This window comes from Mycobacterium sp. NGS61 (genome assembly GCF_059812325.1).
Window position 1 is genome coordinate 1 of the sequence record NZ_JCALCL010000020.1, and the last position, 53,682, is coordinate 53,682.

The 53,682-nt window shown below is 68.1% G+C and carries 46 protein-coding genes and 2 pseudogenes; 33 read left to right on the plus strand and 15 right to left on the minus strand.

What is annotated here, in order from left to right; translation table 11 throughout:
• Window positions 1–167 precede the first annotated feature (167 nt).
• A complete protein-coding gene (locus tag AC5Y3Z_RS24640) occupies window positions 168–695 on the minus strand; it encodes a hypothetical protein (protein ID WP_463828775.1) in 528 nt (175 codons plus the stop codon).
• Between the two features lie 387 nt (window positions 696–1,082).
• On the opposite strand from AC5Y3Z_RS24640, the gene AC5Y3Z_RS24645 reads away from it, so the two are divergent.
• Window positions 1,083–1,592, plus strand: a complete 510-nt coding sequence (locus AC5Y3Z_RS24645; RefSeq protein WP_463828776.1) for a hypothetical protein — start codon at window positions 1,083–1,085, stop codon at window positions 1,590–1,592.
• Between the two features lie 156 nt (window positions 1,593–1,748).
• On the opposite strand, the gene AC5Y3Z_RS24650 is transcribed toward AC5Y3Z_RS24645, so the two are convergent.
• Window positions 1,749–1,982, minus strand: a complete 234-nt coding sequence (locus tag AC5Y3Z_RS24650) for a hypothetical protein (RefSeq protein WP_463828777.1) — start codon at window positions 1,980–1,982, stop codon at window positions 1,749–1,751.
• A 367-nt stretch (window positions 1,983–2,349) separates the two neighbouring features.
• On the opposite strand from AC5Y3Z_RS24650, the gene AC5Y3Z_RS24655 reads away from it, so the two are divergent.
• The 5 genes from AC5Y3Z_RS24655 (at window position 2,350) to AC5Y3Z_RS24675 (ending at window position 7,187) form a co-directional block, all read left to right on the plus strand.
• On the plus strand, window positions 2,350–3,603 hold the full coding sequence (locus tag AC5Y3Z_RS24655) for a cytochrome P450 (protein WP_463828778.1): 1,254 nt from the start codon (window positions 2,350–2,352) through the stop codon (window positions 3,601–3,603).
• Entirely contained in the window at window positions 3,596–4,252 is a 657-nt protein-coding gene (locus AC5Y3Z_RS24660; protein ID WP_463828779.1) for a TetR/AcrR family transcriptional regulator, read from the plus strand. Before AC5Y3Z_RS24655 ends, AC5Y3Z_RS24660 begins: the two co-directional genes overlap by 8 nt.
• Window positions 4,253–4,317: 65 nt before the next feature.
• A complete protein-coding gene (locus tag AC5Y3Z_RS24665) occupies window positions 4,318–5,106 on the plus strand; it encodes an SDR family NAD(P)-dependent oxidoreductase (RefSeq protein ID WP_463828780.1) in 789 nt (262 codons plus the stop codon).
• Window positions 5,107–5,121: 15 nt separating this feature from the next.
• Window positions 5,122–5,604, plus strand: a complete 483-nt coding sequence (locus tag AC5Y3Z_RS24670) for an SRPBCC family protein (RefSeq protein WP_463828781.1) — start codon at window positions 5,122–5,124, stop codon at window positions 5,602–5,604.
• Window positions 5,601–7,187 (plus strand): phytoene desaturase family protein, encoded by a 1,587-nt coding sequence (locus tag AC5Y3Z_RS24675; RefSeq protein ID WP_463828782.1) that lies wholly within the window; start codon window positions 5,601–5,603, stop codon window positions 7,185–7,187. The genes AC5Y3Z_RS24670 and AC5Y3Z_RS24675 overlap by 4 nt, the downstream gene beginning before the upstream one ends.
• Window positions 7,188–7,205: 18 nt before the next feature.
• On the opposite strand, the gene AC5Y3Z_RS24680 is transcribed toward AC5Y3Z_RS24675, so the two are convergent.
• Window positions 7,206–8,513, minus strand: coding sequence for a PQQ-dependent sugar dehydrogenase (locus tag AC5Y3Z_RS24680; protein ID WP_463828816.1), 1,308 nt, complete (start codon window positions 8,511–8,513; stop codon window positions 7,206–7,208).
• Between the two features lie 102 nt (window positions 8,514–8,615).
• On the opposite strand from AC5Y3Z_RS24680, the gene AC5Y3Z_RS24685 reads away from it, so the two are divergent.
• Genes AC5Y3Z_RS24685 through AC5Y3Z_RS24710 form a run of 6 tightly spaced genes read left to right on the plus strand, consistent with a single transcriptional unit; the run spans window position 8,616 to window position 13,535 of the window.
• Window positions 8,616–9,617: an AAA family ATPase gene (locus tag AC5Y3Z_RS24685; protein ID WP_463828783.1), complete on the plus strand. Its 1,002-nt coding sequence runs from the start codon at window positions 8,616–8,618 to the stop codon at window positions 9,615–9,617.
• A 17-nt stretch (window positions 9,618–9,634) separates the two neighbouring features.
• The gene (locus AC5Y3Z_RS24690) at window positions 9,635–10,501 is read left to right on the plus strand and encodes a DUF58 domain-containing protein (protein ID WP_463828784.1); all 867 of its coding nucleotides are present in this window, start codon (window positions 9,635–9,637) and stop codon (window positions 10,499–10,501) included.
• Window positions 10,491–10,964 carry a hypothetical protein gene (locus AC5Y3Z_RS24695; protein WP_463828785.1) on the plus strand — a complete coding sequence of 158 codons (474 nt, stop codon included), beginning with the start codon at window positions 10,491–10,493 and terminating at the stop codon, window positions 10,962–10,964. The genes AC5Y3Z_RS24690 and AC5Y3Z_RS24695 overlap by 11 nt, the downstream gene beginning before the upstream one ends.
• 11 nt (window positions 10,965–10,975) lie before the next feature.
• Window positions 10,976–11,929, plus strand: a complete 954-nt coding sequence (locus AC5Y3Z_RS24700; protein WP_463828786.1) for a hypothetical protein — start codon at window positions 10,976–10,978, stop codon at window positions 11,927–11,929.
• Window positions 11,926–12,813, plus strand: a complete 888-nt coding sequence (locus AC5Y3Z_RS24705; protein WP_463828787.1) for a vWA domain-containing protein — start codon at window positions 11,926–11,928, stop codon at window positions 12,811–12,813. Before AC5Y3Z_RS24700 ends, AC5Y3Z_RS24705 begins: the two co-directional genes overlap by 4 nt.
• Entirely contained in the window at window positions 12,807–13,535 is a 729-nt protein-coding gene (locus AC5Y3Z_RS24710) for a hypothetical protein (RefSeq protein ID WP_463828788.1), read from the plus strand. The genes AC5Y3Z_RS24705 and AC5Y3Z_RS24710 overlap by 7 nt, the downstream gene beginning before the upstream one ends.
• 25 nt (window positions 13,536–13,560) lie before the next feature.
• Here the strand turns inward: AC5Y3Z_RS24710 and AC5Y3Z_RS24715 are convergent, their stop codons facing one another.
• Together AC5Y3Z_RS24715 and AC5Y3Z_RS24720 are read right to left on the minus strand one after the other, a co-directional pair.
• Window positions 13,561–16,110, minus strand: coding sequence for an acyltransferase family protein (locus tag AC5Y3Z_RS24715; RefSeq protein WP_463828789.1), 2,550 nt, complete (start codon window positions 16,108–16,110; stop codon window positions 13,561–13,563).
• Between the two features lie 127 nt (window positions 16,111–16,237).
• Window positions 16,238–17,896 carry an acyl-CoA synthetase gene (locus AC5Y3Z_RS24720; RefSeq protein ID WP_463828790.1) on the minus strand — a complete coding sequence of 553 codons (1,659 nt, stop codon included), beginning with the start codon at window positions 17,894–17,896 and terminating at the stop codon, window positions 16,238–16,240.
• Window positions 17,897–18,002: 106 nt separating this feature from the next.
• On the opposite strand from AC5Y3Z_RS24720, the gene AC5Y3Z_RS24725 reads away from it, so the two are divergent.
• The 7 genes from AC5Y3Z_RS24725 to AC5Y3Z_RS24755 all read left to right on the plus strand — a co-directional run bounded on the left by AC5Y3Z_RS24725 (window position 18,003) and on the right by AC5Y3Z_RS24755 (window position 26,021).
• Window positions 18,003–18,785 (plus strand): hypothetical protein, encoded by a 783-nt coding sequence (locus AC5Y3Z_RS24725; protein ID WP_463828791.1) that lies wholly within the window; start codon window positions 18,003–18,005, stop codon window positions 18,783–18,785.
• A 53-nt stretch (window positions 18,786–18,838) separates the two neighbouring features.
• Window positions 18,839–20,422, plus strand: coding sequence for an esterase-like activity of phytase family protein (locus AC5Y3Z_RS24730; RefSeq protein WP_463828792.1), 1,584 nt, complete (start codon window positions 18,839–18,841; stop codon window positions 20,420–20,422).
• A gap of 488 nt (window positions 20,423–20,910) precedes the next feature.
• Window positions 20,911–22,020: a YncE family protein gene (locus AC5Y3Z_RS24735; protein ID WP_463828817.1), complete on the plus strand. Its 1,110-nt coding sequence runs from the start codon at window positions 20,911–20,913 to the stop codon at window positions 22,018–22,020.
• Window positions 22,021–22,116: 96 nt separating this feature from the next.
• The gene (locus AC5Y3Z_RS24740) at window positions 22,117–23,748 is read left to right on the plus strand and encodes a long-chain fatty acid--CoA ligase (RefSeq protein WP_463828793.1); all 1,632 of its coding nucleotides are present in this window, start codon (window positions 22,117–22,119) and stop codon (window positions 23,746–23,748) included.
• 36 nt (window positions 23,749–23,784) lie between these two features.
• Entirely contained in the window at window positions 23,785–24,258 is a 474-nt protein-coding gene (locus AC5Y3Z_RS24745; protein ID WP_463828794.1) for an SRPBCC family protein, read from the plus strand.
• A gap of 8 nt (window positions 24,259–24,266) precedes the next feature.
• Window positions 24,267–25,148, plus strand: coding sequence for a class II glutamine amidotransferase (locus AC5Y3Z_RS24750; protein ID WP_463828795.1), 882 nt, complete (start codon window positions 24,267–24,269; stop codon window positions 25,146–25,148).
• Window positions 25,149–25,172: 24 nt separating this feature from the next.
• Entirely contained in the window at window positions 25,173–26,021 is an 849-nt protein-coding gene (locus AC5Y3Z_RS24755; protein ID WP_463828796.1) for a patatin-like phospholipase family protein, read from the plus strand.
• Window positions 26,022–26,031: 10 nt separating this feature from the next.
• Here the strand turns inward: AC5Y3Z_RS24755 and AC5Y3Z_RS24760 are convergent, their stop codons facing one another.
• The gene (locus AC5Y3Z_RS24760; RefSeq protein WP_463828797.1) at window positions 26,032–27,051 is read right to left on the minus strand and encodes a patatin family protein; all 1,020 of its coding nucleotides are present in this window, start codon (window positions 27,049–27,051) and stop codon (window positions 26,032–26,034) included.
• A 39-nt stretch (window positions 27,052–27,090) separates the two neighbouring features.
• Window positions 27,091–27,483 (minus strand): lipoprotein LpqV, encoded by a 393-nt coding sequence (gene lpqV, locus AC5Y3Z_RS24765; protein ID WP_463828798.1) that lies wholly within the window; start codon window positions 27,481–27,483, stop codon window positions 27,091–27,093.
• Between the two features lie 167 nt (window positions 27,484–27,650).
• Between lpqV and AC5Y3Z_RS24770 the strand changes: the two genes are divergently transcribed.
• Both AC5Y3Z_RS24770 and AC5Y3Z_RS24775 read left to right on the plus strand, forming a co-directional pair.
• Complete coding sequence (locus AC5Y3Z_RS24770) at window positions 27,651–28,238, plus strand: cysteine dioxygenase (protein ID WP_463828799.1); 588 nt, start codon at window positions 27,651–27,653, stop codon at window positions 28,236–28,238.
• Complete coding sequence (locus AC5Y3Z_RS24775; RefSeq protein WP_463828800.1) at window positions 28,235–28,627, plus strand: rhodanese-like domain-containing protein; 393 nt, start codon at window positions 28,235–28,237, stop codon at window positions 28,625–28,627. The genes AC5Y3Z_RS24770 and AC5Y3Z_RS24775 overlap by 4 nt, the downstream gene beginning before the upstream one ends.
• On the opposite strand, the gene AC5Y3Z_RS24780 is transcribed toward AC5Y3Z_RS24775, so the two are convergent.
• Genes AC5Y3Z_RS24780 through AC5Y3Z_RS24790 form a run of 3 tightly spaced genes read right to left on the minus strand, consistent with a single transcriptional unit; the run spans window position 28,624 to window position 32,204 of the window.
• Window positions 28,624–30,384 carry an alpha/beta hydrolase gene (locus tag AC5Y3Z_RS24780; protein ID WP_463828801.1) on the minus strand — a complete coding sequence of 587 codons (1,761 nt, stop codon included), beginning with the start codon at window positions 30,382–30,384 and terminating at the stop codon, window positions 28,624–28,626. The genes AC5Y3Z_RS24775 and AC5Y3Z_RS24780 overlap by 4 nt on opposite strands.
• Window positions 30,381–31,154 (minus strand): enoyl-CoA hydratase, encoded by a 774-nt coding sequence (locus AC5Y3Z_RS24785; protein ID WP_473140250.1) that lies wholly within the window; start codon window positions 31,152–31,154, stop codon window positions 30,381–30,383. Before AC5Y3Z_RS24785 ends, AC5Y3Z_RS24780 begins: the two co-directional genes overlap by 4 nt.
• A gap of 12 nt (window positions 31,155–31,166) precedes the next feature.
• A complete protein-coding gene (locus AC5Y3Z_RS24790; protein WP_463828818.1) occupies window positions 31,167–32,204 on the minus strand; it encodes an enoyl-CoA hydratase/isomerase family protein in 1,038 nt (345 codons plus the stop codon).
• A 244-nt stretch (window positions 32,205–32,448) separates the two neighbouring features.
• Between AC5Y3Z_RS24790 and AC5Y3Z_RS24795 the strand changes: the two genes are divergently transcribed.
• Entirely contained in the window at window positions 32,449–33,291 is an 843-nt protein-coding gene (locus tag AC5Y3Z_RS24795) for a Bax inhibitor-1/YccA family protein (RefSeq protein ID WP_463828803.1), read from the plus strand.
• A 239-nt stretch (window positions 33,292–33,530) separates the two neighbouring features.
• Window positions 33,531–33,728: pseudogene (locus AC5Y3Z_RS24800) on the plus strand (hypothetical protein); the annotation flags it as partial.
• Window positions 33,729–33,847: 119 nt separating this feature from the next.
• Here the strand turns inward: AC5Y3Z_RS24800 and AC5Y3Z_RS24805 are convergent.
• Both AC5Y3Z_RS24805 and AC5Y3Z_RS24810 read right to left on the minus strand, forming a co-directional pair.
• Window positions 33,848–35,065 carry an acetyl-CoA C-acetyltransferase gene (locus tag AC5Y3Z_RS24805; RefSeq protein WP_463828804.1) on the minus strand — a complete coding sequence of 406 codons (1,218 nt, stop codon included), beginning with the start codon at window positions 35,063–35,065 and terminating at the stop codon, window positions 33,848–33,850.
• A 75-nt stretch (window positions 35,066–35,140) separates the two neighbouring features.
• Window positions 35,141–36,100 (minus strand): SGNH/GDSL hydrolase family protein, encoded by a 960-nt coding sequence (locus AC5Y3Z_RS24810; protein ID WP_463828819.1) that lies wholly within the window; start codon window positions 36,098–36,100, stop codon window positions 35,141–35,143.
• 221 nt (window positions 36,101–36,321) lie between these two features.
• On the opposite strand from AC5Y3Z_RS24810, the gene AC5Y3Z_RS24815 reads away from it, so the two are divergent.
• The 4 genes and pseudogenes from AC5Y3Z_RS24815 to AC5Y3Z_RS24830 all read left to right on the plus strand — a co-directional run bounded on the left by AC5Y3Z_RS24815 (window position 36,322) and on the right by AC5Y3Z_RS24830 (window position 40,653).
• The gene (locus AC5Y3Z_RS24815) at window positions 36,322–37,389 is read left to right on the plus strand and encodes an alpha/beta hydrolase (protein ID WP_463828805.1); all 1,068 of its coding nucleotides are present in this window, start codon (window positions 36,322–36,324) and stop codon (window positions 37,387–37,389) included.
• 43 nt (window positions 37,390–37,432) lie between these two features.
• Window positions 37,433–38,827 (plus strand): cystathionine beta-synthase, encoded by a 1,395-nt coding sequence (locus AC5Y3Z_RS24820; protein ID WP_463828806.1) that lies wholly within the window; start codon window positions 37,433–37,435, stop codon window positions 38,825–38,827.
• Between the two features lie 114 nt (window positions 38,828–38,941).
• Window positions 38,942–39,457 (plus strand): annotated as a pseudogene (locus AC5Y3Z_RS24825) (RDD family protein); the annotation flags it as partial.
• Window positions 39,458–39,498: 41 nt separating this feature from the next.
• Window positions 39,499–40,653, plus strand: coding sequence for a cystathionine gamma-synthase (locus tag AC5Y3Z_RS24830; RefSeq protein WP_463828807.1), 1,155 nt, complete (start codon window positions 39,499–39,501; stop codon window positions 40,651–40,653).
• 79 nt (window positions 40,654–40,732) lie between these two features.
• Here the strand turns inward: AC5Y3Z_RS24830 and greA are convergent, their stop codons facing one another.
• Together greA and AC5Y3Z_RS24840 are read right to left on the minus strand one after the other, a co-directional pair.
• Complete coding sequence (greA, locus tag AC5Y3Z_RS24835; protein ID WP_463828808.1) at window positions 40,733–41,227, minus strand: transcription elongation factor GreA; 495 nt, start codon at window positions 41,225–41,227, stop codon at window positions 40,733–40,735.
• A 223-nt stretch (window positions 41,228–41,450) separates the two neighbouring features.
• On the minus strand, window positions 41,451–41,885 hold the full coding sequence (locus AC5Y3Z_RS24840; RefSeq protein WP_463828809.1) for a DUF4307 domain-containing protein: 435 nt from the start codon (window positions 41,883–41,885) through the stop codon (window positions 41,451–41,453).
• Between the two features lie 108 nt (window positions 41,886–41,993).
• Here AC5Y3Z_RS24840 and mca point away from each other — a divergent pair, with 108 nt between their 5' ends.
• From mca to AC5Y3Z_RS24860, 4 genes are read left to right on the plus strand one after another with little or no spacing between them, the layout of a single operon-like run.
• Window positions 41,994–42,866: a mycothiol conjugate amidase Mca gene (gene mca / locus AC5Y3Z_RS24845; protein ID WP_463828810.1), complete on the plus strand. Its 873-nt coding sequence runs from the start codon at window positions 41,994–41,996 to the stop codon at window positions 42,864–42,866.
• Window positions 42,863–43,159, plus strand: coding sequence for a hypothetical protein (locus AC5Y3Z_RS24850; protein WP_463828811.1), 297 nt, complete (start codon window positions 42,863–42,865; stop codon window positions 43,157–43,159). The genes mca and AC5Y3Z_RS24850 overlap by 4 nt, the downstream gene beginning before the upstream one ends.
• Complete coding sequence (locus AC5Y3Z_RS24855; protein ID WP_463828812.1) at window positions 43,146–45,146, plus strand: thioredoxin domain-containing protein; 2,001 nt, start codon at window positions 43,146–43,148, stop codon at window positions 45,144–45,146. Before AC5Y3Z_RS24850 ends, AC5Y3Z_RS24855 begins: the two co-directional genes overlap by 14 nt.
• Window positions 45,147–45,159: 13 nt before the next feature.
• Entirely contained in the window at window positions 45,160–45,540 is a 381-nt protein-coding gene (locus AC5Y3Z_RS24860; protein WP_463828813.1) for a nuclear transport factor 2 family protein, read from the plus strand.
• On the opposite strand, the gene trhA is transcribed toward AC5Y3Z_RS24860, so the two are convergent.
• On the minus strand, window positions 45,537–46,319 hold the full coding sequence (gene trhA / locus AC5Y3Z_RS24865; protein WP_463828814.1) for a PAQR family membrane homeostasis protein TrhA: 783 nt from the start codon (window positions 46,317–46,319) through the stop codon (window positions 45,537–45,539). The two genes, AC5Y3Z_RS24860 and trhA, sit on opposite strands and share 4 nt — an antisense overlap.
• Window positions 46,320–46,461: 142 nt before the next feature.
• Here trhA and AC5Y3Z_RS24870 point away from each other — a divergent pair, with 142 nt between their 5' ends.
• Together AC5Y3Z_RS24870 and AC5Y3Z_RS24875 are read left to right on the plus strand one after the other, a co-directional pair.
• Window positions 46,462–47,250: a (2Z,6E)-farnesyl diphosphate synthase gene (locus tag AC5Y3Z_RS24870; RefSeq protein ID WP_463828820.1), complete on the plus strand. Its 789-nt coding sequence runs from the start codon at window positions 46,462–46,464 to the stop codon at window positions 47,248–47,250.
• 534 nt (window positions 47,251–47,784) lie between these two features.
• Window positions 47,785–53,514: a PE family protein gene (locus tag AC5Y3Z_RS24875; protein WP_463828815.1), complete on the plus strand. Its 5,730-nt coding sequence runs from the start codon at window positions 47,785–47,787 to the stop codon at window positions 53,512–53,514.
• Window positions 53,515–53,682 lie beyond the last annotated feature (168 nt).

Here is a 53,682-nt window from a genome sequence, read left to right on the forward strand (position 1 = left end):
CAAGCGCGGACCGTCCGGTGAGCAGGTAGTTGAGCTGAATATCCCGCACGCAGTACCAGACATCGCCGAGTTCGTGCAAAAAGCGGAGCTGCGGCATTCCAATGAAGTTATTGCCATGGTGTTCAAGGGTTGACGGAGGCTGAACGCCTGGCGAGGGCCCGGGTGGCCTACCGCGAGGGTATTCGCTGGCGGGGCACCTCGTCGAGGCCGCTAGCGGCTAGCGTTGACGTCATCGCTGCCACGACCTTCTCTGCTGGCCAGTCATCGGGCGCTGAGATGAGCGTGCCACCTGCTAATTCGGTGGCGGTCAGTCCTTGCTCCAGCTGACTGATTGTTCCGACTTGTGCGTCGAACCAGGTTCGGTAGCCGACGGGGATCTTCCAGCCGCCACGTCTGGCCGTGCGGTTCACGAGCAGGTCGGACAGACTGAGGGCCAACGGGTTCCACGTCTCGGCAACCGCTGCGCAGACCGTGTCACCAACGATCGAGGTGACGCCGCCGAACATCAGCTCACGGATGTCAATGGAGACGGTGTGTAGAGGGACCCGTCGGCCTCTCGATTTAGCACCGGCAGAGATGTGCACGTGCAGCAGCAGTCGCTGGTTAGTGCCCGATACGGTGAAGCGATAGCCACTTTCCGGTTCCGGGCCGCCGAATGTGCCTACCGTTACGTGCTTAATCACTATCTCTGCCAACGCTTCTAGCGTTCCCGCCCATAGCTCGCCCTGGGGTGTTTCCCACCCAGGTATGTCAAGCGTCGATCCGAGTGCGATCAGTAACTTGTTGGTATGGCTGGCGATCCATTCTGATGACTCCCGGGCGGTAACCCAGACTGCCCTCAGTGTGGCACCGGGGGCCCAGGCGGGCCGCACCTGAGATGCGGGGGGCATAGCTTCGGAGTGTAAATGACGACCACGTCATACAGTTCTCGAAGATCGAACAATTGCCGAAGGGCCGCTGCGCAGTTCGCCAAGAAACCCGAAGATTGTTTCGCCGATTCTGGGACTTGCCATAGAGTTCACGACGCCGGACGTTGCCAACCGTGGGACGTCCCCGACAGCACTAACGCAAGAGGCCCCTCAATGACTGAATCGGCGCCCCAGAGGCGATCGCAGGTACTGCTGGCGCTGGCCGCCGCGATGGTGTTCGGGTTACTGGTCGGAAGTGCGGCCTTCTGGCGACCGTGGGCTGACCACCATGACGAGAAGGCCCGTCCAAGCGTCGCGTCAACTGTTCCTGCGACCGCGTCGACGGCGCCGACGCTGAGTTCCCTGCGCGCAGCGCCCCCTAGAACAGAGGGGCAGCAGGGTGATTGGCGCGAACACCACACCTGGGTGTGTGACACAGCGACGGGAGAGGTCTGCGGCAACTGGAGTCCTGAAGCGGTCACGTTCGCCTGCAAAGCAGTTGCGAGCGGGGCCGACTACACCGCAGGGCTGAAGAATATGCTGATGAGCCGCTACGGGATGAGCGAAATGGACGCCTTTTTCCTCGGCAAGGAGGCGATGTACAGCGTCAGCAGTGGCGGCCACATCAGCACCGGAGGCAATGCCGACGGCCCACATCCGTTGTGCAACGGCATCGTTCCGTGACAGGTCAAATTTGTTGGTCCGCCCCCGGGAGCCGAGCAATCGGTCACTACCACGACGGCATCGCCACGTGTCGCGAACGACGCGGCAACCCGATATGCGTTGTCAGAGAAAGCGACTCAAGCCGCTGATGCACCAGCGTGCGGTTCGTACCTGCTGCTAACCCATCGTCAGGATCGCGATCACGGCGACCGCGATCACCGTCGTGAGCGCTATCAAGATCACCGTGATCGACGCGCGCAAGATCTCTTCTTCGTCGACTTGCCAACGCGCCCGTGTCTCGGCGGTTTCCCTTCCGCCGGCGAAAGCGTTGAGTCTGGCGACCGCCAAGGCGACATCGTCGGGTACGTGTGCTGCATGACCTGCGACTGGATCAGCGAATGCGGTACTCATGTCAGCCCCCTAGGCCCTACACGTGGCGATCGGCGTTGGTTGAGGTGAAAAACCGGATCTCTCGTTAAACCACGATAGGAACGCGCAATCACAATTGCGGTAACGATCATTAACGGTCACAGCACAGTTGCGCCATCAACAGTCGCCGGTGGTCCGCTGCAGAGGCTGCACCCGGACAGTGGTCCTCAGCGGGCTTCGTAAGCGCTGCACCGACGCCGGGACGTTCATCCAATGGATGTATGACCATGTGCTCGTTACAGGGCCAACGACGAGCGAAAGGTTGACTGTTCCCCGGCGATGGTCATACATTGCAGGTATAAACGTCTGTACCTGATCCCGTCTGGGCAGCCCACGGAAGTTGAGACTCATGAACGCGCACCGCCCCACGCCCAACGTCTTCGACGCCGGTCTCCCGCGGTTCGACTACAGCCTCACCGCGACTCCGCACGACATTCTCGAGGATGTCCGAGCGGCGCAGTCGCGTGCTCCGATCGCGATCGGCCCCCTCGGCCCGGAAATTCTGTCCTACGATCTCGCCCGGGAAATATTGCGCGACAACAGATTCCGCCTGCCACCGGGTATCACGTTGGCGGCCCAGGGCATCACGTCGGGCCCGTTGTACGACAAGATGGCGAACAGCCTGCTCGGCCTCAACGGCCCACCGCATGTGCGGTTGCGCAAGCTGGTCGCCAAGGCGTTCACGCCGCGCGCGACATCGCGTCTGCAGGACACGATCCACGAAGTCGTGAACGGGCTCATCGACCAGGTGATGGACGCCGGACGCTGCGACGTCGTGACCGACATTGCGTATCGGTACCCCACTCCGATCATGTGTGCGCTGCTCGGCGCCCCACGCGAGGACTGGCAGTTGTTCGCGGACTGGACCGAGGAGGTCTTCAAAGCCCTCAACTTCCAGCCCGATGCCAACTTCGACGAGTCCGCGATCATGCGCGCCTGGAGCGAACTGGACGCCTACGTCGACGACATGGTGGCCACCCGCCGAAACAACCTCACCGAGGACCTGCTCTCCGAACTCATCCGAGCCGAAAGCGACGGCGACCGGCTCAACCTCGACGAGCTCCGCATGCTGGTGTCCGGCTTCCTGATGGCGGGAACGGACACGACACGAAACCAGCTGGCGGCGTCGGTCCAGGTGCTCTGCGAACATCCCGACCAGTGGGCGAAGCTGCGCGATCACCCGGAACTTGCCATGCAGGCGGTCGAAGAGAGCATGCGCCACTCTCCGGCGGCCTGCATCGTGCCCCGAGCCGCCGTTGACGATGTCGAGTTCGCCGGCTACCTGTTCCCGGCCGGAACCTTCGTACTCGCCAATACCTTTGCAGCCAACCGGGATCCAGCGATCTACGCCGATGCCGACCGCTTCGACATCACACGCAAGGACGTTCCCGCCATCCTGACCTTCGGCGGCGGCGCGCACTACTGCCTCGGGGCCAACCTCGCACGCCGGGAACTGGCCGAAGCGCTCATCGTCCTCACCCGTCGGCTGCCCGCCCCCCATCGCGCCGGTCCGGCGCCGTGGAAATCCGTGCTCGGGATGACCGGTCCGACGACCCTTCCGATCGAGTTCACCAGCGACAGGCTGGTAGCCGCCGATGCGTAGTCGGGGCTGGGCGGGTTCGACCCCGTCGTCGGACGACGAGGCGATCTCGCGAATTCTGACGGCGGTCGACGCCGAGGTTGCCGAGCGCGGACCGGGGATACGCCTTGCCGACGTCGCCCGCAGACTCGGAGTCACCCGCCAGACCGTGTACCGCTACTTTCCCAACGCCGACGCGCTGCTCATCGCCAGCTCGATGCGTGCGGTCAACGGCTTCATCGACCAGGTGGTAGCACACGCCCGCGGAATCGAGGACCCGGCCACCGCTGTTGTGGAGTGCGTCTCGTTCGGAGTGGAGAATCTCTCCGGTGATCCGCAGCTGGAGACCCTGCTGACCCGGCGACAGGAGGGGGAGGCCGTCACCTCGCTGACCTCCGACACGGCGATCGCCTTCTGCTTGTCGGTGTTCGATCGCCTCGACGTCGACTGGAAGCTGCACGGCTTCGACGCCGCCGCACGCGGTGAACTGGCCGAAATGACGTTGCGCACAGTGCAATCCCTGCTGATCGACCCCAGGCAGGGGCGGTCGGAAGCCGCCTCCCTCCGCAGCTTCGTCGCGCGGTGGCTTGGTCCGGCGATCCTGTATCCGCGCATGGCGTCGCTGACGCGCTACGAACAACACGCATCGCCGCGCCCGCCCCTCCCGGTATAGGGCTGACGCAGCCTCCGACCGACGTCGGAGCGTTTGGTCGGCCCGCCGCCGGGTAGCCCGGCTGCATGACAGCACAGCTGGCCCTGGTGACCGGCGCCTCCAGCGGCATCGGCCGCGAGCTGGCGAAGCTCCTCGCCCGCGACGGGTACGACCTCGTTCTGGCTGCTGACGACGACGGGATTCACGACACCGCCGCAGAATTGAGCAGCAAGGGCGTCGACGTGCGGGCGGTCCGCGTCGATCTCCGCCAACCGGACGAAGTCGAACAGCTGTACCGCGACGCGACCGAAGACGGCCGTCACCTTGATGTTGTTGCGCTCAACGCCGGCACCGGCGACTCCGGACCTTTCGTCGACACCGACCTGAGCCGGGACATGAACGTGATCGACCTCAACGTCCGCTCGACGGTCCAGCTGGCCAAGCTGGCGCTGCGCGGAATGGCCACGCGCGGCGCAGGCAAGATGCTGCTCACCTCGTCGGTGGTGGCGATGATGCCCGGATCGCATCAGACGATGTACAACGCGTCGAAGTCGTTCATCCAGTCCTTCGCCGAAGCGCTGCACGACGAGTTCCGCAACACCGGCGTGACGGTGACCGCGCTGATGCCGGGGCCCACCGACACGAATTTTTTCCGCAGGGTGGGAATGCTCGACACCGTGCTCGGGCGGTTCATCCCGAAAGACGATCCGGCCCGCGTCGCCGAGCAGGGTTACCGGGCGCTGATGGCGGGCAAGCAGAAGGTCGTGGCGGCATCTCTGTCGTCGAAGGCGATGGGCGCAGCCGGTATGGTGCTGCCCGATTCGTGGAAGGCGGCAGCCAACCGGCTGATCGTCAGCCCTCTCGGAGGACATTGAAGGAGTGATCGGTCGATGAAAGAACCTGCCGAAATTGACAGCGCGCTCACCGTACGGCGCGAGACCACTGCGTCGCGCCGCCAGGTGTGGGACGTGATGGCCGACGGATGGACGTATTCGCAGTGGGTCGTGGGCAACAGCCGGATGCGTGCCGTCGACCCGAACTGGCCTTCGCCGGGCAGCCTCATTCACCACACCATCGGGGTGTGGCCGGTGGCGTTGAACGACGAGACCGAAGTCGAAGTCTGCGTACCGGTCACCGAACTCGTGCTGTTGGCCAAGGGGCGCCCCTTCGGTGGCGCGCGAATCACGTTGCGCCTGTCCGACACCGACAGCGGCGGTTGTCTGATCGAGATGGCCGAGGTGCCGCTGGGCGGTCCGCTGCGGCTGATCCCGCGGCGGCTGGCCCTGGCCGCCGCGTGGCCGCGCAACCGCGAGTGCCTGGCGCGATTGTCCGCGCTTGCCGAACGACGTTCTGAGCCTGAGCAAGGTCAATGACCGTCGCGGACGCCGTGGTGATCGGCGCCGGGCACAACGGATTGGTGGCTGCCGCGGTCCTGGCCGACGCGGGCTGGGACGTGGTGGTGCTCGAGGCTCAGCAGGAGCCGGGCGGCGCGGTCAAGAGCGCCGAATTGTTCCCGGGTTATGTCAGCGATCTGTACAGCGCCTTTTATCCGCTGTCGGTTGCCTCGCCGGGGCTGCGTGACCTCAATCTGGAGGACCACGGGTTGCGGTGGTCACACGCCCCAGCCGTGGTTGGCCATCCGAGCTCGGCAGCCGACGACGACGCGCCCCTGATCTATCGCGATATCGACCGCACCGCTGCCGAACTCGACCGCCGTACCCCCGGGGATGGCGCCCGATGGTGTGAACTCTTCGCCCAGTGGCAGCGCATCAAGGAACCGTTCCTCGGCGCGCTGCTGGCGCCGTTTCCCCCGGTTCGTCCGGCGGTGGGGTTGCTGCGCACCCTGGGGACGGCGGAGGCGCTGCAGTTCGTTCATCAACTGCTGCTGCCTGCCGGCGTCCTGGTGGAGCAGTTGTTCGAGGGAGAGGCCGCACGACTGTTGTTTCTGGGCAACGCCATGCACGCCGATGTGCCCATCGACGCCCCGGCCAGCGGCCTGATGGGCTACATGCTGGTGATGCTGGCCCAGGACGGCGGGTATCCGGTGCCCGTCGGGGGAGCGGGTCAGCTGACCGCCGCGCTCGTCGCACGCGCGTGTGCTGCCGGGGCCCAGATCCGTTGTGGACGAACGGTTGACGCCATCGAGGTGCGGGGCGGTCGCGCGACAGCGGTGCGCTGTACCGACGGCAGTACGGTGCGCTCGCGGCGCGCGGTGATCGCCGATACGTCCGCCCCGATGCTGTTCGACGAGCTGCTGCCCGAAGACTCGGTACCGAGCGCGGTGGCAGCGGCGATGTCGCGGTTCGTCTGGGACACACCGGTGCTGAAAGTCAACTATGCCCTCGACGCGCCGATCCCGTGGCGATCGAAGAGCCTCAACGAGGCGGGCACCGTGCACGTCGGGGCGGATCGCGACGGTCTCGTTCGATGGATGGCCGATCTGAACACCAGGACGGTGCCGCGGAATCCGTTCATGCTGTTCGGTCAGATGACCACGTCCGATCCGAGTCGGTCACCGGCCGGGACCGAAAGCGCTTGGGCCTACACGCATCTACCGCGTGCCCGCGCCGATGACGCATCCGCCGACCAGCTGGCCGAATCCGTGGACCGCGTTCTCGAAGAGTATGCGCCCGGTTTCGCCGCTCGCGTGGTCGGTAAGACCGTTCAACGTCCGTCCGACCTGGAAGCCGGCGATGCGAACCTGCACACCGGCGCTGTCAACGGTGGTACCTCACAATTGTTCCAGCAGTTGGTGTTTCGTCCCGCACCCGGATTCGGCGGGCCGCACACGCCGGTGCAGAACATATTCCTGGGCAGTGCCGGCACGCACCCGGGTGGCGGCGTGCACGGGATGTGCGGCTACAACGCGGCCAAGGCCGCCCTGGCCGGCGACGGCGCGCTGAACTGGCCGCGGCGCCGGCTCAAACAGGCGGCCCTGGCGTTGCTGACCCGCTGATTGCCTGGCCCCCAACACTTATCGGCCCGGCGGAGCCACGCGGTAGACGGCGCCGGCGGCGTCGTCGGTGACGTACACTGCGCCGTCCGGTCCGACTACCGCGGCCACCGGGCGGCCCCACCGCGATCCGTCGCCGCTCTGGAAGCCCCCGACCAGCGTCTGTTGATTGCCGAGAGTGCCGTTGTGCCAAGGGAAGAATGACACCTCCGGCGCTCGCGGCGGCTGCCGGTTCCACGAACCGTGGATACCGACCAGCGCGCCGTCGGCATATGGTTGCGGCAGCACGCCGGCGGTGAAGGCCAGACCCAGCGGAGCCGAGTGCGCGCCCATGCTCTGCTCGACCGCAGGCAGTGCGGCGCAGTCCAATCGGGATCCGTCTGTATTAGTCGTCAAGTCACGGATGAACGGCACGTTGGCCGGGCCGCCGTCGGGATTGCAGAACGGCCAGCCCAACTCCCGGCCCGACGTCAGGCGGGCCAGCGACTCAGGCGGATGGTCGTTGACGTACCCGGCGTCGACATGGCCCGCCGGGTCGGGTGCATTGTCGCGGTTGTTGACCGCCGTCCAGATGGCACCGTCCGGGGCGACGGCCAGGCCGGTTCCGTTGCGCACGCCGGTCGCGAACGGCTGTGCCGGGCCGCCGCCGGGCGCAACGCGCATGATCGTCGCTCTGGGCGGGGTGGCCGCGCGATCCTGCGGTGAGATGTTGGCGGTCGAGCCGATCGAGAAGTAGACCGCACCGTCGGGTCCCACGGCCACGCTCTTCAACGCATGCGCGTAGGCCCCCTGCAAATCGGGGCTGCGCGCGTCGGGAAGGCCTCCTGCGACGACCCGGGCGTGGACTGCCCGCCCGTCGACATAGTCGTAGACAGCGATCCGGTCGCTCTCGGCGACATACAACGCCGAGCCGGCGAACGCCATGCCGTGCGGCTGGTGCAGCCCATCCAAGAACGTCGATTGGTGCGGCGCCGCCCCGGGTTTCGGGGTCAGCTTGACGATCTGCCCGCTCGCCGGAACCGACACCAGCAGCGCGCCGTCCGGAGTCCAGGTCTCCAGCCGCGCCTTCGGTACCCGCGCCCACACCGACATCGTCCAGCCGTCGGGAACCAGCGCCTGCCGCGGTTGGTCCAGCGGTGCCTGCGCCAGCGCGGCGGGCACGCCCACCGGTGTGGACACCAGCGTGCCGGCAGCCGCAGCAGGGGGCGCAGACCCGACAGCAGGATGCGGAGGATCAGCCGAACACCCTGCCGACAGCAGCACCGCGAACAGGACCCGCCCGAACGGCCCGAGTTGGCTGCCGGCCGGTTGCTGGTGCGTGCCGATCATCACGTCGGCACGCATACCCGAGGGTGTGGTGCTCAACCCGAACTGCGGGGAGCGAGGCGACTCACGTGTGAACACCAGGCGCCCGGGTATAAATGCGAGCGTATGACTACAGCACGGACGCAACCGGATCAACGCGAAATCGACAGCATCCGGCCAATCGTCGATGCCGTCTCACAGGCGTTCGACGCCAAAATCGTCGGGCAGCGCAACCTGCGGGAATCGCTGCTGATCGGCCTGCTCGCCGGTGGCCACATCCTGCTGGAGAGCGTGCCCGGCCTGGCCAAGACCACCGCCGCCAAGGTGCTCGCCGATTCGGTCCAAGGGCGGTTCCGGCGCATCCAGTGCACCCCTGACCTGTTGCCGAGCGACATCATCGGCACCCAGATCTACGATTCGTCGACCAGCTCGTTCGTCACCCAACTGGGTCCGGTGCACGCCAACTTCCTGCTGCTCGACGAGATCAACCGGTCGAGCGCGAAGACCCAGAGCGCGATGCTGGAGGCGATGGAGGAGCGGCAGACCACGATCGGCGGGCAGGTGCACCCCATCAGCGAGCCGTTCCTGGTGATCGCCACCCAGAATCCCGTCGACCAGGAGGGCACCTATCCGCTGTCCGAGGCGCAGACCGACCGGTTTCTGCTCAAAGAGATCGTGCGCTACCCGTCTCCGGAGGAAGAGGTGGAGATGATGGCGCGGATCGACGCCGGTCTCTACGATAAGCGGCGGCCCGCCCAGCCGGTGGTCAATCTGGAGGATGTGCTGCGCCTGCAGGACGTGGTGCGCCGCGTGCACATGGACCGTGCGCTGATGCTCTACGCCAGCCAGCTGGTGGATGTCACCCGTCACCCGGCGCAGACGCTGCCCAAGCAGATCGCGCGCCTCGTCGAGTACGGTGCCAGCCCGCGCGCCACCATCGCGTTCTGCAAGGCGGCGCGGGCGCGGGCGGTACTGGCCGGGCGGGCGCACGTGCTGCCCGAGGACATCGCCAAGCTCGCCCACCGGGTGTTGCGGCACCGGCTCATCCTCGGCTTCGAAGCGGCCAGCAACAACGTCACTGCCGAGTCTGTGATCGACGCCGCGATGCGGACCGTCCGGGTCCCCTGAGCTGCCGGCGGTTCATCGTGGGCAAGCATCTCAACCAGGCCAAGGCGCACTTCGGCACTGACACCCGCGGCCTACTCGAAGGCGGCCGCTACACCCTGTTGCACACGCGCAGCATGGAATTCGACGACCTGCGCCCGTATGTCCCCGGCGACGACGTCCGGGACATCGACTGGAAAGCCTCGGCACGTTCGGGCAGCGTGCTGATCAAACGGTTCGTCTCGGAGAAACACCATAAGATCCTGCTCGTCGCCGACGCCGGCCGCAACATGACCGCACTCGCTCCGAGTGGGGAGTACAAGCGCGACGTGGCCGCGCACACCATGGGTGCGGTGGGACTGATCGGCCTGCGTCGCTCCGATCAGATCGGCATGGTCTACGGCGACCGGCGCGGCTCGGTGAACATCCCCCAGCGGCGCGGCGAGCCGCACATCGAAGGACTGCTGCACCGGTGGTATCAGCACACCATGACCGACCCCGGCGCCAGCCGCATCACCGCCCAACTCGACTATGTCGCAACGCATTACCGACACAGCATGCTGATCATCGTGGTGTCTGACGAACCCGAGGTCGACGATCAGCTCGATAGCCTGCTGGCCGAGCTGAGCGCGCGGCACGACATCATGTGGGCGATGGTGGCGGACATGCCCGCCGTCGGTCCGGACAACACCGACGGATTCGATGTCGCCACCGGACGATTCGTGTTGAACGGCGCCGACCTCGGCCCGCGGGTGGTCGCCGCCTACCGCCGTGCCGAGCAAACTCGCCGGGACCGCCTCGATGCGTTCCTCACCGGTCACGCGATCGCGCACGCGACGATCGCCGGCAGCGACAACATCCGGCGCGAACTCGTCGCCCTGTCCGAGACGGCCGCCCGTGCCGGATGACCTGTTACGCCATGTCTTTGGCCCGCAGCCCTACTCATCGTGGTGGCTGTGCTGGGCCGTGTTGCTGATCCTGGCCGTAATAGGTTGGTATCTGGGCATCTTCGTGTGGACGCTGCCTGCGGAGCGGCTGCGGCGGATCCCGTTCGTGCGTCATGTGCATGCGCGGCTGATCCGTCACCGGTTCGCCCGACGGGTGCGGGGCATCGGTGACAGGCACGTTGCCGGGCGGCTGCCCGCCGCGGCGGCATGTGCGGCGATCAGCCGGACCGTCCGCAGCTTCCTGCACCAAGCGACCGGCGACCGGGCCCAGTACCTGCACGTCGACGCCATCGCCGCCGGCGAGCTGGCACCGGCGGCGCCGTTGCTGATCCGGCTCGGTGATGCGCAGTTCAACGCCGAGTCCCAGATCGACGTCGCCGAGGTGAGCGCCCAGGCGCAGGAGTTGATCCGCTCGTGGACGTGAGGTGGTGGCCGGTGGCCGCTGTCGGCCTGGCCGGTTTGATCGCCGCAGTGGTGTTGGCGGCGCTGCTGCCGATGACCGCTGCCCGCGGCCGGCTGCGTCCACTGGCCAACGTCGCACGACTGACCCGGCTGCCCGAGTACGCGAAGGTGGCCCGGCTGCGTTCGCTGTCGACCGTTCTGACGTTGCTGCTGCTGACCGTCATGTTCGGCGCCGCCACCTGGACATCGGCCCGTCCGACCGGAGCGGGACAGGGTTTCGACGCCGCTCATCCCGAGGACATTATGGTGTGTGTCGGCCAACCCGTCCCCGACGCGGCGACGGCCGAACTGCTCGATAACTTCGCCCGGCAGATCTCGACGTATCAGACTCAACGCATCGGACTGACCTCGATCAACCGTCGCCTGGTGCCGCTGACACGCGACTACGCCTACGCCGCCGAGCGGTTCGCGGAATTCGCCCGCGCGCGTCAGGCGTCGTTCACGGCACCAGTGCCCTACATCGATTACGCCCCCAGTATGGAAGATGTTCTGGCGCTGTGTATCTCGGGCTTCCCGACGCTCGAGGAACGCGGCCTGCGGCGACGGTCGGTGATCTACCTCGGCCCCTCCGATCTGCGGGCCGCGGGCGAACCGCGCGCCGCCCTGTTCACCGCCGACGGGGTGCGCGGTCTGGTGGAGCGGGCGGGCATCCAGCTCAACGTGATCGACACGGCGCCGTCGCGCTCGAGCGGTTCGCTGCTCGCGCTCACCCAGCAGACCGGGGGCCGTTACCTCGTGCCGGGACCGGGCTCGGTGAGCGAGATTCCCAAGGTTCTCAACCAGATTCGGTCCAACACCCCGCCGGCGCGGCTGGCCGACGGCACGGTGGTGACCGGAGACTTTCCGGACGCACCGGTCGTGCCGCTGGTGATCGCCATGGTGTCGGCGGCCGCACTCTCGGTGGCGTTGTTGGTGTTGCGCCGATGACGTTTCAGCCGGTGCTGCCGTGGGCGATCCTCGCCGTCGTGATCGCGGCGCTCGTTCTGGCCCGCGCGGTGGCACTCCGGTTGGTGCTGAGCGTGAGCTATGGAACCCGTCGATCCGCAATGTTGCGCTGGAGCGCTGTGACGTTGGCCGTACTGCTGATCCTTGCGGCGACCACCCGCCCGGGAATCCGCGGCGAGGAGACGCACCGCGGTCCGGGCGCGGCCGGCGCGAATCTCAACGTGTTCCTGGTCGTCGACCGGTCCGTGGACTCCAGCGTCACAGGGATGCACAACGACATGGCGGCGCTGATCGATCAATATCCTGCGGCACGATACGCGCTGATCACCTTCAGTTCCCGGGCCTCGCTCGATTGGCCACTGTCGCAGGATGTGTGGAGCCTGCGTCCGACGATCGCGGCGCTGGGTTCCGTGCCGACGCCGGACGGGCAGGGCGTAGCCGCGGGTGCGGCCCGAAATGTGCTGCGGTATCAGCTGTTGCAGGCGGCGCAGCAGTATCCCGGTTCCCGGAACGTGGTGTTGTATTTCGGTTCTGGCGGAACACCCGCGGCACAGGCCGACTTCGACCTCGCCCGCGGGTTGGTGGACGGCGGGCTGGTGCTGGGCTACGGCCGCAGCGCCGCGATCGACGAAACAAAGCTGCGGCAACTCGCTGCGCAGCTCGGCGTGCTGTATGAACACCGGGAACCCGGTCAGCCCTTCCGGCCCACCCTGCCGCAGACCGGCATCCGGCCGGCGGCCGTCGACCGGATCGAACTGTACTGGCTGCTGACGATGCTGGCAGCGGTGCTGCTGCTGGGCGAGATCTATCTATCGGTCCGCGACTTTCGGCGCAGCCGCATCGCCCGACGGGATGTGTCATGGTGAGGCCGGCCCGGCTGCGGCTGCGGCGACGGTTGCTGATCTGTTCGGCACCGCTGACCTTGCTGGCGCTGCTGATCGCCGTCAAGCTGATATCGGTTGTCGTGCTGGGTAATTCGGCTGTGTCGGATTACGCGAGCCGGAACGGGAATGCGGTGCGCACCGATGCGGAGGTGCTCGGCGTGGCCAACATCGTGGAACCGGCCAAGGCGCCGTTCGCCGCGGGCGCCGCCGCCGTGCTCGCCGGCCGTCTCGAGGACGCCGACCGCCACTTCAGCGCCGCCCTGTCCCGCGCCGATGCCGACGATTCCTGCCCGGTGCGGGTGAACCTCGAACTGGTCCGCGAGACGCAGGGTGATCGGGCCGCGGCGGCGGGGGACCGGGCCCGCGCCGAAGAACGCTATGCGAGCGCGTTGACCATCGTCGACGGTGCGCCCCAGGGTTGCTTTGCCGGGAACAGCGACGTGAACCTGCAGCGGCAGGCCATCCGCCACGACGCTGCGAGCCGGCTGGCCGCCAAGCAGGCTGCATTGAACGCCCCGCCGCCGGCGGCACCGCCGCCACCGCCACCGCCGCCGCCGCTACTGCCCCTGCCGCCGCCGCTCGCGCCCCTCGCGGTACCCGACAGTCGCGACACCCCGGCACGTCGGCTCAATCCGACCGAGGGAGATCCACTCAACAAGTTGCAGCAGGTGTTGCAGGACGCTGCGGGTGCCGCGTCCCCGTAGCCGCTGCTCGGGCTAGGGCCGCGAATTACGCACGCCCACAGCCAAACCCGCGAGCGTGAAGACTGTGGTGAGCACCGACGCGGCGCGTACCCAGCCGGCGTCTTTGCCGTCCCGGCCGGCCAGCAACCCCGACGCGGTGTCCATGCCGTCGCACACGACTCCCATGCACAGCGCGGTATGTTGCGCCGGTCCGGTCACGGTCGCGGCGCCGATCACCATGTCGCGGGCGCCGAAAAGTCGGGTGACATACCGACTGTCGGTGCTGGCGCCTGCCCCGGTGATCTTGCCGTGTCTGGCGAAGGCCGTCGGCCAGAAGTAAGCGGCCGCGCCGCCGGCAGCCCGGCATACTCCGATCACGGCGATGATGGTCCGGGTAGACATCCTCACTCCTGTCCGGGTGGTGTGCGGTGGTTACGAACTCTGACGTACGAACCGGCGTGGTATCCGCCGTCGCACGGGGTGGTGAGCGCGCTCGCGTCGGCGGCGCGAACAGTGCGTGCGACGCAGCGGCACGGTCGTCGCCCGCCACGGCCAGCTGGACACGCCGGGTGCCGACAGCGGCACGGACGGCGACCAGGATCGGGATGGCGAGCACCATGGCCAGCGCCACCAGCGTGAGGAGCAGTTGCTCGCTGTGATCGGGGGTGCGCGATGCCGGGGTGGGCGTCGGCGGGGCCGGTGCCCGGCCAACCGGCGGGACCACCGGATCCAGGGCGGCCGCGGGCGCTGCGGGCGGAGCCGGCTTCTCGCTCATGGCGGCGATCACCGTCTGCGCGTAGAGGTCGGCGCCGGCACCCGGCTGCGGATGGACGTGGTCGGCGTAGAGCAGGTCTTCGTGTCCGCTGACGGCGCTCTGCCAGTCGATCAGGCGGACATTGGCGCGGTGCGCGAGCGCCACCTCGGTCAAGGTCTGATTGACCTCGTCGGTCCACGGTCTGTCCTGCAGATACAGGTTGACCAGGAACAGTTTCCGCTCCGGGCCGAGCTCGTCGACGATGCCCTCGAGCAGGTCGCGCGGGAACGACCCGTTGCTGCCCAGACCCAGCAACACCACCGGGCGCAGCGCACCGCCGGCATCGAGTGCACTGAGGATGCCGGGCGCCGCCTGCATGCTGCGGTTGGTCACCGCGTCGATCCGGATGCCGGGTAGCCGGTCGCGCAGCGCAAACGACGACGCCAGCATCACCGAGTCGCCCACCGCGCTGATCTGGTCGCCGGGCGGCGGCCCGACCGACTCAGTTGCCGCCGGGGACGCAGGTGGGGCGTCGACGACGGGCGCCTGCGGCCGCGCACCCGGCGCCGCAACGGCCGCTGCTTGTTGCGCGGCGAGCGCCTCGGCCAATTGCTTGTCGAGCCCCGTCAACGGCGGTGCAGGTGCGAACACCAGCGCACCCAGGACCAACACACCGCCCGCAGCCGTCGCACCTGCCACCCAGATTCGTCCCGTGCGGCCGCCGCGCACCGCGCACCAGCCGGCCTGCCACGCGCGGCGGTAGCCGAGACGCAGGACAGGCTTCTCGATCCATCGGTACGAGGCCGCGGCGAGCAACACGGCAGCGGCGATCTCGACGCCGGCGACCAGCAGCGTCCGGCGCCCCAGCAGGCGATCACCCAGCACCAAAACCGGCCAGTGCCACAGGTACAGGCCGTAGGACCGGGCGCCGAGCCAGCACAGCGAGGGTCGCGACAGCAGCCGCTCGACGGAATTGCGGCCGAGGCCCAGGCCGCTGATGAGCAACGCGCAGGCCGCCGAGACGGCGAGGATGCCACCCCGATAGGTGGCGGACCCGTCCTCGTCCAGCAGCCAGTAGCCGATGGCGATCCCGGCCAGGCCCGCGCCGGCCAGCACGCCGCTGCCGAAAGACGAACCCACGCGCGCCGCGACGGCCGGCCACACCACGGCCAGCACCGCACCGCCGAAAAGGCCGGCGCTGTGGGTCGCGGTGCTGTAGTAGATCGGCGACGGATCGGTGCCGGGTTGATAGAGCACGGCCATGGCCGCGGCAGCGGCGAGCGCACCGGCACCCGCGACGATCGCGACCGCGGTGTTGCGGCCCCACCAGCACAGCACCGCGATGACGAGCACGGGCCACACCAGGTAGAACTGCTCCTCCACCGCCAGCGACCACAGGTGCTGCAGCAACGAGGGTGGCCCGAATCTGGTGAAGTAGGACTGGTGTTCGCTGATCTGCACCCAGTTGCTGGTGAACGTCACCGCGCCCAGCACTTCGTTGCGCAGCGCATGCAACATCGTCCGGTCCACGAGCGCGGTGACCGCCACGGTCGCGAACAGCATCGGCAGCAGCGGCGACAAGATGCGCCGGACCCGACGAATCCAGAACTGCCGCAAGCTGATCCGACCCGAGCCCGCGCGTTCGGCGATCAGTAGCCGGGTGATGAGGAATCCGCTGATCACGAAAAACACGTCGACGCCGAGGTAGCCGCCGGGCAGCCACGCCGGGTTGACGTGATACAGCACCACCGCGCTCACCGCGAGCGCGCGTATCCCGTCGATTCCCGGGAGTCTGCCCAGCCGAGCGCGTGTCGACGCGGGCGTGCAAGAACTGGCTCGCACCCCCGTCGAGCTCGTGATCGTTGCCAAAGCTGGTCGGCTCCCCGCTGCCGCTTACCAATCCGAAGTTGTCGTCGAGTCAGCTACGCTAACCGATCCAACGCGCCGGGGACAGACGATTTGTCGTGTGTCAGCTCGACGGTTCGATGTCCATCTCGGCCAGGACCCGACGTAGCAGCTTGCCGGTGGCATTGCGCGGTAGTTCGGTGACAAACACCACATCGCGCGGCACCTTGTGGCGCGCCAAATTGTCCTTCACGTACTGCTTGATCTCGGCGGCATCCTGGGCGGCACCGGGTTCGGAAACGATGTAGGCGCGCAACCGCTTTCCGAACTCCACGTCGTCGACACCGACTACCGCCACTTCGTCGACATCCGGGCGCTCCTCGAGCAGGTTCTCCACTTCCTGCGGGAAGACGTTCTCCCCGCCGGAGACGATCATGTCGTCGTCGCGGCCGTCGACGAACAGCAGGCCGTTCTCATCGAAGTGACCCATGTCACCGCTGGACATGAAGCCGTCCAGGATCTGCTTGTTGCGACCGTCGGTGTAGCCGGAGAACGGCGCCCCGTTACGGACGAAAATCCGGCCGCGACGGTTCGCGCCTTCGAGACGTCGGTCGTGCTCGTCGTACAGGACCACCTCGCAGGTCAGCGGGGCCCGGCCGGCGGTGCCGGGCGCCTGGCGCAGTTCGGCGGGGGTGGCGACGCTCGCAATCGCGCACTCGGTCGACCCGTACATGTTGTAGAGGACGTCACCGAAGGTGTCCTGCACCCGGTTGGACAGTTCCGGACTCAGCGCCGATCCGGCAATCAGGATCACCTTCAACGACGAGGTGTCGTACTTGGCGATGACGTCGGGTGCGAGTTCGACGATCCGGTGCAGCATGGTCGGCACCGCCACCAGCATGTCGGCGCGGTGCTCGGCGATCAGTTTCAAGGTGGCTTCCGGCTTGAACCGCCGGGCGGTCACCACCTTGTTGCCCAGGGCGGCGCCCACGGTGTACGTGGCCCACCCGGTGCTGTGGAAGATCGGCGAGACGATCACCATGGTTCCCTTGCGGGGGAACGGGATCCGGTCGACGATCTGCGCGGTCGCCAGCGGCGACACGGTGTCGCGCGGCGCGCCCTTGGGGAGCCCGGTGGTGCCGCTGGTCAGGATGACCGACCCACCGGCTTTGCTCGGCGGAGGTAGCGGCTCGGTGGAGTTGGCCGCGACGATGTCGTCCAGCGTGTGCGCCCCCGCGGGCACTTCCGCGTCGTCGTCGACCCAGACCAGCACCCGCGGCAGGTCGGCGGGCAGCGCGTCGAGCAGGCCGAGGAACTCGCTGTCGTGCAGCACCACCTTGACGTTCTCACGCTTGCAGACCTCGGCGAACTGCGGTTTGGCGAACCCGGTGTTCATCAGCACGAGGCGGGCGCCGAGCTTGCCGCAGGCGGCCATCGCGATGACCAGTCCCCGATGGTCGCGGCACAGCAGCCCGACGACAGAGCCCGCGTTGACGCCGAAGGATTGCAGGCCGTGCGCCAGCGCCCAGGACTGGTCGTCGACCTGCCGGTAGGTCAGAGTGCCGCGCTCGTCGACGATCGCGGGCAACGCCGCATACCTGCGGCCGCCCAGGATCGTCATCGTGGCCTGCGGTCCGTAGACGCGGGTGAGCTTGCCGGCCTGCACCGTCGAATTGAGGTCCCGCAGGTCGATGATGCCGGTGTCGGCGAGGCGCTTGACCGCGCGTCCCGCTTCGGTGATGTGCTGCAGCTTCTGCTGAATGCCGTTCAATGCACTGGCCATCGGGGCTCCTCGACGTCGAGTTTGCGTGGTCACGGTAGCAGTCGTCGTCGCGTGCAGTGCCGCCCCCGCCGCCACGGCATCCGGCCCAGCCATACACTGACCCCTCGTGGGCATGCTTTATGGCTTTGCGCCGTGGATCGTCTACTGGATCCTGGTCGGTAACGTCCCATTCATCACCGCCGTGTCGGTCGCGCTGCTGATGGCGGTCGCGGTGTTCGCGGTCGGGCGGGCCTCCGGCAAATCCGGGCAGACGCTCGAAATCGGTGCTGTCACAATCTTTGTGGCGCTCACGGTGTTGACCCTGGCGGTCAGCGACGCGTTCATGACGCGCTGGATCCAGCCGCTGAGCAACGTCGGGATCTTCCTGGTGGCGCTGACCGGTGTGCTGATCGGGAAACCGTTCGTGCGCGAGTTCGCCGCCGCCGAGCAGCCCCCCGACGTCGTCAACACCGAGCTGTTCCGGCGCATCACCGGCATCCTGACCTGGGTCTGGGTCGCTGCCTTCGCCGGCATGACGGTGTCATCGGCGATCCCGCCGATCGTGGAGGGTGACGCGACGATCCTGGACACCAGGACCCCGCTGTCGTTCGTCTTCTACTGGGTGATCCCGTTCTCGCTGCTGGGGTTGGCCGCCTTGATCTCGCGCTTCCTGCCGGAACGGATGCTCGCCGGGATCGACGACGTCGCCCGGGAGACGTCGTTCGTGGCGTATGACGAAGCCACCATCGACGAGCTCTACTTCCTGGCCCAGGAGCACGCCAACCGGGAGGTGGGTCCGGGTAAGGAGGCCTACGCCGTCAAGGTCGGCGGCATGGGCACCCCGCTGACCGGCGACGAATCCCGAAAGTCGTGGCCCTCGACCTACAAGGTGCGGGACAAGAGGGGCTAGCGACGCCGGCCTGCGTACACCGCGGCGTCAACTTGGCTTGCTATGCACAGCGAATGGCAGACAGCGTGAGAACGTCGATCGTGCTCGCGACGGTGCTGGCCACCGTCGTGGCCTGTTCCTCGCATGGGTCACCGTCGACCGCAAAATCCGAATTCCGCACGGCCGCGGGACAGCCGCTGACCATCGCACCGGGCCGCATGCTGGCGGCTACCGGCGGCGCCACGCCCGTCGCGTTCGGTAAACCCGCCCACGGCAAGATCAGCTACGGCGACAACGGGAGCATGGTGTACGCGCCGGATCGCGGCTTCACCGGGACCGACCACCTCGATGTCACCGTCAGCCGCGCGGTGCAGGTCTACGCCGAAGATCAACTGCCGCTGGCCACGATGGGCGGCGTGACGATCAAGGCCAGTGCGCACGGGTCCAGCATCGCCGCGGTGCCGGGCAGCGCCGACGAGATCTACGGACTCACCGACCGCGGACCCAACGTCGACGGGCGTGGCCCCGGCGAGAAGGTGTTGCCGCTGCCCGACTATCACCCCCAGATCGTCAGGCTCAAGCTTTCCGCCGGCGTCGCGACGGTCCAGCGGACCATCCCGCTGCAGGCCTCGGACGGTGTCCCGCTGGTGGGGCTGATCGACCCGCACGCGAGCACCGGCGAGTCGCTGGTGGACCTCGACGGAGTGCCACTGCCGCCGTCGGACTACGGCGTGGATCCCGAAGGGTTGGCCGTCACCCGCGACGGCACCTTCTGGGTGTCCGAGGAATACGGCCCCTACATCATTCATTTCGACGCCAACGGCAAAGAGCTGGAACGTCTTTCGCCGTTCGACGACACCCTGCCGCGGGAGCTGTCCCTGCGCACGCCGAATCAGGGGCTCGAGGGGCTCACCCTCACCCCGGACGGCAACACGTTGGTGGGGGTCATGCAGTCGGCGATCCAGACACCGGGGCTGTCGGGTTCGGCCAGGGACGTCCCGGTGACCCGCATCGTGACGGTCAACCTCGTCGACCGCAGCATCGTGCACGAGTATCTGTATCCGCTGGCCAATCCGCGGGAGTCGAAGGTCGGGGTGTCGGAGATCACCGCGCTGAGCGCCACCACCTTCCTGATCGACGAAGGTGACTCCAAACCCGCCCCGAAAGCCAGCAAGAAGATCTATTTCGTCGACGTGGCCACCGCCACCGACGTCGGGCCCCGCGCCACGGTGCCCGGCGCCGCGTACCAGGCCGACGCGGGCGGCTTGTTGATCGACCGGGTGCCGATCGAGACCCTGATCGGTGCCGGCACCGACACCGACGCCGTCGCCAAACTCAAGTCCGTCGGAATCGCCGTTGCCACAAAGACTCTCAAGCTCGATCTCGGTGCGCTGGTGCGCTCGCTGTCCGGTGACGGTGACTTCTTCGGTCACAGCAAGGTCGAAGGCCTGTTCACCCGCGACGGGGGGAACACGTTGGTCATCGCCAACGACAGCGACTTCGGGTTGGCCGGCATCGCCTCGGACGCTCCGCCGTTTCGGCTCAAACCCAAGGTGTTGCCCAACGGCACCCAGGACAGCGGCGAATTCCTGATCGTCGACACCACCAAGCCGACGGCCACGACGGAGACGGTGCAGGTCTCGTTCCGAGTCGGTTGAACCGCCGCAGGCCTCTGGCGCCGTGGCAAGCCGGCACCGAAGCGGAACCACCCGACGCAGTCGGGTGCGCCCGGGCGGGCGACAACACGGCCACCGGCGCTGTGATATGCGCCTCTTTTTGCTGACGCTTAAATAAGAATATTCTTATTTAACGGTTACCACACATAATGGTAAAAACTTAGCCGCTGCGCGTAAAACCGTGCGTGAACACGGCAAAACGATTTGCTGAGCAGCGAATTTCCGAGTCGGCGAATTTGCGAACCTGAGGGCAAGCTGAGTGCGCGACGTGACGTGGGTAACACCAATAGTTTTACATTCTATTTACCCGGAATTATGCGACTAAAATTGTCGGTTAAACGCACGGAATGGTTGTGGTGCGTGTGAGCCGGTTACCAATGTCGTGCAACGTCGCGCGGGGTACATCCGGGAGATCCGACGATCGACATTGAAGGCGGTGCCAGGTGAGCCTCGTGATTTTCGACAGCAAGATGAACGGCCCCGATCTACGGGATGTGGAGACCGCTCCCGAGCCAGTGGCTGTCCAGATTCCGGTCAGCGACGGACCCATCAGCGACATCGCCGTCAGCCCCGACGGCAGCCGGCTGCTGGTCACCAACCACGGCGGCGACAGTGTCTCGGTCATCGACACCGCCGCCTACCGGGTGGTTCAGACCATCGCCGGTCTTGAGGAACCTTTCGTCATCGCCACCGATGCGACCGACCGGGCCTACCTGAGCACGGTGTCGAATGCTTACGACGCGATCCAGGTCCTCGACACGACCACCGGCGCCGTCATCGAGACACACCCCGTTGCGCTCAGCGTCAGCGACCTCGCGGTCAGCGCAGACGGCAAGCACGTGTACATCGGCCGCAACGGCGTCCGCAACGCCGATATCGCCGTGCTGGACACCGCGACCGGCGGCATCCAGGTGGTCGACATCGCCACCGACCCCGGCACCACCACCGACTGCGTCCGGCTCAGTCCCGACGGCACCCGCTTGTATGTCGGGGTCAACGGACCGGCCGGGGGGCAGTTGGTGGTCGTGGACACCGGCGTGCCGGAAGAAACCGGACGCCGTTCGCGCTGGCGTCGCAGGAACGCCCACCCGCACGCGCCGGCCGTGATCGCGACGATCGGCACCGGCCTGCCCGTGCGCGACGTCGCGATCAGTCCCAATGGGTCACTGGCATACGTCGCCAGCACCGGCCCGGACTTCGCGGTGATCGACGTCGTCGACACCCGCACCACCAAGATCACCGGCACCCGCAAGATCACCGAGGTCACCGGCATCCTGACCCGGCTCACCCTCAGTGGCGACGGCGACCGGGCCTACCTGGTCAGCGATGACAGCGTCACGATCCTCTGCACCCTCACCCAAGACGTCATCGACTCGGTAAACGTCGCGGCCGAGCCGTCCTGCGTGGCCGAAAGCCGGGACGGGCGCTACCTCTACATCGCCGACTACTCCGGTGTGGTCCTGGTGACGCCGCTGGCGGCGAGCCTGCACTCCGACGTCGAGCCGGCGGCCCTGGAAAGCAAGCGGTCGGTGGATCTGTTCGTCCCCGACGTGCTGCAGTACGACCCGGCGCTGGTGTAGCCCCGCCCGGGGCGGGCGTTCCTCGTCGCACGGTTCGGCGCTAGCATCGCGCAGGAGGCCATGATGCTCAGCCGCGACGCGTGAGGCGGTACATCGATGTACAGCACGATGCAGGACTTTCCGCTGACGATCACCGCGATCATGCGGCACGGCTGCGGTGTGCACGGACTGCGGGAGGTCGTCACCGCAACCGGTGACGGCTATCGCAGCACCACTTATCGCGAGGTAGGCCAGCAGGCTGCCCAGTTGGCAAATGCGTTGCGCCGCATCGGTATCACCGGTGACGAGCGGGTGGCCACCTTCATGTGGAACAACGCCGAACATCTGACGGCCTATCTCGCGGTGCCGTCGATGGGCGCGGTGCTGCACACGCTGAACATTCGACTGTTCGCCGAACAACTCAGCTACGTCGCCAACGAGGCCGAGGACCGCGTGGTGCTGGTTGATGTGTCTCTGATCAAGCAGCTCGCCCCGGTACTGGGCGATCTCGAGACCGTGCACACCGTGATCGCGGTCGGTGAGGGCGACATCGCGCCGCTGGAAGAATCCGGCAAGACGGTGCTGCGCTATCGCGACGTGATCGACGGCGAATCAGCCGAATTCGACTGGCCGCGACTCGACGAAAACTCCGCGGCCGCCATGTGCTACACCAGCGGCACCACTGGCCATCCCAAAGGTGTTGTGTACAGCCATCGTTCGAGCTTCCTGCACACGATGGCCGCATGTACCAGCAACGGGATCGGGGTGGGTGCCAGCGACCGGCTGCTGCCCATCGTGCCGATGTTCCACGCCAACGCCTGGGGCCTGCCGTACGCGGCGCTGGCTGCCGGCGCCGATCTGCTGCTGCCCGACCGGCACCTGGACGCGCCGTCGTTGATTCATCTCGTGGAGACCCTGCGACCCACCCTGGCCGGGGCGGTGCCGACGATCTGGAATGACGTCATGCATTACCTGGAACGCGAACCCGACCATGACGTGTCCTCGCTGCGGCGGGTGGCGTGCGGTGGATCGGCGGTGCCGGAGTCGTTGATGCGCACCTTCGAGGACAAACACAACGTGCAGATCCGCCAATTGTGGGGCATGACCGAGACCTCGCCGTTGGCGTCCATGGCCTGGCCGCCGCCCAAGACCCCCGACGATCAGCACTGGGCCTTCCGCGTGACCCAGGGTCAACCGGTCTGCGGCGTGGAGACCCGCATCGTCGACGATGAAGGCAACGCGCTGCCGCACGATGGTGAAGCGGTGGGAGAGTTGGAAGTTCGCGGTCCGTGGATCACCGGCTCGTACTACCGGGGGCAGGACGAGTCCAAGTTCGATTCTGGTTGGCTGCGTACCGGCGACGTCGGGCGCATCGACGAACAGGGCTTCATCACGTTGACCGACCGAGCCAAGGACGTCATCAAATCCGGTGGCGAGTGGATCTCCTCGGTCGACTTGGAGAACTGCCTCATTGCGCATCCCGATGTGGTGGAGGCCGCCGTCGTCGGAGTGCCCGATGAGCGTTGGCAGGAACGGCCGCTGGCCGTCGTCGTCGCCCGGGACGGGGCCGACGTCAGTGCCGACGGGCTGCGAAAGTATCTGGCGGACAAGGTCGTTCGCTGGTGGTTGCCGGAACGGTGGACGTTCGTCGAGGAGGTTCCGCGCACCAGCGTGGGCAAGTACGACAAAAAGACCATCCGGTCGCGCTACGCCGACGGCGAGTATGACGTCACCGAAGTGCACAGCTAGGACTCCGCGAGCGCTCGCCGTCGGGAAGAGAGAGATATGGCCAGGTCCGTGACCGTCGAACAGTCGCGCGCAATACCCGTCTCCGTCGAGGATGCGTTCGCGCAGACGATGCCGATATCGCTGCCGAAGACGATGTCGCAGTGGTACGGCGTGATCCCGCCGATCAGGGAAGTGCGGGATCAAACGGGCGCCTGGGACGCGCCCGGCCAGACCCGCACCATTCTGATGGTGGGCGGCGGTCGGGTACGCGAGCAGCTGACCGCGGTGGACCCGCCGCACTCGTTCGCCTACACGCTCTCCCAGCTCACCGGCCCGCTCTCGGCGCTGGTCAGCTCGATCGACGGTAAGTGGTCGTTCACGCCGGCGGGCACCGGGACGCGGGTGAGCTGGCAGTGGACGCTGCACCCCAAGTCTGCGACGGCGGCGTCGCTGCTGCCGGTCTTCGCCAAGATGTGGAAGGGCTACGCGCGGGTGGTGCTGGAGAAGCTGTCCGCTGAGCTGGTGGGCTGAGTCCCGCCATGTGTCGACTTTTCGGGTTGCACGCCGGGACGGAAGTTGTCACCGCCACGTTCTGGTTGCTCGACGCGCCCGACAGCCTCGCTGCGCAGAGCCGCAAGAACCCGGACGGCACCGGCCTCGGGCTGTTCGACGAGCGCGGCCGGCCGCACCTGCACAAGGAGCCGATCGCGGCCTGGCAGGACGCGACGTTCGCCACCGAGGCGCATGAGCTGACCGGCACCGCGTTCATCGCGCATGTCCGGTACGCGACGACGGGGTCCCTCGACGTGCGCAATACCCACCCGTTCCTGCAGGACGGCAGGATTTTCGCGCACAACGGCATGATCGAAGGTCTGGACATCCTCGACGACCGGCTGCGCGAACTCGGCACCTATGACCTGGTGCTGGGCCAGACCGATTCCGAGCGGGTGTTCGCCTTGATCACCGCTGCCATCCGGGCCCGAAAAGGGGACGTGACAACGGGTTTGGTCGATGCGGTGAGCTGGTTGGCCGCCAACGTGCCGATCTATGCCGTCAACATCCTGCTGTGCATGGGCACCCAGATGTGGGCACTGCGGTACCCGCAGACGCATCAGTTGTTCATGCTGGATCGTCGTCGCGACGGTGAACCCGACTTCGACATGTCCACCAGCAGGATCCACGCCCGATCCGAGACGCTGACCGACAGCTCGGCGGTGGTGTTCGCGACCGAACCGATGGACGACGATCCCCGCTGGCGGCTGCTCGACCCGGGCGAACTCGTCTACGTCGACGCCGACCTGCAGATCAGCCGCTCGGTGGTGCTGCCCGACCCGCCCAAGAACCTGGTGCGCCGAGACGATCTGAGTCAGCCGGTCTTCCGTGCCCAGCACGCCCTGCCGGGCACGCGGCACCTCCCATAGCGGCGACTGGCAGAGTAGTCAGCTATGCGTGCACTTGTCCTGGCTGGTGGTGGAGTAGCGGGAATCGCTTGGGAGACAGGCATTCTGCGTGGGATTGCCGACGAGTCGCCGGATGCGGCGCGGCTGCTGCTGGAATCCGACGTGCTGGTCGGCACCTCCGCCGGCTCGACGGTGGCCGCGCAGCTCAGCAGTGGTTGCACCCTGGACACGTTGTTCGAACGGCAGACGGGTGAGGCGTCGGCCGAGATCGACCCCGGCGTCGACATCGAATCCATCACCGAACTGTTCCTGGACGCCCTGCGCGAGCCGGGCATTCCGAAGCGGGAACGCCTGCAGCGGATCGGTTCGGTGGCGCTGGGCACCCACACCGTGCCCGAGGACGTGCGACGCGGCGTCATCGCCCAGCGCCTGCCGTCGCACGAGTGGCCGGACCGCGCGCTGCGGATCACCGCAATCGACACCGCCACCGGGGAATTGGTGGTCTTCGACCGCGCGTCCGGTGTCGGCCTGGTCGATGCGGTGGCATCCAGCTGCGCGGTGCCGGGGGCGTGGCCGCCGGTGACCATCGGTGGGCGACGCTACATGGACGGCGGGGTGAACAGCTCGGTCAACGTCGATGTCGCGGCCGACTGCGACGAGGTGGTGGTGCTGGTGCCCGCCGCCGCGGATGCCCCGTCGCCGTTCGGTGCCGGGCCGGCCGCCGAGATCGCGGCGTTCGCAGGCACGACGTTCAGTGTGTTCGCCGACGAGGAATCCCTGGCGGCGTTCGGGGCCAACCCGCTGGATCCGCGCTGCCGGGTCGGGTCGGCGACGGCGGGCCGGGCGCAGGGGCGCCGCGAGGCGCGGGCGGTCGCGCGCTTCCTGAGTCGTTGAGCAGGGGCCCCTACTCGTCGTCGCCGCCGTCCTCGAAGTCGTCCAGTGCCCGGTCGGCCAGCGCGCGTCCCGCGTCGATCACCTCCACGGCCCGGTGGAATTCCAGACTGCGGCAGGTGCTGCGCGGCACCTCGATCAGCACGTCCGGCGGATAGGTCGCCAGAATGTGCCGGGCCAGTGCGGACTGCGCGATGTCTATCGTCCGATTCATCACGTCGAAGCCGCCGAGCTTGGGCAGCTCGGGCAGCTCCCCGTCGTCTTCGGCGCCGGAGTCCGACCCCGACTCCTGCTCCTGCTCCGGCACGGTCGCGCCGAAGCGTCCGAGGACCGCGCGGGCCGTGGGCCGGTCCAGCAGGGCCTTGGCGGCACTGATGTCGAACAACGCGGTGGTACTGCGCACCATGCGGTTCATCCATTCGGTCGTCATCCCCGGTTCCGCGTCGCGGGTGGCGCCCGGCTCACTTCCGTTGAGGCTGACCGCGATCGTCAGGTCGGCGTTGATCGCTGCGATCGGTGCCATCGGCAGCGGGTCGAGGATGCCGCCGTCGGCGAGCAGGCGGCCGTCGAGCTCGTGCGGTGCGATCACCCCCGGAATGGCGATCGACGCGCGGATGGCTTCGTCGACGGGACCGCGCTGAAACCACACCGACTTACCGGTCAGCAGATCGGTGGCCACCGCGGTGAAGGGGACGTCCAGTTCCTCGATGGTGACCGGGCCGAGGATGTCGCGTACCGCATCCAGAATCTTCTCGGCCCGCAACACCCCCGCCGCCGTCAACGACGGGTCGAGCAGCCGCAGAATGGTGCGCTGGGTCAGCGACTTGGCCCAGTCGGCGAGTTCGTCGAGCCGCCCGGCGGCCTGCACGCCGCCGACCAGGGCGCCCATCGAGGAACCGGCGATCCCGGCGATCTCATAGTCACGTTCCTGCAGCGCCTGGATCACTCCGATGTGGGCGTAGCCGCGGGCGCCGCCGCTGCCCAGTGCCAACGCGACGCGGGCACGCGGGCGAGCAGCTGAGGGACCGGCCATAGTTTTTTGCACCCCTGATCGCAATTGGTAAGGCTGCCGTCAGCCGCACTCGCCGCGGGCGGCCGCCTGCGCCGCGACGATCACCGCGGCCTGGCGAGCAGGGCCCAACTCGCTCCACTGCTTGTTGAAGCTGCCGGCAACCCCGGCCGCAGCCGTCTGAACCATCTGCAGATACGGCTCGACGGCCGCCTCACCGGTGGTCGACCGCTCATCCATCCACACCTTCGCGGCATGGCAGGCCTGGAAATACTCTTCCTCAGTCGATTCGGCGGGAGCGTCCACGCGGGTCGTCACACCGGCCGGGGAGACGCCGATCGCACCGGGTGCCAGCGAACCCGTCGCCGCCGACGACTGCGCCGACGTGGAAGCGGGGTGGCCGCCGTGGTCACCGGACGAGCAGCCGGCCAGCACCGGCAGAATTGCCGCAATCATGACCGTTCGGCAGGTCGCGTCCGGCCGGGGCAGCTGAGATCGGGATCGGCGCACGCCACCCAATCTATGCAACACTTTCCCTGTGTTGGAGCGGTTCGGTTTTTGCGAGTGTTGTCGGCCCTGACGCCGCCGCTTGCCCTGACCGTTTCGACTCCGGAGTTCTTCTCATGGCTCACCCTGTTCTGCAGCCCCTGTCCCGGCCCTATCCGACGCTGACTGCCCCCTACCCGGGGCCCACCCGGTTGCGCGTGCCCGATCTGTTGCACGCCACCGATCAGGCCGCCGACGACGTGCTGAGCGGACGCTGCGACCACCTGCTGCCCGACGGCGGGGTGCCCGAGCAGCAGCGCTGGTTCGCCCGCATCCACGGTGACGAGGAACTCGACATCTGGTTGATCAGCTGGGTTCCCGGGCACGCCACCGAACTGCACGACCACGGCGGTTCGCTCGGTGCGCTGACGGTGCTCTCCGGTGCGCTCAGCGAGTTCCGTTGGGACGGAAGGAAATTGCGTCGCCGTCGGCTCGAGGCCGGCGACCAGGCGGGATTTCCGCTGGGCTGGGTGCACGACGTGGTGTGGGCGCCCAGGTCGGTGGAGGGACCGGTCGACATCGGCACCGGTGCGTCGGCTCCGACCCTGAGCGTGCACGCCTACTCGCCGCCGCTGACGGCGATGTCCTACTACGAGGTGACCGAGCGAAACACGCTGCGCCGCAATCGAACCGAGTTGACCGACCAGCCGGAAGGCCCGGGATGAGCCGGATCGACGCCGTGCTGGACGCGGCCCGGGACCGATACCGCCGGTTGCCTGCCGAACACGTGCCCGCGGCGGTTCGCGGCGGCGCGTTGCTCGTCGACATCCGGCCGCAGGCTCAGCGTGCCCGGGAAGGCGAGGTGCCCGGTGCGCTGGTGATCGAACGCAATGTGCTGGAGTGGCGCCTGGACCCGACCAGCGACGCCCGGCTCCCCGCAGCCGTCGACGACGACGTGCAGTGGGTGATCCTGTGTTCGGAGGGCTACACCTCGAGCCTGGCCGCGGCCGCGCTGCTGGACCTGGGCCTGCACCGCGCGACCGACGTGATCGGCGGCTATCACGCGCTGAGCGCCGCCGGCGTGCTGGGCGACCTGGAACCGGTCAGCCGCTAACCGGTGGCGTCCTGATCGTCGCCCGAGCCCAGCGGCATCGCGTTGGCGTTCAGCATCGGCCGTAGCCGTTCGGTCTTTTCCGGCGTCCACCCCGGCGGCGACAGCACCGCGGCCCAGCCGTCGGCGCAGTTGGCCACGTAACGGTGGCCGTGGCCGTCGGGAACGTCGACCGCAACCGCCATGTCCGCCGACACCTGCAGGAACGTCACCAGCGGGATCCACCGCGTCTCGGGTAACACGTCGTAGCCACGCTTCTCGCGCAACCAGTCCGGTTTGTTGAACAGCAGGTCCGGTGTCCACCAGGCGATCGGGTCGGAGGCGTGCTGCAGATACACCACCCGGGGTCTGCTCCACTCCCGGCTGGGACGGTTCAAGTCCTCCGGGCGCGCGACGAAGCGGACGTTGTGACCGCCGTCGAAGATCGGCAACCACTCCGGCGAACCGCGGTCCCGCGTCGCGGTCAGCTGCGTCCAGATGGTGTTGTTGAACGTCGGCCCGCTGAACAGGGCGCCGTCGGTACGGGCCAGCACGTTGTTGAGGCTCATGAACGGCGCCTCGCCGCCGAACGAGCCCAGGCTCTCGCCGAAGACGACGAGCTTGGGACGCTTGAATTCCGGCATCTGCCGGATCAGCTTGTCGACGGCCTCGAACAACGCCTGCCCGGCGTGCCGGGCGTTCTCCTTGTCCACCAGAAACGACAGCCAGCTCGGCAGGAACGAGTACTGCATGCTGACGATCGCGGTGTTGCCGTTGTACATGTATTCCAGTGCCGAGGCCTCCGCCTCGTTGATCCACCCGGTGCCGGTGGTGGTGCCCACTGCGACGACGGCGCGCTGCAGGCCTCCGGTCCGCAGCAGCTCCTGGGCCGCCAGTTGGGCGGTCGCGTCGATGTCTGCCGCGGATTTCAGGCCGGCGTACGCCCGGATCGGCTGAAGCGCCGCAACGCCGTTGAATGCGGTCAGCTTCTTCACCGACGGTCCACCCCGGACGAAGATCCGGCCCTGATGGCCCAGTGACTCCCACGACACCAGCGACTCCGGACCGCCGGAGCGCAGCCTGGTCTTCGGCGGTGCACTGTCGGGGTCCATCTCGTTGTTGAGCGAGGCGAACGAGCCGTTCATGGACCGCATCGCGAACTTGAGCACCACGCCGTTGAGCACAGTGATCGTCAGCGCGGTGAGCGCGATCACCACGATGGCCGCCGAAACGCGGAACGGGGCGACCCGATCCACCTGTGCCACCAGGCGAGTGACGATCCAGCGGATGAACTTGCCGATTTCGACAAAGGTGAACAACACGACCATCGACAGCGCGCCGGTCAGCGGGTAGTCGTACCACTGCAGGTGCTCGACGCCCATCATGTCGCGCACGTCGTCCTGCCAGACATGGAATCGGATCGCCATCACCACCACGCCGATCGCGCCGACCACGATCAGCGGCGGCCACGCCCACGGCGGCGCGGGGGGAGTGGTGTTCTGCGAACGCATGTAGCGGACCAGCCACACGGTGAACACACCCAACCCGTATCCGGTTGCGCCCGAAGACCCGCTGACCACTCCCTGGAACAGCGGCCCGCGGGGCAGCAGCGACGGGGTCAGCGACAACCACACGAAAATCAGGCCCAGCATGGTCCCGGTGTAGGTGTAATTTCGCACCCACCAACGGCCGTGGACCAGGGGTGGGGCCAGATCCTTGTCGTCAGGGCGCGGCTCGTCGGCCGATTCCTCGTCGGTGGCCAGGGCCGCCGAACCGTTCATCGGTGGGTGAAGTCAGGCGGGCGCTTCTCCACGAAGGCAGCCATGCCTTCGGATTGGTCGTCGGTGGCAAAGGTCGAGTGAAACAGCCTGCGCTCGTAGAGAAGTCCCTCGGCCAGGGTGGACTCGAAGGCGCGGTTGACGGCTTCCTTGGCCATCCGGGTGGCCGACAGCGACAGCTGCGAGATGGTGGTCGCGACGGCTTTGGCTTCAGTCAGCAGGTCGTCGGCGGGAACCACCCGCGACACCAGTCCGCTGCGTTCGGCCTCGGCGGCATCGATGGTGCGTCCGGTCAAGATGAGGTCCATCGCCTTGGCTTTGCCGATCGCCCGGGTCAGCCGTTGCGAGCCGCCCATACCGGGGATCACGCCCAGCTTGATCTCCGGCTGACCGAATTTCGCGGTGTCGGCAGCGATCAGCAGATCGCACATCATCGCCAGCTCACAGCCGCCGCCGAGCGCGTAGCCGGCCACCGCCGCGATCGTCGGGGTGCGCACCGCGGCCAACTTGCCCCAGGTGACGAAGAAGTCGGCGCCGAACGCGTCGGCGAAGGACAGTCCGGCCATCTCCTTGATGTCGGCGCCCGCGGCGAACGCCTTGGCCGAACCGGTGATGATGATCGCCCCGATGCCGTCGTCGGAATCTAGTTCTGTTGCGGCATCAGTGACTTCGTGCATTACCTGGCTGTTCAGCGCATTGAGGGCCTTGGGCCGGTTCAGGGTGATGATGCCAACTCGTTCATCACGCTCGACCAGGATGGTTTCGTAGGACATGCGATTGCCTCCCTAGAACGTCAGATCGTCGTCCACTGGTGCGAAATATGCGTCGACGTCGGCTGCGGTGACTTCGTCCAGTTGCGCCGGGGACCACTTCGGGTTGCGGTCCTTATCGACCAGTTGGGCGCGGATGCCTTCGACGAAGTCGTGCGAGCGCAGCGACGCCGACGACACCCGATAATCCTGCACCAGAACATCTTCCAGCGTTTCCAGCTCGGCGGCACGGCGTACCGCCTCGAAGGTCACCGACAGTGCGATGGGGGAGCGGGTGGCGATCAGGTCCGCGGCGTCGTGGGCCGGCTCCGCGTCGTGTGCGCGCAACGCGGCGATGATGTCCGCGACGGTGTCGCCCGAGTAGCAGTCGTCGATCCATTCACGTTGCGCCGCAAGCTTACTCGGTGGCGGTTCGACGGCGTAGTGCGCGAGCGCGCCTTCGACGCCCTCAGTGGCGACCGCGGCGGTGAAAGCATCGAGTTCGCTGTGTGGCACGTAGTGGTCGGCGAACCCCAGCGCGATGGCGTCCGCACCGTCGAACGGTGCACCGGTCAGCGCGGCGTGCAGGCCGAGCTTGCCGGGCGCCCGCGACAACAGATAGGTCCCGCCGACGTCGGGGATGAAGCCGATCCCGACCTCGGGCATCGCGACCTTGGAGGTGTCGGTGGCCACCCGGGTGTTCGCGTGGGCGCTGACGCCGACCCCGCCGCCCATCACGATGCCGTCCATCACCGCGACGTAGGGCTTGTCGTAGCGGCCGATCTTTCCGTTGAGCAGATACTCGTCGCGCCAGAACCGCCGCGCCTCGGCGCCGTCGCTGCGGGCCGAGTGATACAGCGCCACCACGTCACCGCCGGCGCACAACCCGCGCTCGCCGGCGCCGGTGAGCACCACCGCACGCACCGCGTCGTCGCGCTCCCACCGGGTCAGGACCGTGCTCAGCAGGTCGATCATCGTCTGGCTGAGCGAGTTGATCGCCTTCGGGCGGTTCAGTGTGACGTAGCCGACGTTGTGGTCCACGCGGGTCAGGACCTCGTCGGATTCCCCAGTCACGGCGCCAGTCACGCGCACGTCTCCCCTCGTCGTGAAGCACCCCTGGCCGCTGTGACCATGAGTTTGACCAGCAATCTAGATCGTTACTCGCTCGGCGGTGCCCGCGGGTCTAAGGTTTATGGTTATCCGGACCTTCATCCGGACCAGGTCGATAAGCAGCTCCGCGGGAACCCGCGCGGACCGCCAAACGTTGAGTAACTGTTTGCACAGCTCGAAACCACAGCATTTCAGAGAGGATCCGACGGTGCGGGAGACAAGCAACCCGGTATTCCGCTCGCTGCCGAAGCAGCAGGGCGGATACGCGCAGTTCGGCCCCGGCGTCGCGCCGGGCTACCAGGGCGACCCATACGCCCCCTACCAGCCGTCCCAGCCTTACCAGCCGCAGGCGGGGACTTCTCGTCCGGTGACCATCGACGATGTCGTCACCAAGACCGGCCTGACGCTGGCCACGCTGTCGGCGACCGCGGTCGTCTCCTACTTCCTGGTCGCGGCGAACAACAGCCTGGCGATGCCGCTGGCCATGGTCGGCGGGATCGGTGGTCTGGTAATGGTGCTGATTGCGACGTTCGGTCGCAAGCAGGACAACCCGGCGATCGTGCTGAGCTACGCCGTCCTCGAGGGTTTGTTCCTGGGCGCCATCTCGTTCCTGCTGGCGCACTTCACTGTGGGCTCGGCCAACGCGGGTTCGCTCATCGGCCAGGCCATCCTGGGGACTCTCGGCGTGTTCTTCGGAATGTTGGTCGTCTACAAGACCGGTGCTATTCGGGTCACGCCGAAGTTCGTTCGGATGATGACCGCTGCGATCTTCGGTGTGTTCTTCCTGATGCTGGGCAACCTCGTGCTGAGTTTCTTCACCCACTCGGCGGGCCCGCTGCGGGGTGGCGGCACCATCGCGATCATCTTCTCGCTGGTCTGCATCGGCATCGCGGCCTTCAGCTTCTTGATCGACTTCGACGCCGCCGACCAGATGATTCGCGCAGGGGCGCCGGAGAAGGCCGCGTGGGGCATCGCGCTCGGCCTGACCGTGACCCTGGTCTGGCTGTACATCGAGATCCTGCGACTGCTGAGCTATCTGCAGAACGATTGATCCCTGGACGGGCAAAGCCGGCACGCCATGGCGTGCCGGCTTTCTCTTTTGTGTGCGCCCTCTTTCGTGTGGCGCCGCGCGGGTGGCGCCGCGGGTGTGCGGCGTTGACGCTGCGCTGGCGGCGCGGTGGGTGGCTTCCCCGGGCGTGACTCTGCGCTGGTGGCGGGGGGTTCTCGCAGTTTTGCGCCCTGGACGCAGAGTGAATTGCGGTGTCGGTGCCGGCTGCCACCATGCGGGGTATGTGGTACGCACAGCAGCCCTTTATCGGCAGCGAGGCACTCACCGACGGCCGACTCAGCCGGCACGAGCTGCGCACTTACTACCGCCCGATCATGCCGAATGTCTACCTGGACAAGCGTGTGGACCCGTCATTGCGCGACCGCACCGTCGCCGCGTGGTTGTGGTCGCACCGCGAAGGTGTTCTGTCCGGTGCCGCCGTTGACTTTGCGCTGAGGGCGCTGCGCTCTCGCACTCTGTCGCCCTGGACGCAGAGTGACCGGGTGGGCCGACGCAGAGTGAACGGCGGGAGGGGCGGCGCAGCGCCGACGAAGCGCAGCTACGACAGCCGCTCGACCACCATCGCCATACCCTGCCCACCGCCGACGCACATGGTCTCCACGCCGAACGTCTTGTCGTGCGTCTGCAGATTGTTGAGCAGCGTCGCGGTGATGCGGGCGCCGGTCATGCCGAACGGGTGACCCAACGCGATAGCACCGCCCGACACGTTCAGCTTGTCCTCGTCGATACCCAGCTCGCGCGCCGACCCCAGCACCTGCACCGCAAACGCCTCGTTGATTTCGAAGAGGTCGATGTCGGTGACCGACATGCCGGCGCGGGCCAGCGCCTTCTTGACCGCCTCGATCGGGCCCAGCCCCATGATCTCCGGGGAGAGCCCACTGACGCCGGTGGACACGATGCGCGCCAACGGCGTCAGGCCCAGCTCCTTGGCCTTGGTGTCGCTGGTGATGATCACCGCAGCCGCGCCGTCGTTCAACGGGCAGGCATTGCCCGCGGTGACGGTGCCGTTGGGCCGGAACACCGGCTTGAGCTCGCTGATCTTCTCGTAGGTGGTGCCGGCGCGCGGGCCGTCGTCGGTGTCGACGGTGCTGCCGTCGGGCAGGGTGACCGCGGAGATCTCGCGGGCGAAGAACCCGTTCTTGATCGCTTCTTCAGCGCGGTTCTGGCTGCGCACACCCCAGTGGTCCTGGTCTTCGCGGCTGATGCCCGTCATCGCAGCGACGTTCTCGGCGGTCTGCCCCATCGCGATGTAGATGTCAGGCACATTCCCGTCGGCGCGCGGGTCGTGCCATTCGTCGGCGCCGGCCGCCGCCGCGGCGGTGCGCTGTTGCCCCTCGTCGAACAGCGGGTTCTTGGTGTCCGGCCACGAGTCGGCGCTGCCCTTGGCGAAGCGGGACACCGTCTCCACACCGGCGGAGATGAAAGCGTCACCCTCACCGGCCTTGATCGCGTGAAACGCCATGCGGGTGGTCTGCAGCGACGACGAGCAGTACCGGTTGACGGTGGTGCCGGGCAGGAAGTCGTAGCCGAGTTGGACGGCGACGACCCGCGCCATGTTGAAGCCGGACTCACCGGCGGGCTGTCCGCATCCCAGCATCAGGTCGTCGATCTGATGTGGGTTCAGCTCCGGCACCTTGTCGAGTGCGGCGCGCACCATCTGGCTGGCCAGGTCGTCGGGCCGCATGCCGACCAGCGACCCTTTCATGGCACGGCCGATCGGTGAGCGGGCAGTTGAGACGATGACGGCTTCGGGCATGTCGGCTCCTCCGGTGGGCGGTGGCCATTCGAATCTGGCAGGCCGAGCCTAGTCCCGCGGCCCAACGCGCCGGAGTCAAGGTAGGGCGACGGCTTCACCTTCGGCCGCACGCGCAGCCGACGGGCGCGGCCAGAACCGGGACACCAGTGCGCGTCGGGTGGCACTGACCTCCGGGGTGACGATCTCGGCTGAAACCGGCGGCGGAACCGGCGGCAGGTCCAGCTTGTCACTGAGCGCGCTGCGCAACGCCGCCAGCAACTGCTCGGCCGCGACGGCATACCCGGCCGCCGAGGGGTGGAACTGGTCGGCGGAGAACATCAGCTCCGGCATCTCCCGGAATTTGGGCGCCACCAGATGCGCGATCGACACTGGCACACCCCCGGCCGCGCGCACCGCGGCGGCTTGTGCGCGGGCCAGTTGCAGACCCCGGGTGCGCGCCAGCGAACGCAACGGCTGGGGGATTGCCGTGATGACCCCCAGGTCTGGACAGGTCCCCACCACCACGACGGCGCCGCGGTCATGCAGCCGGCGCACCGAGGAGCCGAGTCGCTGGGCCGACGGGCTGACCCCGTTGAGCGCGGTGATGTCGTTCGCGCCGAGCATGATGACCGCCGCGTCGGGTGGCGGTCCCGCGACGAACATCGCATCGACCTGACCCCAGAGGCCTTTCGACGTGGCTCCGACAATGGCCTTGGTGCTCAGGCGGATTCGCAGCCCGGTCTGCTCGGCCAGCCCGCGGGCGATCACCACCCCGGGAACATCCTCTGCGGTCACGCACCCGTACCCGGCCGCCGTCGAGTCGCCGAAAATCATCAGGTGCAGGTCCACGGGCATGCCGCGCTGCCAGCGTTGCACGGGACCGCCGCCGCGGGTGTAGACGCCGTCGGCGCGGGGCGGGATGTCCCACGACTTGGGGATCACCGTGCGCGCATGCATGGCCTGGCCGACCAGCAGGTTGCGTGCGCCCAGATAGGCCGAGCCTGTCGAGGCGAGTGCACCCGCGGTGGCCAGAGCGATCGTCGAACGACGTGGCACGCGCATGCTCACGGCAATCAGTTTAGGACGGTTGTGCTGATTTCGTGGGTAGCTGAAGAACAAAGCGATTACGGTGTGAACCAGAAGTGATATCGAACTGAATAATCGAGTGCCGAGTGGGTAAACGGCTGCCAAGCTAAGTTGGCGAGGTTGGCTGGAGTCACTGCTCAGCGTCTTCGTCGCATGCTATCGGACTACAACGGCGTAGGAAGTAGTGAGCAATGACCGCTCCCAGTAAAGTATCTGGTTCCCCCCGGGTTCACATTCGGCCGCGCGATGTGCTGAAGTCTCGTAGACTTGAAGCCCGCAGGTTTGCGATCAGTGACGGTGCCCCCGTTCAGGTGGTCGAGTCTGGTCCAAGTGTCTCTGCGCGAATAGCCACGCTTGCTTCGCGTGTCACGATCCGTCCGTTTCTGGCGGTCGGCAGCTACGTTCCACAGTTTCCCTGGCCGTGGGCTCTGATCGACCACGCCGCCCGCGTACTGCTGCCGGCCACCAACACCGTCCGAGCCGAAGTCGACTTGCCCAATGCCTCAGCGCAATTGGTGCGGGCCACCGGCGTCTTGCCGGCCGACGGTACCCGGCGCGTGATTCTGTATCTGCACGGCGGAGCCTTTCTCACCTGCGGAGCAAACTCGCACGGTCGCCTGGTCGAGACGCTGTCGAAGTTTGCTGACGCCCCAGTTCTGGTCGTCAACTACCGGCTGATGCCCAAGCATTCGATCGGGATGGCGCTCGATGACTGCTACGACGGCTACCGGTGGTTGCGGCTGCTCGGGTACGAACCCGAGCAGATTGTGCTTGCCGGCGACTCGGCCGGCGGCTACCTCGCGCTGTCCCTGGCGCAACGTCTGCTGCGGGAGGACGAGGAGCCCGCGGCCCTGGTGGCGATCTCGCCGCTGCTGCAGCTGGCAAAGGAAGAGAAGCAGGCCCACCCGAACATCAAGTGCGACGCGATGTTCCCGCCGCGAGCATTTGACGCGCTTGGCGAATTGGTTGCTAGCTGCGCCGCCAAGAACAAGAAGAACGGTGCGCCCGAGGAGATCTACGAGCCGTTGGAGCACATCGAGCCCGGCTTGCCGCGGACGCTGATCCACGTTTCCGGCTCCGAGGTGCTGTTGCACGACGCCCAGCTGGCCGCGCAGCGGCTGGCGGCGGTGGGGGTGCCCGCCGAGGTGCGGGTCTGGCCGGGCCAGGTGCACGACTTCCAGGTGGCCGGACCGATCTTGCCGGAGGCCGAGCGTTCGTTGCGGCAGATCGGCGAGTACATCCGCGAGGCCACCGGCTAGACACCCGAGTGCACCGCGCGGGACCGCCTGAGACCATAGGCGTATGCGAATCGCGCAGCACATCAGTGATCTCATCGGCGGCACTCCGCTGGTTCGGCTGAACTCCGTCGTCCCCGAGGGTTCGGGCATCGTGGCCGCGAAGGTCGAATACCTCAACCCGGGCGGCAGCTCCAAGGACCGGATCGCCGAGCGGATGATCGACGCGGCCGAGGCCAGCGGCGCGCTGCGGCCGGGCGGCACCATCGTCGAACCCACGTCGGGCAACACCGGTGTCGGCCTGGCGTTGGTGGCCCAGCGCCGCGGTTACAAATGCGTATTCGTGTGCCCCGATAAAGTCGGGGAGGACAAGCGAAATGTGTTGCGCGCGTACGGTGCCGAGGTGGTCGTCTGCCCGACGGCGGTGCCCCCGGAGGACCCGGACAGCTACTACAGCGTGTCCGACCGGTTGGTGCGGGAAACCGAAGGTGCCTGGAAGCCCGACCAATACTCCAACCCCGAGGGCCCGGCCAGCCACTACGCCAGCACGGGTCCGGAGATCTGGGCCGACACCGACGGCAAGATCACGCACTTCGTCGCCGGCATCGGCACCGGCGGCACGATCACCGGCGCCGGTCGCTACCTCAAGGAGGTGTCCAACGGGCGGGTGCGGATCATCGGCGCCGACCCGGAGGGTTCGGTGTACTCCGGCGGCACCGGCCGGCCGTATCTGGTCGAGGGCGTGGGCGAGGACTTCTGGCCGGCGGCCTACGACCCTTCGGTGCCCGACGAGATCGTCGCGGTCTCCGACTCCGATTCCTTCGACATGACCCGGCGCCTGGCCCGCGAGGAAGCCATGCTGGTCGGCGGCTCCTGCGGGATGGCCGTTGTCGCGGCGCTCAAGGTGGCCGAGCAGGCCGGGCCCGAAGCGCTGGTCGTCGTGCTGCTGCCCGACGGTGGGCGCGGCTACATGGCGAAAATCTTCAACGACGCGTGGATGTCGTCCTACGGGTTCCTGCGCAGCAGGCTCGACGGGTCATCGGCGGAGTCCACCGTCGGAGATGTGCTGCGGCGCAAGTCCGGTGCGTTGCCCGACCTGGTGCACACCCACCCGTCGGAAACGGTGCGCGACGCGATCGGGATTCTGCGCGAATACGGGGTGTCGCAGATGCCGGTCGTGGGCGCCGAGCCGCCGGTGATGGCCGGCGAAGTCGCCGGCAGTGTCTCCGAGCGCGAACTCCTTTCTGCGGTGTTCGAGGGCCGCGCCAAGCTGGCCGACGCGGTGTCGGAGCACATGAGCCCCCCGTTGCGACTGATCGGGGCCGGCGAGCTGGTCAGCGTGGCCGGCAAGGAGCTGCGCGACTGGGACGCGTTGATGGTGGTGGAGGAGGGCAAGCCGGTCGGGGTGATCACCCGCTACGACCTGCTGGGCTTCCTGTCCGAAGGAACGCGACGACGCTAGCGGGGTCCCGCTGGTTCCGGCGCTCCGGTACTCTAACCGGCTTAGTTCAGCAAACTCCGTATCGGAAGGTTGTCCATGACCGATCAGCCGCCCGGTGGGCCCTATCCGTCCGCGCCCCCGCCCCCGCCGCCCGGTGGCTACCCGCCGCCACCCCCGCCGGCCGGCGCGGTCGCGCCGCCACCGCCGGGACCGGCCGTGCGCCAGTTGTCGACGGAGTCCTACACACCGTGGGTCTCCCGCGCGCTCGCATTCCTCATCGACTACGTCCCGGTGCTGATCATCGTCGGTATCACCACGGCCCTGTTGATCGCCGTCCCGGACGACTCGATGGCCGGCACTTTCCTGAACATGCTGGGAAATGGGTTGGTCGCGGCCTACGTCGTGTGGAACTACGGCTACAAGCAGGGCACCACCGGATCGAGCATCGGTAAGTCGATCCTGAAGTTCAAAGTGGTGAGCGAGGTCTCCGGCGCTCCGTTGGGATTCGCCATGTCACTGGTGCGTCAACTCGCGCACTTCGTCGACGCGATCATCTGCTACATCGGATTCTTATTCCCGTTGTGGGACAAGAAGCGCCAGACCCTGGCGGACAAGATCATGACGACGGTCTGTCTGCCGCTGCAAAGCTGAGGAGGGAGCCCACCCGGTAGGAGCGATTAGGCTGGCCGTCGATGAACCACGACCACAGATTCACCGGCCAGGCCACCAAAGCGATCCACGCGGGCTACCGCCCCGATCCGGCGACCGGCGCCGTCAACGCCCCGATCTACGCCAGCAGCACCTTCGCCCAGGACGGGGTCGGTGGGTTGCGCGGCGGCTTCGAGTACGCCCGCACCGGCAACCCGACCCGGGCCGCGCTGGAAGCCTCCCTGGCGGCGATCGAGGAGGGTGCGTTCGGGCGCGCGTTCAGTTCCGGGATGGCCGCCAGCGATTGTGTGCTACGCGCCGTCCTGCGCCCCGGCGACCATGTCGTCATTCCCGACGACGCCTACGGCGGCACCTTCCGGCTGATCGACAAGGTCTTCACCCAATGGGGCGTCCGGTACACGCCGGTGCCGTTATCCGATCTGGACGCGGTGCGCGCGGCGATCACCCCGCAGACCCGGTTGATCTGGGTGGAGACGCCCACCAACCCGCTGCTGTCGGTCGCCGACATTGCCGGCATCGGCCAGCTGGGTGCCGATGTCAAGGCAAAAGTATTGGTGGACAACACGTTTGCCTCGCCGGCGTTGCAGCAACCGCTGACGCTGGGTGCCGATATCGTGCTGCACTCGACCACCAAATACATCGGCGGCCACTCCGACGTCGTCGGCGGCGCGGTGGTCACCAACGACGAAGAACTGGATCAGGCGTTCGCCTTCCTGCAGAACGGCGCGGGTGCGGTACCGGGGCCGTTCGATGCGTACCTGACCATCCGCGGCATCAAGACGCTGGTACTGCGGATGCAGCGGCACAGCGAAAACGCCGCTGCCGTAGCGCATTTCCTGGCCGAGCTGCCGGCGGTGAGTGCCGTGCTCTACCCGGGTCTGCCCACCCATCCCGGCCATGCGGTTGCCGCGCGCCAGATGCGCGGCTTCGGCGGCATGGTGTCGCTGCGGATGCGCGGGGGACGGCAGGCGGCCGAGAAGTTGTGCGCCAGGACCGAAGTCTTCATTCTGGCCGAGTCACTGGGCGGGGTGGAGTCACTGATCGAACACCCCAGCGCGATGACGCACGCATCGACGGCCGGCTCACAGCTGGAAGTTCCCGACGACCTGGTGCGGCTGTCGGTGGGCATCGAGGACGTCGCCGACCTGATCGCCGACCTCGAGCAGGCGCTGGGCTGACCCACCGGCCTGACGCCGACTGTGCGTCTCACGACGCGACACGCCGCAGATACGTCGTGCCGTGCACACTGGGCAGGAACTACGAGTGGTACGGCTCCGCGCTGACCAGCGTCACCTCGACGGTGTTACCGCTGGGCACCTTGTAGCTGCGGGTCTCGCCGACCTTCGCGTCAATCAGCGCACCGCCGAGCGGAGAGTTCGGTGAGTAGACCTCGAGTTTGCCGTCGTTAACGCCTTCTTGGCGGGTGGCGATCAGGAAGGTCTCGCTGTCCGACTTGTCGCCGTTGTAGTAGACCTTCACCACCGAGCCGGGCAGCGCGACCCCGGACTGCTTGGGGGCCTCGCCGACCTTGGCGTTGTTGAGCAGATCCTGCAGCTGCCGGATGCGGGCCTCCTGCTGACCCTGCTCCTCCCGCGCAGCGTGGTACCCGCCGTTCTCGCGCAGATCGCCCTCTTCGCGGCGATCGTTGATTTCCGCGGCGATGACCGGACGATTCGCGATCAGCTGGTCGAGCTCGGACTTGAGCCGGTCATGTGATTCCTGGGTCAACCAGGTCACCTGAGTGTCCGTCATCTCGTACCGCTCCTTGTGTTGTCGTTCCGCGTGTCGCGTAAGTCCTCTGATCCGCTTGCTGACGTAAGCGGCTTCCCCCACCCCGGTTGCTGCCAAGTCCCGCGTGCCGAAGGCCTCTAATGCAGCAATACACGGTCCCAGGCAGGACCGTGCATTCACCTATGTTACCACCGCGCTAACAACTGATGACCTGCATCGCCGCAGTTCGGCGTTTGTCGCGCGGTCAGGACGGGCGCAGATACGCGGGTACGTCTGTGCCGCAGCCATATACGTCGGCCATCATCGGCGGCTTGCCGGATTTCAGGGTGGTGGTCACCTGCACCGTCGCCTGGTCGGCGGGAGGCACCAGGACCTCGCGCCGGCCGGTCTCGCTGCCGTCCCTGGCGCGCACCCGCACGATGCACGCCACGGCCCGGGACGGGTCTTTGCGGGTCACGCTGATGATCACCGAGGCCGTTTCGTCATCGATCACCTGGTAGCCCGCCAGCGTGCCGGTGACCGGGGCGGTGCCGATCCGCTGGTAGCCGGCGACGGCGATGCCGATGCCCGCCGCCAGCACCGCCGCGGCGAGCCCGATGACGACTCGGCGCCGTGCTTTGCGCGAAAGCCGGGACCGTCCGTAGCGTGCCTCGGGACGCGGAATCGATTCGTCAGTCAAGCCGTCAGTCTTGCCCTGGGGAGTTGTGGGGTACAGCAGAACTGGAAGTATAGGGAGCACTGAGCAGGGCCGGTGGACGGACTCGTACCCACAGACACAAGGGAGCACGTGAGCAAACTGCGGTTGATGGCGGTGCACGCCCACCCCGACGACGAATCCAGCAAGGGCGCCGCGACTCTCGCCCGGTACGCCGACGAGGGTCATCAGGTGCTGGTGGTGACGTTGACCGGCGGTGAGCGCGGCGACATTCTCAACCCCGCGATGGACCTGCCCGACGTGCGCGGACACATCCATGAGATTCGCCGCGACGAGATGGCCAAAGCGGCCGAGATCCTCGGTGTCGAGCACACCTGGCTGGGCTTCGTCGACTCCGGGCTGCCCAAGGGCGACCCGCCGCCGCCACTGCCGGAGGGTTGCTTTGCGCTGGTGCCGCTGGAGGAATCGGTTGCAGCGCTGGTGCGGGTGGTCCGCGAATTCCGCCCGCACGTGATGATCACCTACGACGAGAACGGCGGCTACCCGCACCCCGACCACATCCGCTGCCATGAGGTGTCTGTCGGTGCCTACGAGGCGGCCGGCGACTACCGCCGCTTCGGCGACGCCGGGGAACCCTGGACGGTGTCCAAGCTCTACTACGTGCACGGCTTCCTGCGGGCCAGGATGCAGCTACTGCAGGACGAGTTCGAAAAGCACGGGCAGCAAGGGCCGTTCGACAAGTGGCTCAAGCACTGGCTGCCTGAGCACGACCAGTTCGAGAAGCGGGTCACCACCCGCGTCGAATGCTCGTCGTATTTCGGTCAGCGCGATGACGCGCTGCTCGCGCACGCCACCCAGATCGACCCGAATGCCGAGTTTTTCGCCGCGCCGATCGCCTGGCAGCAGCGGCTATGGCCGACCGAGGAATTCGAGCTGGCCCGGTCGCGGGTGCCGGCCACCCTGCCGGAGACCGATCTGTTCGCCGGAATCGAAGGCGACCGATGAACGCTCTTGTGCTCACAGTGATTGCAGACGGCGGAACCCGCAACCACGGGCCCGATTTTGGCAAGGCCAGTCCACTGGGGTTGTTGATCGTGGTGCTGCTGGTGGTCGCCACCATCTTCCTGGTGCGGTCGATGAACCGACAGCTCAAGAAGGTCCCCGAATCGTTCGACCGGCAGCACCCCGAGGCCGACCAGGCAGCGGACGAGGGCACCGACGCATTGGACGACCCGCCCGTGCCGCCAGGGGGCGACGGGTCCGCGCGGCCGCCGGGATCGGCTCATGACCCCGGCTGAGGCCGGCCGCAATACGCTCGCGCTCGCCACCAGCCCCTACCTGCGTCAGCATGCCGACAACCCGGTGCACTGGCAGCAGTGGACGCCGCATGCGCTGGCTGACGCGGCCACCCGCGACGTGCCCATCTTGCTGTCCATCGGCTACGCCGCCTGTCATTGGTGTCACGTCATGGCGCATGAATCGTTCGAAGATCCCGGGGTGGCCGAGGTGCTGAACGCCGACTTCGTCTGTATCAAAGTGGACCGCGAGGAACGCCCCGACATCGACGCGGTCTACATGAACGCCACCGTCGCGCTCACCGGCCAGGGCGGCTGGCCGATGACATGCTTCCTGACCCCGAACGGCCGGCCTTTCTTCTGCGGCACCTACTACCCGAAAGACAGCTTCCTGCAACTGCTTTCGGCGATCAGCGAGACCTGGCGCGAACGCCGTGGTGAGGTGGAGGAGGCCTCGGACCACATCGCCGGTGAGCTGCGCTCGATGAGCGCCGGGTTGCCGGGCGGCGGCCCGGCGGTGGCCCCGGAATTGTGTGATCAGGCGGTGGCCGCCGTGCTGGGTGACCAGGACGTCGAGCACGGCGGTTTCGGTGGCGCTCCGAAGTTTCCGCCGTCGGCGTTGCTGGAGGCGCTGCTGCGCCACTACGAGCGCACCGGGTCGCGGGCGGTGCTGGCCGCGGTGACGCGCACCGGCCGCGCGATGGCCCGCGGTGGCATGTATGACCAGCTGGCCGGGGGCTTCGCGCGCTACAGTGTCGACACCGCCTGGGTGGTGCCGCATTTCGAGAAGATGCTGTACGACAACGCGCTGCTGCTGCGCTGGTATGCACACTGGTTCCGACGCACCGGCGACCCGCTGGCCCGGCGGATCACCGCGCAGACGGCGCGGTTCCTGCTCGACGACCTCGCCGACGGCGACCTGTTCGTCTCCTCGCTGGACGCCGACGCCGACGGCCGGGAAGGCTCGACCTACGTGTGGACGCCGGCCCAGCTGGCCGAAATTTTAGGTCCGGACGACGGCCGTTGGGCGGCAAGGGTTTTCGGTGTCGCCGAGGCCGGCACCTTTGAGCACGGCACGTCGGTGCTGCGGCTGTCGGTGGACCCCGACGATCGCCTGGACGAGGTCTGCGAGCGGCTGCTGGCGGCGCGGCGTACCCGGGTCCAACCTGGACGCGACGACAAGGTGGTCACCGCCTGGAACGGGCTGGCCGTCACCGCGCTCGCCGAAGCCGGCGTCGCGTTGAGTGACCCGCAGTTGACCCGGGCCGCGCAGCGTTGTGCGGCCGCGCTGCTGGACCGTCACCTGGTGGACGGGCGGCTGCGCCGCGCGAGCCTGGGCGGGGTGGTCGGCGACAGCGCGGGGATTCTGGAGGACTATGCGATGCTGGCCACCGGCCTGCTTGCGCTCCACCAGCTGACCGCGGAGCCGGCGTCGCTCACCGCGGCCACCGGTCTGCTGGACACCGCGATCAGGCATTTCGCGGATGCGCAGCATCCCGGCCGGTGGTTCGACACCGCCGACGACGCCGAGCAGTTGTTGCTGAGGCCCGCCGACCCGCTGGACGGGGCCACGCCGTCAGGAGCCTCGTCAATCGCCGAGGCATTGCTGACCGCGGCTCACCTGGTGGCTGGCACCCGCGCCGAGCGATATCTACGGCTTGCCGGCCAGACACTGGACGCGCATGCGGTGCTGCTGGCCCGGGCCCCTCGGTCGGCCGGCCATTGGCTGGCGGTGGCCGAGGCGGCGGTACGCGGGCCACTGCAGATCGCCGTCGCCTGCCAGCAGCCCGCATCATTGCTGGCCGAAGCCCGTCGGCTGGCCCCCGGCGGGGCGATCGTTGTCGGCGGCCAGACGGACTCGTCGCCGCTGCTGGCCGGGCGGAACCAGGTGGCCGGCGCCGACGCCGCCTACGTGTGCCGGGGCCGGACGTGTGACCTGCCGGTGACCGACGCGGCGGCACTGGCTACCGCACTGAACGTACCCGGGTAGTAGCGTGCGTCACATGCCAAATGCCGAGCGGGTGCAAGCAATCACCGACACCGTGCATCGCTACATCGCCACGGTGAGCGACGGCACCGCCGAGGACCTGGCGGCCTTCTACGCCGACGACGCCACGCTGGAGGATCCGGTGGGTGGTGAGGTGCACATCGGCACCCGTGCTATCCACGGCTTCTATTCGGCAGTGACCGGCGCGCAACGCGAATGCGAATTGGTCACGCTGCGGGTATCTGGCAACGAAGCGGCCTTCCACTTCCGGCTGACGGTCGCGATGGGCGACAGCAAGATGCGGATCGAGCCCATCGAGACGATGGTGTTCGACGGCGACGGCAAGGTCACCGCGATGAAGGCCTACTGGTCAGCGGCCGACGTGACCCAGCTCTAGAAGACGACGAACCACATCGCGATGTAGTGGCAGATCGCCGCCACCGCGGTGCAGGCGTGGAAGAACTCGTGGTAGCCGAAGGTCCGCGGCCACGGGTCGGGCCACTTGATGGCGTACAGCACGCCGCCGATGCTGTAGAGGGCGCCGCCGACGAACAGCAGCACCATGGCCGTCACGCCGGCGTTGTGCAGGATGGTGCCGGTGTACCAGACCGCGACCCATCCGAGCAGGATGTACAGCGGCACGCCGACCCAGCGCGGCGCCGAAGGCCACAGCATCTTGAGCAGAATGCCGCCGGCCGCACCGCCCCAGACGATCCACAACATCAGTTTCGCCTGGTCGGGAGGCAAGGCCAGGAGCGCGAACGGCGTGTAGCTGCCCGCGATGAACACGAAGATCATCGAGTGGTCCGCGCGCTTCATCCACATCCGGGCGGTCGGGGACTTCCAGTTGACCCGGTGGTAGGTGGCGCTGACCGTGAACATGATGATCGTGGCGAAGGTGTAGAGCATTGTCGCCAGACCGGCCCTGGTGGAATCCACCGCCCACGACACCGCCACCAGCGAGGCGCCCGCGGCGACGGCGGTGCCGGCTGAGTAGACGTGGATCCAGCCGCGGAACCGGGGCTTGGTCAGGACTTTGGCGACGCCCTCGGCGATCTGGTGGGCGGCGCCCTCCACGGCGTCCTGGGCGGCCTGGACCGGCGAGGAGTCGTCCTTGTCCGGCTCAGTGTTCTTGTTCGGCTCAGCGTTGGTGAGCGTGCTGGATTGGCTGCTCATCTGTTCTGCCTCGTCTTGTGTTCGGCCGTTGGGGTCACGGATCAGGGTAGCGAAATCAGCTGAGTGAAACCTGATGACATGACGTGATATAGCCCGAATTCGCCACCGGAAACTGGTGCGGTTCACAGTAGTGTGGATCTTCGTGGAGATCGTCCCGCCGCGGATCAAGGAGCCGTTGTACCGGCTTTACGAGCTACGGCTCCGGCAGGGCCTGGCCGCGTCCAGATCGGAGTTGCCACGGCATATCGCGGTGCTGTGCGACGGGAACCGGCGGTGGGCGCGCAGCCTGGGGTACGACGACGTCAGCGTCGGTTACCGGATGGGGGCGGTGAAGATCGCCGAGATGCTGCGGTGGTGCCAGGACGCCGGCATCGAGATGACCACCGTCTATCTACTTTCCACCGAGAACCTGCAACGCGACCCCGAAGAGCTCGGTGCGCTGATCGAGATCATCACCGATGTGGTCGAGGAGATCTGCGCGCCGGCCAACCGCTGGAGCGTGCGGACCGTCGGAGACCTGGAGTTGCTGGGTGAAGAACCGGCCCGGCGGCTGCGCGACGCGGTGGATTCCACCCCGCAGAACGCCGCGTTCCACGTCAACGTGGCGGTGGGGTACGGCGGCCGGCAGGAGATCGTCGGTGCGGTACGTGCGTTGCTGAGCAAGGAACTCGCCAACGGCGCCACCGCCGAGGAACTCGTCGAGGTGGTGACGGTTGACGGGATCTCGGAGAACCTCTACACCTCCGGGCAGCCGGACCCCGACCTGGTCATCCGCACCTCCGGGGAGCAGCGGCTGTCCGGCTTCCTGCTGTGGCAGAGCGCCTACTCGGAGATGTGGTTCACCGAGGCGCACTGGCCGGCGTTCCGGCGAGTCGATTTTCTGCGTGCTCTGCGCGACTACAGCATGCGGCATCGCCGGTACGGCAAGTAGCCGACGCCGGCAGATCAGAAGACCGGTCGGTCTACTTCCAGCAACCGTTTGGCTGGCTCTGCGTCGTGCCGTTGCCGTGACACTCCCGAGAAAATTTGTCAATCGCCACTTCGCAATCCCGAGGCGGTAGTGCGGCACACAGCAAACTTTACGCCCGGTCACGGCGGTGTCAGGCGAGTCGCTTTCCCTGCTGGTTTCTGACGCTATTGACAATAATTATTCAACTGGCGTCAGTAGGCCGCTCGGTACTGCGAGATAACTGATGAACTGAAAAGTGTTGGCGTACAACACTTTATCGCTCACGTCAGTGACCGTGTGAGTCGACCCACCAAGATGGATAGCTGAAGGTTGAATCCTTCAGGCTCCCGCAAACATCTGCGCGGTTGGCGCGCAGGGGCGCGGAGGCAGTCGTCGAATCGGTGAGATAGAAAAATCTGGAAATTCCCGTTTCAGCATCTGGTGTTTTCGCTTACCGAAGATGTACATTCCCAAACCGAGTGACCTCGTCGGCTATGAACCACAGGAGTTTCAGCGATGTCGTATTTGGTGGCTGCCCCGGATCTGTTCGCCCTCGCCGCGACGAACCTGGAGAGTCTGGGCACGTCGATGTCCGAGGCCAATTGTGCGTGGGCCAGCCCCTTCACCTCGCTGCTGCCGGCGGCCCAGGACGAAGTGTCGGCGGCCATCGCCGCGTTGTTCGGGACGCACGCGCAGGGGTATCAAACGCTGAGCAGCCAAGCCCAGGCGTTTCACGAGCAGTTCGTGCAGGCGTTGAACGCCGCAGGTAGCTCCTACGCAAGCGCCGAGGCGGCCGCCGCCAGCCCGCTCGGGCTCGTCGGAGACCTGATCAACGCACCGTCGCAGGCTTTGCTGGGTCGCCCACTGATCGGCAACGGCACCGACGGTGCGCCGGGCACCGGCGCCAACGGTGGTGCCGGCGGATTGCTGTGGGGCAATGGTGGTGCCGGTGGGTCCGGTGCTGTGGGACAGGTCGGCGGTAACGGCGGGGCCGCCGGGTTATTCGGCAGTGGTGGCATCGGCGGTACGGGCGGCGCCGGCGCCCAGGGCGGTAATGGCGGCTCCGGCGGGATCTTGTACGGCAACGGCGGTATGGGCGGTGCCGGCGGCATCGGTGCCGCCGCCGGTCTGACCGGTGGTATCGGAGGCATGGGCGGAAACGCCGGCTTCTTCGGCGCCGGTGGTGCCGGCGGCGTGGGCGGTGCCGGTGGTGAAGGCGACCCGTCGTTGGCCATCGCCGGCGGCACCGGTGGAACCGGGGGACGGGGCGGCAACGGAGGGCTGGTATTCAGCACGGCCGGTGCCGGTGGCGTCGGTGGTGCTGGTGGATTCGGTGGTGACGGTGCGGACGCCGTCGTCGCCGGCGCGACGGGTGGCGGCGGAGGCCAGGGCGGTAATGGCGGTGCGGGTGGTGCCGCCGGTGGCACGGGCATCTTCGGTGCCGGCGGTGTGGGTGGCGCCGGTGGCGTGGCCGGGCTCGGTGGCGAAGGTGGTGACGGCGGCGCTGGCGACATCGGCACCCCCAACGGCGGTGCCGGTGGTGTGGGTGGCAACCCCGGCATCGCCGGTGCAGGCGGGGCGGGTTCACTCGGTGCGGCAAACGGCGCCGCCGGTGCTGCGGCAACCGGCGGCGGTAACGGCGGTACGGGTGGAGCGGGTCTCACCGCCGCCGGTGGCTCCAACGCGGCGGGCGGCAACGGCGGTGTCGGCGGTAATGGCGGGGCGGTCGGTCACGGTGGCGCCGGTGGTGAGGGCGGTGCCGGCGACGGCAGCGGCGCGGGCGGCAAGGGCGGGAACGGCGGCGTGGGTGTGGTCGGCGGGACCGGTGGTGCCGGTGGTGACGGCGGTGCGACCGCTAACGGCGGTGCGGGTGGTACAGGTGGTGCCGGTGTGGCCGGCGCCGCGGGTGCGAACGGGCTCGCCCCCGGTAGTGCAGGCGGTGCTGGAGTGGTCGGTGGCACCGGCGGTGTCGGCGGGGCCGGTGGCCACGGTGGCACGACATCCGGCAACGGCGGTGACGGCGGAGCCGGCGGTGCCGGAGGGCTCGGCGGAGCCGGTGGGACCGGCGCCAAGGGCGCCGACGCGACAGTCGCCGGTGCTACCGGTGGGGCTGGCGGTCTCGGCGGTTCGGGTGGCGCCGGCGGTCAGGGTGGGGCAGGAGGCGCCGCGGGTACCGCGCTGGGTTCCGGCACCGGTGGCGTCACCGGTGTGGGTGGAATCGGTGGTAACGGCGGTGCTGCGGGACTCGGTGGTGACGGCGGGACAGGTGGCGCCGGTAACGCTGCCGTCCGCAACGGCGGCGTAGGCGGCCAGGGCGCCAACGCCGGTGCGCAAGGGGCCGGCGGGGCCGGCGGACTGAACGGCACCGGGACCACCGCCGCAGCAACAGGTGCCGCAGGCGCCGCAGCCCTGACTGGCGGCAACGGCGGCACCGGTGGCGCGGGCTGGAACGCCGTCACGCCAGGGGCTCATGGCGGTAACGGTGGCCGTGGTGGTGCCGGTGGTCTGGTAGGCAACGGCGGCGCGGGCGGCGCCGGCGGCAACGGTGCCATCGGTGCAACCGGCACCGACCCAACCCAAACCGGTGGTGCCGGTGGTACCGGCGGCAACGGTGGTACCGGTGGTGCCGGCGGTGACGCCGGTACGAAGGCGGGCTCTGGCGGGACCGGCGGCCAGGGCGGCATTGGCGGGCAGGGCGGCACCGGCGCAGTCGGCGCCTACGCAGCTGACCCGTCCCAGATCGGCGGTACCGGCGGGGTCGGCGGAGCCGGCGGCCAAGGCGGCGGCGGCGGTCGTGGCGGCCTGGCACAGAACCCGCTCGGCAACCTGGGTGCCGGCGGTGCCGGTGGTGCCGGCGGTGACGCCGGCCTCGGCGGTGACGGCGGCCACGGCGGTAATGGCACCATCACCAACATCCATGGCAGCGCAGGCGGGCTCGGCGGTAACGCCGGCACCGTCGGGGCCGGCGGGGCCGGCGGATTGAACGGCAACGGGACCGTCGCTGCCGCGAATGGCGCCGCGGGCGCCGCGGCCACCAACGGGGGCAACGGCGGTGCCGGCGGCGACGGGTACAACGCCGCCGCGGGCACGGTGACCGGTGCAGCCGGCGGTAATGGTGGCGCGGGTGGCGCGGGTGGCTCGGTAGGCAACGGTGGTGCCGGCGGTGCCGGCGGGGCCGGTGCCGCGGGCGCCCAGGGCGCGACCGGTGGTACGGGTCTGGTTGGCGACACGGGCGAGGCCGGCGGTATCGGCGGTAACGGCGGCGCCGGTGGTGCGGCCGGGTCGCTGGCGGGCAACGGTGGTGCCGGTGGTGCCGGTGGTGCCGGTGGTGACGGCGGTGTCGGTGGTACCGGTGGTGTTGGCGCGGACGGCGCTGACGGCGGAGGGACCGGCGGTACCGGCGGCCAGGGCGGCATCGGCGGGCAGGGTGCCGCCGGCGGTAACGGTGGTATCGGCGGTGCCTCTGCCAAGGGGGTTGCGGGTGCGCTCGGCGCCGGAGGCGCCGGCGGTGACGGTGGCGCGGCCGGTGTCGGTGGCACCGGTGGTCTCGGTGGTGACGGCAACTCGGGCAGCGTCAACGGCGGCACGGGCGGTCAGGGCGGTAACGCCGGTTCCGGTGGGGCCGGCGGGTCAAAGGGCAGCGGCGGCGCCGGTAGTGGTCCGAACGGCGCTACTGGCGCTGCCGCCACCAATGGCGGCGACGGTGGTGTCGGTGGCGACGGTTATGCCGCCGACGCCGGGTCGAACGCCGCCGGTGGTGTGGGCGGCACCGGTGGTGCCGGCGGTGTGCTGGGTAGCGGTGGTGCCGGTGGCCACGGTGGTGCCGGCGACGGCACCGGCGCCGGAGGCGCAGGCGGCCACGGTGGCGACAGCGGGGCGCAGGCCGGCAACGGTGGTGCCGGTGGCACCGGTGGCGCCGGCGGGGAAACAGGTACCGGCGGCATCGGTGGCGAGGGTGGCCTCGGTCGATCGAAGGCGGGTCTCGGCGGTGCTGGCGGTCACGGCGGTGCCGGCGGTGCGACATCTGGTGACGGTGGCGCCGGCGGTGTCGGCGGTATGGGTCAGGCCGGCGGTGGCGCCGGCGGTCACGGCGGTGATGCGGGGGCGAGTGGCAACGGTGGCGCGGGCGGCACCGGTGGTGCGGGTCTGACGGGCGCGGCCGGCGCGGCCGGGGTCGGCTCGGGCGGCGCCGGTGGCGCCGGTGTTGGCGGCGGTTTCGGTGGTGCCGGTGGTGACGGCGGGGCCGGCGGCTCGGTGTCTGGCAATGGCGGCGCAGGCGGTACTGGTGGCGCCGGCGCACAAGGCGGAACCGGCGGTACCGGCGCCAACTCGACGAACCCGACCACAGTCGGTGGCGCCGGTGGTGCCGGCGGCGCCGGTGGTGAGGGTGGCGCCGGCGGTAACGGTGGTACTGCCAAGGCGGGAACCCAGGGTGCTGCCGGAGACGGCGGTGCCGGCGGTGCTGCGGGCCTTGGCGGTGACGGCGGCGACGGCGCCAACGGCACGGCGGGCAACATCCACGCCAGCAATGGCGGTAAGGGTGGCGATGCGGGCGCGGTCGGTACCGGTGGCGCGGCGGGCACTGGCTCGACCGTTGGCAACGACGGCGTTGATGGAGCCGATGCCACCAACAGTGGGCACGGCGGTAACGGTGGCAATGGCTTCGACAACGGCGCGAACACCAACGGTGCGGCCGGCGGCAACGGCGGCAAGGGTGGCGCCGGCGGTTCGCACGGTGACGGCGGTAACGGTGGCAGCGGTGGCAACGGCGCGACCGGCACCGCCGGTACTACCAGCGGCACCGCCGGAACCGCTGGCGGTACCGGCGGCCGGGGCGGCGACGGTGGTGCGGGCGGTACTGGCGGATCCGTCCTTGGTGACGCGGGTAATGGCGGCGAGGCCGGAAACGGCGGTAAAGGCGGCCAGGGCGGTAACGGTACAAACGGAACCAGCGGCACCACCGGTGGCGCCGGCGGTAACGCGGGCGGCGGCGGCAAGGGCGGAGACGGCGGCAACGGCGGTGCCGCGGGTACGGCCCTGGGGGCTGGCAACCACGGCACCGCCGGTAATGCCGGCGACGGCGGCGACGGTGGTAACGCCGGGACTGCCGGCATCGGCGGTAACAGCACCGGCAACCGCACCGTCGGCGGTGTCGGCGGTAACGGGGCCGCTGGTGGGGATGCCGGCCACGGTGGTACGGGCGGTACCGGCACCGCGACTACCGACGGTGGCGTTGGTGGTAGCGGTGGCAAGGGTGGCATTGGTTCCGCCGGGGGTACCGGTGGCAACGGTGGCGGTACGACTGGTGGCGCTGGTGGCAACGGTGGTACGGGCGGCAAGGGAGGCGCCGGCGGTAACGCGGGTGCCGGTGGCGATGGCCAGAATGGTGGTCACGCGGGTAGCGCCGGGACCGGTGGCGCCGCCGGCAACGGCGGTACCGGTGGAAATGCCGGTGCTGGCCAAAACAGCAACACGGTTGCTAACAACGCGGGACGAGACGGTGGCGTCGGCGGCAACGCTGGTGCGGGTGGTGCCGGTGGCGATGGCGCGTCCGGTGGCACCGCGATCGGCGGCGGCACCAACGGGGCGGCGAGTGCCGGGGGCAACGGCGGTGCCGGCGGCACCGGCGGGGGCGGCGGTACAGGCGGCAACGGCGGCAACGCATCCAGCGGGTCCAACCCCGGCGGCATCGCCGGCAACGGTGGTGCCAGCGGTGCCGGCGGCGCCGGTGGTGCTGGCGGTAACGGTGGTGCCGGCACCGACACCACCGCAGGCGCAGTCGGTGGCAATGGCGGGCAGGGCGGCTCAGGCGGCACGTCGGGTACCGGCGGTAAAGGCGGCAATGGCATTGGCACCAACCAGAATGGTGGTAAGGGCGGCAATGCCGGTACGGCCGCCTCGGGCGGCATCGGTGGTGCCGGCGGCGACGGCGGCGACGGCAACGGCGGCGGGAACGGCGGAAACGCCGGAAACTCCGGTGCCGGCGGGAACGGCGGTACCGGCGGCGGCGGTGGCAACCCGACGGGCACCGGCATCGGTGGAGGGGCCGGCAACGGCGCGAACGGCGGCGCTGGCGGCAACCACGCCAACGGTGGCACGGGCGGAACTGGCCTAGGCGGCGGCACCGACGGCATCGGCGGCACCGACGGTAACCCTGGTACAGGCGGTACCGGCGGTCTCGCGGGCACTCCGGGTACGGGCGGCGTCGCAGGCGCTCCGGGCAGCAACGGGCCGAACGGCACCTAGCAACCAAGCGATATCGGCCACGCGTGCGCGGCCCTCCCAGGCAATATTCCACACACGTCGAACAGCGAACGTCTGACTCTGTAAGGGAAGAGGGTTGAGCCGGTGAGTTTTGTGACTTTGCCTCCTGAGATCAATTCGTTGAACATGCTGCGGGGTGCGGGTTCGGCG

What these genes read in the sequence shown, in the direction of transcription:
- AC5Y3Z_RS24645 (WP_463828776.1), top strand. Translation starts at nt 1,083, where the DNA reads ATGACTGAATCGGCGCCCCAGAGGCGATCGCAGGTACTGCTGGCGCTG.
- AC5Y3Z_RS24650 (WP_463828777.1), bottom strand. Translation starts at nt 1,982, where the DNA reads ATGAGTACCGCATTCGCTGATCCAGTCGCAGGTCATGCAGCACACGTA.
- AC5Y3Z_RS24655 (WP_463828778.1), top strand. Translation starts at nt 2,350, where the DNA reads ATGAACGCGCACCGCCCCACGCCCAACGTCTTCGACGCCGGTCTCCCG.
- AC5Y3Z_RS24660 (WP_463828779.1), top strand. Translation starts at nt 3,596, where the DNA reads ATGCGTAGTCGGGGCTGGGCGGGTTCGACCCCGTCGTCGGACGACGAG.
- AC5Y3Z_RS24665 (WP_463828780.1), top strand. Translation starts at nt 4,318, where the DNA reads ATGACAGCACAGCTGGCCCTGGTGACCGGCGCCTCCAGCGGCATCGGC.
- AC5Y3Z_RS24670 (WP_463828781.1), top strand. Translation starts at nt 5,122, where the DNA reads ATGAAAGAACCTGCCGAAATTGACAGCGCGCTCACCGTACGGCGCGAG.
- AC5Y3Z_RS24675 (WP_463828782.1), top strand. Translation starts at nt 5,601, where the DNA reads ATGACCGTCGCGGACGCCGTGGTGATCGGCGCCGGGCACAACGGATTG.
- AC5Y3Z_RS24680 (WP_463828816.1), bottom strand. Translation starts at nt 8,513, where the DNA reads ATGATCGGCACGCACCAGCAACCGGCCGGCAGCCAACTCGGGCCGTTC.
- AC5Y3Z_RS24685 (WP_463828783.1), top strand. Translation starts at nt 8,616, where the DNA reads ATGACTACAGCACGGACGCAACCGGATCAACGCGAAATCGACAGCATC.
- AC5Y3Z_RS24705 (WP_463828787.1), top strand. Translation starts at nt 11,926, where the DNA reads ATGACGTTTCAGCCGGTGCTGCCGTGGGCGATCCTCGCCGTCGTGATC.
- AC5Y3Z_RS24710 (WP_463828788.1), top strand. Translation starts at nt 12,807, where the DNA reads ATGGTGAGGCCGGCCCGGCTGCGGCTGCGGCGACGGTTGCTGATCTGT.
- AC5Y3Z_RS24720 (WP_463828790.1), bottom strand. Translation starts at nt 17,896, where the DNA reads ATGGCCAGTGCATTGAACGGCATTCAGCAGAAGCTGCAGCACATCACC.
- AC5Y3Z_RS24730 (WP_463828792.1), top strand. Translation starts at nt 18,839, where the DNA reads ATGGCAGACAGCGTGAGAACGTCGATCGTGCTCGCGACGGTGCTGGCC.
- AC5Y3Z_RS24735 (WP_463828817.1), top strand. Translation starts at nt 20,911, where the DNA reads ATGAACGGCCCCGATCTACGGGATGTGGAGACCGCTCCCGAGCCAGTG.
- AC5Y3Z_RS24740 (WP_463828793.1), top strand. Translation starts at nt 22,117, where the DNA reads ATGTACAGCACGATGCAGGACTTTCCGCTGACGATCACCGCGATCATG.
- AC5Y3Z_RS24745 (WP_463828794.1), top strand. Translation starts at nt 23,785, where the DNA reads ATGGCCAGGTCCGTGACCGTCGAACAGTCGCGCGCAATACCCGTCTCC.
- AC5Y3Z_RS24750 (WP_463828795.1), top strand. Translation starts at nt 24,267, where the DNA reads ATGTGTCGACTTTTCGGGTTGCACGCCGGGACGGAAGTTGTCACCGCC.
- AC5Y3Z_RS24755 (WP_463828796.1), top strand. Translation starts at nt 25,173, where the DNA reads ATGCGTGCACTTGTCCTGGCTGGTGGTGGAGTAGCGGGAATCGCTTGG.
- AC5Y3Z_RS24760 (WP_463828797.1), bottom strand. Translation starts at nt 27,051, where the DNA reads ATGGCCGGTCCCTCAGCTGCTCGCCCGCGTGCCCGCGTCGCGTTGGCA.
- lpqV (WP_463828798.1), bottom strand. Translation starts at nt 27,483, where the DNA reads ATGATTGCGGCAATTCTGCCGGTGCTGGCCGGCTGCTCGTCCGGTGAC.
- AC5Y3Z_RS24770 (WP_463828799.1), top strand. Translation starts at nt 27,651, where the DNA reads ATGGCTCACCCTGTTCTGCAGCCCCTGTCCCGGCCCTATCCGACGCTG.
- AC5Y3Z_RS24775 (WP_463828800.1), top strand. Translation starts at nt 28,235, where the DNA reads ATGAGCCGGATCGACGCCGTGCTGGACGCGGCCCGGGACCGATACCGC.
- AC5Y3Z_RS24780 (WP_463828801.1), bottom strand. Translation starts at nt 30,384, where the DNA reads ATGAACGGTTCGGCGGCCCTGGCCACCGACGAGGAATCGGCCGACGAG.
- AC5Y3Z_RS24785 (WP_473140250.1), bottom strand. Translation starts at nt 31,154, where the DNA reads ATGTCCTACGAAACCATCCTGGTCGAGCGTGATGAACGAGTTGGCATC.
- AC5Y3Z_RS24805 (WP_463828804.1), bottom strand. Translation starts at nt 35,065, where the DNA reads ATGCCCGAAGCCGTCATCGTCTCAACTGCCCGCTCACCGATCGGCCGT.
- AC5Y3Z_RS24815 (WP_463828805.1), top strand. Translation starts at nt 36,322, where the DNA reads ATGACCGCTCCCAGTAAAGTATCTGGTTCCCCCCGGGTTCACATTCGG.
- AC5Y3Z_RS24820 (WP_463828806.1), top strand. Translation starts at nt 37,433, where the DNA reads ATGCGAATCGCGCAGCACATCAGTGATCTCATCGGCGGCACTCCGCTG.
- AC5Y3Z_RS24830 (WP_463828807.1), top strand. Translation starts at nt 39,499, where the DNA reads ATGAACCACGACCACAGATTCACCGGCCAGGCCACCAAAGCGATCCAC.
- greA (WP_463828808.1), bottom strand. Translation starts at nt 41,227, where the DNA reads ATGACGGACACTCAGGTGACCTGGTTGACCCAGGAATCACATGACCGG.
- AC5Y3Z_RS24850 (WP_463828811.1), top strand. Translation starts at nt 42,863, where the DNA reads ATGAACGCTCTTGTGCTCACAGTGATTGCAGACGGCGGAACCCGCAAC.
- AC5Y3Z_RS24855 (WP_463828812.1), top strand. Translation starts at nt 43,146, where the DNA reads ATGACCCCGGCTGAGGCCGGCCGCAATACGCTCGCGCTCGCCACCAGC.
- AC5Y3Z_RS24860 (WP_463828813.1), top strand. Translation starts at nt 45,160, where the DNA reads ATGCCAAATGCCGAGCGGGTGCAAGCAATCACCGACACCGTGCATCGC.
- trhA (WP_463828814.1), bottom strand. Translation starts at nt 46,319, where the DNA reads ATGAGCAGCCAATCCAGCACGCTCACCAACGCTGAGCCGAACAAGAAC.
- AC5Y3Z_RS24875 (WP_463828815.1), top strand. Translation starts at nt 47,785, where the DNA reads ATGTCGTATTTGGTGGCTGCCCCGGATCTGTTCGCCCTCGCCGCGACG.